Below are 57,671 nucleotides of genomic sequence, written 5' to 3'. Positions count from 1 at the left end.
GCGCCCCCACGATCGGGGGCGCCCCGTGGCGTCCGGAACCACTACGCGGCGGCGGGCAGGCCACCCCGCCCAAATCCGTGCTTGGGAGCGATGTCCAGCGTGGTCGGGTCGAACCCGCGTCCCTTCCGGCCGGACGGCAGGATCGTCACGGTGCACAACCGGTCGATGAACAACCGCTGATCGGCCAACTCCAACGCGTCCCACGCGGCCACCGGGTCCGGCGCGTTGATCACCGCTGCCAAGGGGTCACTGGTCACGGTCGCGTTCAACAATTCGTCAATCTCGGCGATACGGGCGTTGCCCTTCTTCGTCGCGGCGATGACCTGCGCGCGGGTCTTGAGCCCCAACACCTCATCCTCGGCCATCAGGTCGAGCCGGTTACGGATCGCCTTGCGCTCCGCGCGCAACCCGTCCGCGTCCACGTCCGGCGCCGGGGCCGACAGCAACTCGTACGCGCGCGGGTGCGTCAGCGCGTAGAGCACGTGCGCGAACACGGCGTTGTCCACGTGAGCGGCGTTACGGGTCAGGTGGTTCTTGTCCTTGCACCGGTACCGGCGCTGCCGTTGGCTGCCGCCGGTGACCTCACATGTCGTCGGCTTGCCGGTGACCGTGCCGAGCGGGGTACAGATCCCACACCGGTAGATACCCGACCCGTGCCAACGCGGTGCCGCGCCCGGTCCGCTGCGCCGGTCCGGGTCGGTCAACAGCTCCCGCACCGCGAAGAACACCTCAGGCTTGACGATCGGCTCCCACGGCGCCGTGACCCCTTCCAAGATCTCACCCTTGTGCACCATGAAACCGCCGTTGCGCGGACGCAACAGGATGTCACGCAACGTCTCCGCGCTCCACGGCGCCCCGGTCACGGTCGGCACCACACCCTCGCGCAACTCAGCGGCGAGGGAACGCAGACTGACACCCTGCAACAACCGGTGGGAACAGTCCTCGATCACGTCGGTCTCAAAATCGATCGTGGAAATCCCCGACCGGCAGTCCCGTCCGCCGTGCCACGGGCACACAATCTCGTCCGGCATCGTCCCGGACGGTACCTCCGGCGCCCCGAGGCAGAACCCGAACGGACGGCGCCCCCCGCCGAACTGCCCGTTCCGGGCTTGGCGCTCCCGCGCCATCGACACCCGCCGGGCGGTGTCCCGCGACGACTTGTTGGCCACCAACACCCGGATCTCAGCGTCGAAGTTGTCCTTGCCCTTCTCCATGTGCAACGAGTCGGTACACGACTCCACCACGACCGAATGTGGCGCGTGCTCCACCACATCGATCAAGTCCCGCAAGTCCTGCGGGTCCCGGAACGCCCGGTCCAGGTCCAGACACAACAGCGCGTTCGCCCGACTCGCCCACAGGTCCGCCATGGCCTCGCGCAGGTCCGGGCGGAACACCCGATACTCCCGACGCCCGTCCGGCAACGTGATCTTCCGACGCTTGTACGCCGACAAGCGCGGGTTCATGATCACCTTCCACACGTCCCAACCAAGGCGATCGGCCCGCTCCCGCATCCGCTGGATCTGATCCTCCAACGACGCGGGAATGCCCTCGTCCGTCAAGTCCACGTCTTCGCGCTTGTCCGACAAGCGGGCCAGCAGGATGGCCCGGCGCCGGGCTGGTAGTCCAAGAGGGGAAGCCGTTGCGGTCATGACTATTATGTGTTAGAATCAGGTATGCGGCAAGACCACGCTGGCGTTGCACTGGGCGCACCGGGTCGCCGACCGCTTCCCCGACGGGCAGCTCTACGTCAACCTGCGCGGCTACGACGAGGGCGAGGCGGTCTCCCCGGCCGACGCCCTGCTCGGCTTCCTGGAGGCGCTGGACGTACCGTTGGCCCGCATACCCAGCAGCCGGCACGCCCGCACCGGCCTGTACCGCAGCCTGCTGGCCGACCGCGAGATGCTCATCGTGCTCGACAACGCCCGCGACGCCGACCAGGTGCGCCCGCTCCTGCCGGGCGGGGGCCGCTGCGCCGTGGTGGTGACCAGCCGGGACCAGCTCAGCACGTTGGTCGCCGCCGAGGGCGCCCGCCTGCTGACTCTCGACGTGCTGACCGACTCCGAGTCCACGCACCTGCTGCGGAGCCGGATCGACGGCAGCCGCCTGGACGCCGAACCGGCCGCCGTGGCCGAGATGATCGAAGCGGCCGGTCGGCTTCCGCTCGCGTTGTCCATCGTGGCGGCCCGGGTGGCCACCCGGCCCACGTTCCCGCTGGAGGCGGTCGTCGCCGAGCTGCGGGCCCCGGAGACCCGGCTCGCGGTGCTCGCCGACGGCGACGTGCGGCGGGTGTTCTCCTGGTCGTACGAGGCGCTGAGCCCGGACGCGGCACGCCTGTTCCGGTTGCTCGGGCTGCACCCGGGGCCGGAACTGAGCGGCTTCGCCGCCGCCGCGCTGCTCGGCTGGCCGCGCGTCGCGGTCGCCCCGGTGCTCACCGAGCTGACCCGGCTGCACCTGCTGACCGAGCACCGTCCCGACCGGTACGCCTTTCACGACCTGCTGCGCTCGTACGCGGCCGAGTTGTCCCACGCCGACGAGCCGGCCGACCAGCGGTGGGCGGCCCATCGCCGGTTGTACGACCACTACCTGCACAGCGCCGAACCGGCCGGTCGCCTGGTGCAGCCGCAGTGGCCGCCGGTCACCGCGCTGCCGGCGTTACCCGGCAACGTCCGCGTGCCGATGGTCGACCAGGACGCCGCGCTGGCCTGGTTCACCGCCGAACGGCACGTGCTGCTCCGGGTGGTCCGGCAGGCCACCGCCACCGGTTTCGACGCGTACGCCTGGCGGCTGGCCTGGGCGCTGACCACGTTCCTCGCGCCGGGCGGGCTCTGGCAGGACCAGTCGACCGCCCAGCAGGCCGCGTTGGAGTCGGCGGAACGTCTCGGTGACCTGGAGGCGCAGGCCACCGCCAACCGCCTGCTCGGCCGGGCCGCCTACCGGTTGGGCGAGTACGACACCGCCGGTGACCGCCTCCAGCGCGCGATCACGTTGTACGAGAAGCTCGGCGACCAGGACGGACTGGCGCAGACGCTGCACAACTACACCGAGCACTGCTTCGTGCTCGGCCGACGGGACGAGGCGTTGACGCACGCCCACGAGGCGTTGCGGCTCTACCGGCTCGTCGGCAACCGGGCGGGCGAGGGGCGGGCGCTGAACGCGATCGGCTACCTGCACGCCGTGTTGGGCAACCATCGGCAGGCCATCGCGGACTGCACCGAGGCGCTCGCCCAGCAACGGTTGATCGACGACCGCAACGGGCAGGCGGCGACGCTGGACAGCCTGGGCTTCGCCTACCACGGTCTGGGGGAGTACCAGTCGGCGGTGACCTGCTACGAGCAGTCCATCGAGTTGTTCCGCGACTCGGCCGACCGCTATCACCAGGCGGAGACCCTTACCCGCCTCGGCGACACCCGCGCCGCCATGGACGACCTCGACGGGGCGGAGGCGGCCTGGCGACTGGCCGCCGCCATCTTCGACGACCTGGGCGACCCGGCCGCCGAGGGTGCCCGCCGTCGACTCGCCGACCTGCGTCGCTCCGGGTAGACGCCGGTCTGTCGAGGAGGCGGTGCAGCGCCCCGGTCAGCGCGACCGGGTTCTCCTCGGCCACGTGATGGCCGGACTCGATCGGGTGCCCGCGCAGGTCGTCGGCCCACCGACGCCACACGGCTGCGGGGAGTGGTCGGGCCGGTTCGGCACCCTGCCGGACTGCCCGTAGCCGCGCAGTTCCGGACAGAGCACGGTGTACCCGAGGTCGACCATGCACGACATGTACCCCGCCCGGTGCCCGCTCGTCGTCCGGAAACCCACTGGAACTTCCGACGGCAGGGGCTGGGCGTGTCCGGGGCGATACCGATAGTTGCGGTCTATATTCACCCAGGTGACGCACTCTCGATAGCGCTGAACAGGATCAACATCGCGGTGGGCGGTAGTTCCGGCGGGCCGGAGATGTCGGGAGTGTTTCCGGAAGTTGTTGACGTGTCCAGGGAAAACGGCCAATACTGTTGGCCATCGACGCAGCTCAATCATCGTCGACCTCGCCACCAGTTCCGCCGGTCACCGTGCGGCACGACCGGTACCCCACCACCACCGAATGCGATACGCGCCGACCGTCGACGGCGGTCGCCCGGGCCGCCGACAGGCGGTCGGCGCGTACGCACCGCTGGCCTCCGGCCAGCCGTCCCGAGGAGGAAGAATGCCCGACGGCCTCGTGCAACCGAGACGCCGCAGACGCCTCCGGTCGCTGATCGGCGCGGCCTGTGCCGTGGCGCTGATCACGACCGGAACCGTGGCGATCACGACAGGCCCCGCCCACGCCCAGACCGTGACCTCCAACCAGGAGGGGAACCACAACGGGTTCTTCTTCTCGTTCTGGAAGGACAGCGGCAACGTCTCCATGACGATGGGGAACGGCGGCCAGTACAGCACCCAGTGGAGCAACGTCAACAATTTCGTCGCCGGCAAGGGCTGGAACCCGGGTACGCGGCGCAACGTGACCTACTCGGGCACCTTCAGCCCGAACGGCAACTCGTACCTGACCCTGTACGGCTGGACCCGTAGCCCGCTGGTCGAGTACTACATCGTGGACAGTTGGGGTAGCTGGCGTCCGCCGGGCGCCAACTCCATGGGCACGATCAACACCGACGGCGGTACGTACGACATCTACCGCACCCAGCGGGTCAACCAGCCGTCGATCGACGGTACGCAGACCTTCTACCAGTACTGGAGCGTCCGGACGTCGAAGCGGGTCGGCGGCACCATCACCACCGGCAACCACTTCGACGCGTGGGCGGCCCGGGGCATGAACCTGGGCAACCACTACTACCAGATCATGGCCACCGAGGGGTACCAGAGCAGCGGTAGCTCCAACATCACGGTGAACAGTGGGGGCACCACCAACCCCACCACGCCGCCGCCCGGCAACGGCGGCTGCTCGGTCAGCGTGAGCCGGGCCGAGGACTGGAGCGACCGGTTCAACGTGAACTTCTCGGTCAGCGGCAGCAACAACTGGACCGTCTCCATCCGCACCAACGGCGGCCAGAGCGTGCAGAACAGTTGGAACGCGTCGATCAGCGGCTCCAGTGGCACGCTCACCGCGCGGCCGAACGGCAACGGCAACAACTTCGGCGTCACGCTCTACAAGAACGGCAACAACACCACGCCGACCGCGAGTTGCTCCGCGAGTTGACGTGATCGACCGTGACGGGGTGTCGGCCATCGGCCGGCACCCCGTCCGTCGTCGTGCATCACTGCGCGGTCGGGGGGTGAGTTGACCCGCGCCAAGTTTCCTGAGGTCAGGGGCTTGACGCCGTGATCGACCAGCCCTATGTTCAGTGATGTCCACAGACTAATGCGGACATCACTGAACAAGCGACGAGGAGCAGGCGTGGCGACGACCCAGGAACTGAACCCCGCCGCCCTCAGGGCACTCACCCGACAGGTCTCGCCCGCCGAGGCCGAGGCGCTGCACGAGCAGATCTCGCAACTCATGCGGCAGCGCATCGAGTCGGGGGAGTGGCCGGAACACCTGAAGCTCCCCGCCGAGCCCGAGCTGGCCGCCGCGCTGAACGTCTCGCGGGGCACGGTCCGCCGGGCCATCCGTACGCTGATCGAGGCCGGCCTGCTCAAGCAGACCCGGGGCAAGGGCACCTTCGTCCGGGGCCAGATGCTGGAGCAGGAGTTCGCCCAGGAGCTGATCTCCACCGCGCAGAGCCTGGACCGGGAGGGCGTCGAGTACCACACGCAGGTGCTCTCCGCCCGCGTCGTCCAGGCCCCCTCGCACATCGCCGCCCACCTCGGCCTGCGTGCCGACGACCTCAGCGTGTTGGCCATCCGCCGGACCCGATCGGTCGGCGGCGAGGTGGTCTACCTGCTCGACAACTACCTGCCCACCGCCCTGTGCCCGGACCTGTCACCGCAGGTCCTCCAGGAACGGTCGCTGTTCGGAGTGCTCGAACACGACTACGGCGTGACCGTCGACTCGGTCCGGCGTACCTTCTCCGCGATACTTCCCGACGACGACGTCAGCACCGCGATGTCGCTGCGTCCCGGGGTCCCCGTCCTCTACCTCGAGCAGATCTCCTACCAGGCCGACGGAGACTCGGTCGAGTACTCCGACGTCTGGGTACGCGGCGACCGCGTACGGATCTCCTCCTGGATCAAACGGTAGGACGCCCCGCCCCACCCACGTCCTTCCCCCTCCACACCCCACCCCCACCCGTGCCGACGGTGGTTCGCCACCGCCGTCGTCGCACGCTGCCCTGAGGAGACATCATGCGCAACGAGGCTCCCTTCCGGCTGTCCAGGCGCGGCCTGCTGACCGGCGCGCTCGGGATCGGCGGCGCCGTGGCGCTCGGCGCCTGCGCCGGTCGCGAGGGCGACAACGGTCCCGCGAACGCCGCCGCGGCCGGCGAGACGTTCAGCGGCTCCGGCATGTCCTGGGACCGCTTCAAGGGCGAGACGCTCAACCTCCTGCTCTGCGAGCACTGGTGGACCTCCGCGGTCAGCAAGCGGTTCGCCGAGTTCGAGTCGCTGACCGGCATGAAGCTCAAGGCCAACACGCTCTCCGAGGACAGCTACTACCAGCAGGCGCTGGTGGCCCTCTCCTCCGGCGCCACCACCTACGACGCCCTGATGGTCGGCAACCTGCAGGCCGGGCAGTACATGAACGCGGGTTGGCTGGAGCCGCTGGACAAGTACTTCGGCGGCGGCGACCTGGTCAACACCGGCTGGTTCGACCCGAACGACTTCTTCGAGCCGGCCCGCCGGGCCAGCAGCCTCAACGGTGAGCTGATGGCGTTGCCGCTGTCGGCCGAGGCCGGCGTGGTGATCTACCGCAAGGACCTGGCATCGCAGGCCGGGATCACCGGCTTCCCCACCCAGGAGAGCCTGGTCGACGCCAGCGCGAAGCTCGCCGCGAGCATGGAGCGCCCGTTCGCCGGGCGGGGCCGGCGCGGTCTCGACATCGTCTGGACCTGGACCAACTACTTCCTCACCCAGGGCGGCGAGTTCTACGCCGGCAACACCCCGGCGGTGGACAGCCCCGAGGCGGTCGCCGCGACCGAGCTGTACGTGCAGCAACTGCTCAACCGGTACGGCCCGAAGGGCGCGTCGAACATGAGCTGGCTGGAGGCCACCGGCTCGGTCAACGAGGGCCGGGCGGCTCTCTACACCGACGCCAGCGGACTGCTGTCGGTGGTGCTGGACAAGAGCAGCAGCCAGCACACCGACCAGATCGCGGTGTCGCGCTGGCCCGGCAGCGCCGCCGCCCCGGCCGCACCGAACTACTGGTACTGGATGGCCGGCATCCCGAAGGCATCGCGCAAGAAGGAGCAGGCGGCGCTCTTCTACGCCTGGGCGATGAGCAAGGAGACCGCCACCGCGGTCAGCTCCGAGTCGGGCAGCCCGTCGGCCCGCGAGTCGGTCTGGTCGAACAAGGACTTCCTCGCCTTCTACCCGGGCGACATGTCGCAGGAGATCGTCGCCAACCTCCAGGCCGTCGCGCCGGAGCGGGTGCCGTACGCGCGGCCGACCTTCCCGAGCGAGGCCGACGCGCTCTCCCTCGAACTGATCAAGGTGCTGGTGGACGGCAAGGACCCGAAGCGGGCCATGTCGGACGCGGCGGCAGCGATGGCCCGGGCCGGCCGATGACGCCCCGCTCCACCCCCACCGCCGTGCACGACTGCCGGAGCAGTCAAGGCCGAACGAGGTTGTGATGTCCGCAGATCGAACAGCCGTGCTCGCGCGGCAGGCCGCCGACCCGACGCCGCCGACGCGTCCGGGTACCACCGGTGGCCCGCCGCGCCGCCCCCGCGAGGACCGGGGCCGGCGACTCTTCCTGGTCGGCATGCTCGCGCCGATGACGGTGCTGCTGCTCGCGTTCACGCTCTACCCGTTCGTGTCGGTGCTGGTCGGGTCGCTGCGACGCAACGACCTGACCCGCCCCGACGAGCAGGGGTTCGCGGGCCTGGCCAACTTCGCCGACGCGCTCTCCGAGCCCGGTCTGCTGCGGGCGGTGCTGCTCACCGTCGGCATGGTGGTCGTCGCGGTGGTCGCCGAGTTCGTCCTGGGTACGCTCGCGGCCTCGCTGCTCTGGCGGCCACTGCGCGGCAGTCGGCTCTACCTGGCTCTGCTGGTGCTCCCCTTCGGCGCCACCCCGGTGGCGGCGTACCTGTCCTGGCGGTTGATGCTCAACCCGGACGGCGGGCAGATCAACGCCACCCTGGGCGCGCTCGGACTGCCCACCCCGGGCTGGACCTCCGAGCCGATGCTGGCCGTGGTGGCCCTCGTGGTGGTCGACATCTGGCAGTGGGCGCCGTTCATCACCCTGGTCATGCTCGCCGGGCTCAAGTCGCTGCCGGACGAGACCTTCGAGGCGGGCGCCCTGGACGGCGCGAACGCCGTGCAGCGGCTGGTCCGTATCGCGCTGCCGATGCTCAAGCCACTGGTGGCCTTCGTCGTGACGATCCGCGCGATCGACGCGATCCGCACCTTCGACTCGATCTGGATCATCACCGGGGGAGGACCGGGCGCGGCGACCGAGACGCTCGTCGTGCGCATCTACCGGACCGCCTTCAACGACCTGCACATCGGCGAGGCGTCCGCGCTCGGCCTGCTGCTGCTCGTCGTCCTCTTCATCCTCGGCAAGCGGTTCGCCGCGCCCGCGCTGCAACGGTTGGAGCACTAGTGCACGAGACGCGCAAAGGCCGGGTCCTGCGGACCGTGGCGATCTGGGGTCTCATCCTCTGGTCGGTCCTGCCGTTCGCCTTCATGCTCCGCGTCGGCTTCGCCGCCCCCAGCGACATCCGTGGTGGCGCACCGGACTGGCTGGCCCCGCTCTACATGTTCAACTTCGTCGACCTGTTCGGCGACGCGGACTTCATGGCGGCGATCGGCCGCTCCGTCCTGGTCGCCGTGGTCTCCTCGGCGATCGCCATCGCCGCCGCCACCCCGGCCGCGTACGCCTGCGCCCGGATGAAGTTCCGGGGCCGCGCCGACTTCGAGTTCTGGGTGCTGTCCACCCGGATGCTGCCCGCCGTCGTCGTGGTCATCCCGTACTTCGTGCTGTTCCGCCAACTCGGCGGCATCGACACGGTGTGGGCGCTGACCGTGATGCACACGGTGGTCAACCTCGCGGTGACGTTCTTCCTGCTGCGCAGCTTCTTCGCCGACCTGCCGGCGGCGGTCTTCGAGGCCGCCGACCTGGACGGCTGCTCGGAGACCCGGAAGTTCGTCAGCGTGGCGTGGCCGATGGTGCGCAACGGCGTCGCCGCGGCGGCGGTGCTGAACTTCATCTTCTCCTGGAACGAGTTCGTCTTCGCGCTGACCCTGGCCAGCGGCGAGGCGAAGACGGTCTCGGTGGCGATGCTCGGGTTCATGCAGTTCCAGTCGGTGGCGATCGGCCCGATGATGGCCGCCGGCACGCTGGCCGTGCTGCCCGTCGCCGTCGTGCTGTTCCTGTCGCAGAAGCAGCTCGTCACCGGCATGAGCTTCGGGGCGGTCAAGGGATGACCGACGTCGTGTGCGTGGTCGACGCCGGCACCACCGGGATCCGCTGCGCCCTGGTCGACGAGCACGGCGAGGTGCACGGCCAGCACAGCCGCGACCTGGCCGTCGACCACCCGCAGCCGGGACGGGCCGAGCAGTCCCTGCCGGCGATGTGGGAGGCGACCGTCGGGGAGCTGCGCGCCGTACGGGCCGTGGCCGACCGGGCCGGGCATCGGGTGGTCGCGCTGACCCTGGCCACCCAGCGGGCCTCCGTCGCCGGACTCGACGACGACCTGCGGCCGGTCACCCCGCTCGTGCTCTGGATGGACCAGCGGGGCGCCAGCGAGCTGGACGCCCTGCGGGCGGCCGTCGACGCGCAGACCTACAGCCGGGTGTCGGGGATGCCGTTGAGCACCATGCCGGCCCTGGCCACCCTGGTCTGGCTGCGGGCACACGCCCCCGAGGCGTACGCCGCGTCGTCCTTCTTCGTCGGCGTCCAGGAGTGGCTGCTGGCGCGGCTGACCGGCGGCCGACCGCAGGTCGACCGCAGTTGCGCCTCCTGGTACGGCCTGCTGGACCTGCACACCGGGCAGTGGAGCGCCGACCTGCTGGCGGCGTTCGACCTCGACGGTGACCGGCTGCCGGAGCTGCGCGCGGCCACCGACGTCGCCGGTGGCCTGCGCGACGAGGTCGCCGATCGGACCGGCCTGCCGCGCGGGTTGCCCGTGTACGTGGGCGGCGGCGACCAGCAGTGCTCGGCGGCCGGTGGCGGCGGGGTCCGTCCCGGCGCGGCCACCGTCAACCTCGGCACCTCGGCGACGATGGTCTTCCCGGCCGCCGTCGGTGACGCGGCCGACCCCGCCGGGTTCGTCCGCGCCGCCCACGTCGTCGCGGGCTGCGTCTCGGTCGAGGGCACCATCCCGGCCTGCGGGTCGGCCCTGCGCTGGCTGCGGGATCTGCTGCGCTACGGCGACGATGACACGGCGTACGAGCGGATGTCGGCCGACGCCCGGCAGGTCGAACCCGGCGCACGCGGCCTGCTCTTCGCGCCCACCATGGCCGGCGTCGGCACCCCGCACTGGACGGCGACCGGTGGCCGGATCGACGGCCTCGACTTCACCCACGGACCGGGCGCCCTCGTGCGCGCCACCATGGAGGGCATCGCGCTCCAGGTCCGTGACGTGCTGCGGCACCTGCCGCCGGAGTTGGCCGGACCGACGTTGACCGCGATCGGCGGTGGTGCCCGCTCGGACGTCTTCGGCCAGATCCTGGCCGACGTCACCGGCCGCACCATCGAGGTGCCGACCGGTGACCCGCAGGCCGCACCGCTGCGTGGCGCCGCCCTCTCCGCCTGGGTGGGTCTCGGCCGGTACCCGGACCTGGCGCACGCTGCCGGTTCCCGGCCCGCCGCCCGCCGTCACCTGCCCGACCCCACCACCGTCCCTGTCTACGACGCCCTGTACCGCCGGTACCTCGACCTGGCGGACCTGGCGTGACACGCCACATCCGAGGAGAACGCGAGATGGAAGCCCACCCCACGGAAGAACCGTCGATGCGGGCGCTGATGCTGACCGGTGACCGCACCTCGGTCGTACGCAGTGTGCCGCGTCCGGTGCCGGCCCACGACGAGGTGCTGGTACGCGTGACGTCGTCGGCGGTCTGCGGCAGCGACCTGCCGCACTACCGCAAGCCGGCGGCCGAACTCGACAACCGCCTGCACACCGTGCCCGGCCACGAGGCGGTGGGCGTGGTCGCGGTGGCCGCCGCCTCCGGCGCCGGACCGGCCGAGGGCACCCGGGTGATCGTCTACCAGCACTCCGGCTGCGACGAGTGCGTCTTCTGCCGCAGCGGCGAGCCGATGTTCTGCGCCGACCGGCGGACGCTCGGCAACCACCGGGGCGGCGCCGACGCGGAGTACGTCACCGCTCCGGCGACCGGCGTCCTGCCGGTGCCCGACGACGTCAGCGACGGACTGGCGACGCTGATCGCCTGCAACTTCGGCACCGCGTACTCGGCGGTGCGCAAGTCCGGCGTCGGTGTCGGCGACCGGGTCGCCGTGTTCGGTCTCGGACCGGTGGGTTGCTGCGTGGTGGCCCTCGCGGTGGCCGCCGGGGCCGAGGTCTACGCCGTCGACCCCATCGAGGGGCGGCGGGACCTGGCCAAGACGCTCGGCGCGGTGGTCGTCGACCCGCGCGGGCAGGACCCGGTCGCGACCGTCGCGGCCGTCACCGAGGGGCGCGGGCCGGAGATCGTCTTCGAGTGCTCGGCGAACCCGGCCGCCCAGGCGCAGGTGATGAAGCTGGCCCGGCCGCACGGCACGGTGGTGCTGCTGGGCGCGAACAACAGCATGGAGATCGACCCCGGCGTGGACGTGATCCGCAAGGAGTTGCGGGTGCTCGGTAGCTGGGTCTTCACCCAGCCGGAGTTCCCGGCCGTGCTCCGCGCCGCCCGTGGCCTGCCCGCGCTGGCGCACCTGCTGGCCCCGCCCTTCCCCGCCGACCAGGCGGCCGAGGCGCTGGCCGCGGCCGACGCCGGCCACGTCGGAAAGGTGTTGATCGACTGGTCGTGACCCGACGAGCGGCACGCCGCTCCCGTCCACCCGGTCCCTGACCATCCCCAGTTCCGCCACTGCGGCGGCCCAGGCGCGCGACGCCGGCCGCCGGGTGCCGCACGTCCGCACAAAGGAGATCCCCGCCATGACGTCCGCCACGACGGCCCTGCCGGCCGACCTGACCCCGGCCGCCCTCGCGCCGTACATCCAGCACACCCTGATCGAGGTGGGCACCACCCGGGACCGCATGATCAAGCACGCCGAGGAGGCGCTCGCGCACGGCTTCAACGCGGCGATGGTGCCGGGTTCCTGGGTGCCGGTCGTCGCCGAGGTGCTCCGCGGCACCGACGTCCAGGTGGCCTCCGCCCTCGACTTCCCGACCGTCGGCGTGACCACCAGCGCCGGCAAGGCGTTCGAGGCGGAGAGCCTGGTCCGCGCCGGTGCCGCCCAGATCGACATCGGCGTGCAGGTCGGCTGGCTCAAGAGCGGCATGTACGACGAGTTCCGCGAGGACATCGCCGGTGTCGTCCGCGCCTCCGGTGTGCCGATCAAGGTGATGCTCGAACTGCCGCTGCTGACCGCCGCCGAGCGGGAGACCGCCATCGAGCTGGCCATCGAGGCGGGTGCGGCGTACCTGAAGAACGCCAGCAGCGGCGCCGTCGAGGTCGCCAACCCGGAGAGCATCGGCTACCTGGTGTCCCGGGCCGCCGGCCGGAGCCGGGTGAAGGCGTCGGGCAGCATCAAGTCCTACCCGCAGGCCGTCGGGTTGCTGCGGGCCGGAGCCGAACTGCTCGGCACCAGCGCCGGCATCGCGATCGTCACGGACACCGCCACCGCCTCGACGGTCAGCTACTGACCCGCCGGTGACGACGTGACCGCCCGGGCGTGGGTCGGCGAGAGGCACCCTCGCCCCCGCGTCCGGGCCACGTCGCGCGTCGGCCCGGTCACGCCTCGGCGGCCGGGTCCCGACGCCGCAGCAGGTACGTGTCCATGATCCAGCCCTTGCGGCGGCGGGCCTCCCGGCGGGTCTCCACGATCCGCTCCGCCACCTCCGACAGCCGTCCGGCGACCAGGATCTCGTCGGCGGTGCCCAGGTAGGCGCCCCAGAAGATGTCGAAGTCCTCGTCCAGGTAGTGGGTGAAGGAACAGTTCGCGTCCAGCATCACCACGATGTCGTCGACGTCCGAGGGCAACCGCTCGGCCAACCGGCGACCGGTGGTCACCAGGAACGCCCGGCCCACCCGGTTGAGCCCGATGCGGTGCCGCGCCGCCAGCGTCGCCACGCTGCTGACGCCCGGGACCACCGTGTGCTCCAGCGCGACCCGCCCGCGCGCCTGGATCTCCTCCACCACCGCCAGCGTGCTGTCGTAGAGCGCCGGGTCGCCCCAGACCAGGAACGCGCCGCAGCCCCCGTCGGGCAGGTGCGCGGCGACGGCCTCCTCCAGCAGGTCGGCGCGGTGCCGCCGCCACTGGTCCACCGCCGTGACGTACCCGTCGGCCCTCCGGTCCCGGTCCGGGTCGCGTACCTCGACCACCCGGTGCTCCGGCCGGGCGAAACGGGCCAGCAACTCCTGCCGCAACGCGATCAGGTCGTGCTTCTCCGCGCCCTTGTCCAGCAGGAAGAACACGTCCGCCCGGCGCATCGCCTCGGCCGCGGCCAGGGTGAGCTGACCCGGGTCGCCCGCCCCGATGCCGATCACCAGGATCGTCCGCACCGCGCTCACCCCGTCGGCCCGGTCGGACGCTTGGCGCCGCGGTCCCGGCCGGGGGAGTAGAGGTAACTGTCCGGAAAGGAGTCGGCGGCCAGCGCGGCACCGACGATGATCACCGCGGTGCGGCGGATGCCGTGCGCCTCCACCTGGTCGGCGATGTCGGCCAGAGTGCCGCGCAGCACGACCTCGTCGGGGCGGCTGGCGTTGGCGACCACGGCCACCGGACAGTCCGACCCGTAGTGCCCGACCAACTCCCCGGCGATCTGCCGGGTCCGGGCCACCGCCAGGTGCAGGACCAGCGTGGCGCGGCTGCGACCCAGCTCGGCCAGGGTCTCCCCGGGCGGCATCGGCGTCGACCGGGCCTGGGTACGGGTGAGGATCACCGTCTGCCCGACGGTCGGCACGGTCAGCTCCCGGCGCAACGTGGCCGCCGCCGCCGCGTACGACGGCACGCCCGGCACGATCTCGTACGGCACCCCGGCCGCGTCCAGCCGCCGGGTCTGCTCGGCGACCGCGCTGAACACGGCCGGGTCACCGGAGCAGAGACGGGCCACGTCGTGCCCGTCGCGGTGCGCCTCGGCCATCGCCGCGACGATCTCGTCCAGCGTCAGCTCGGCGGTGTCCACCAGTCGGGCGTCGGGCGGGCAGGTGGCGAGCAGGTCGGCGGGGACCAGGCTGCCCGCGTACAGGCAGACCTGGGCGCGGGACAGGACGCGCTGCCCGCGTACGGTGATCAGGTCGGCGGCGCCCGGTCCGGCGCCGATGAAGTGCACCGTCACGGCTTGCTCACCGCCCACTGCACCAGCGCGCGGGCGGGTTTCCACCCGGTGAAACCGCCCAGCGGCGCGGCCCGTTCGACCGACAGCCGGGTCAGGTCCCCACCGTGCCGGGCCATCTGGTCGGTGAGTTCGCGTTCGCCCTCGATGGTGACCGCGTGCGCGACGAGCCGACCGCCGGGCCGCAGCGCCTCCCAGACCGCGTCGAACACCCCGGGTGCGGTCAGCCCGCCGCCGACGAACACCGCGTCGGGTGCGGGCAGCTCCGCGAGGGCCTGCGGCGCCCGGCCCCGGACCACCCGCAACCGGGGTACGCCGAGATTCCGGGCGTTGGCGACGATCCGGTCGGCGCGGTCGTCACGGCCCTCCACCGCCACCGCCGACGTGGAGGGATCGCTGCGCAGCCACTCGACCGCCACACTGCCGCTGCCGGCCCCGACGTCCCAGAGCAGGTCGTCGCAGGTGGGGCCGAGCCGGGACAGAGCCATCGCGCGGGCCTCTCGTTTGGTCAGCGCACCGTCGTGCGCGAAGGCGTCGTCCGGCAGACCGGGCACAGCGGACAGCACCCGGGTGCCGGACGCGGCGGCGACCCGCACGGCGACCACGTTCAGCGGATCGCCGGGTGGGATGTCCCACCCCTCGGCCCGGCCGTCGACCCGCTGCTCCGTCTGCGCGCCGAGCGCGGCCAGGACGGTCAGCTCGCTCTCGCCGTACCCGGTGTCGGTGAGCAGCCCGGCCAGCGCGGCGGGAGTGTCGGCGTCGGTGCTGAGCACCAGCAGCAACCGGCCCGGGGCGAGGTCGCGGCGGACCTCGTCCAGGTCGCGGCCGACCGCGCTGCGCACGGTGACCCGCTCCACCGGCCAGCCCATCCGCGCGCACGCCAACGTGATCGAGGAGGGATGGCCGACCACGCGCACCCGGTCGGCGCCGAGCAGCCGCACCAGGTGCGTGCCGATGCCGAACCACATCGGGTCGCCGCTGGCCAGTACGCAGATCCGCTGGTCGGCGTGGGTCGCGAGCAGGTCGGGCAGGGCGGGCAGCAGCGGGGTCGGCCAGGCGACCCGCTGCGCCGGCACGCTCGCCGGCAGCAGGTCCAGGTGCCGTTTCCCGCCCAGCACCACCTCTGCCTGCCGCACCGCGTCGCGTCCGCGCTCGCCGAGCCCCGCCCAGCCGTCCGCGCCGACGCCGACCACGGCGACCGGGGATGTCATGGACCTCACGCGGCGCAACGGTAGTCCAGCAATGCGCGACCCTGCCGCCCCGGGGGGTCGGTGTGACATCATCGGCGACGACGGCGCGGTGGGGAACACCGGTGAGTCGGCCCGAGTGGGGCCGGTGAATCCGGGGCGGTCCCGCCACTGTGACCGGTCCGGCGCCGCGCCGGCCACCGGAAGCCAGACACTCGCTGCGCCGTACCGCGTCGACCGGTGTGTCGACGCGGTCGGTGACCGGTCGTGGGCGAGGACCCGCGCGAGGTGAAAGGTGTGGCCGTGCGGTCGTACCCCTTCTCCGCCGTCGTCGGCATGGACGACATGGCATTGGCGCTGAACCTGTGCGCGGTCTCCCCGGCGATCGGCGGTGTGCTGGTCCGGGGCGAGAAGGGCACCGCGAAGTCGACCGCCGTGCGGGCCCTGACCGCACTGCTGCCCCCGGTCGACGTGGTCACCGACTGCCGCTTCTCCTGCGACCCGGCGGCACCCGACCCGGACTGCCCGGACGGGCCGCACCCGGCCGACCCACCGGCCCGTACGCGTCCGGCCCGGCTGGTGGAGTTGCCGGTCGGTGCCGGTGAGGACCGCCTCCTCGGCGCGCTGCATCTGGAACGGGCGCTGCGCGAGGGCGTCACCGCGTACGACCCGGGCCTGCTGGCCGCCGCCCACCGTGGCCTGCTCTACGTCGACGAGGTCAACCTGCTGCACGACCACCTGGTGGACGTGCTGCTCGACGCGGCGGCGATGGGCCGCGCCACGGTGGAGCGCGACGGCGTCTCGGTCACCCACGCGGCCCGGTTCGTGCTGGTCGGCACCATGAACCCCGAGGAGGGGGAACTGCGTCCGCAGTTGCTGGACCGCTTCGGTCTGACCGTCGAGGTCGCCGCCAGCCGGGACCCGCAGGTGCGTGCCGAGGTGATGCGCCGACGGCTGGCGTACGAGGCCGACCCGGACGGTTTCGCCGCCCGGTACGCCGACGGCGACGCGGCGCTCGGCGCACAGGTCGCCCGGGCCCGCAACCTGCTGCCGACGGTACGCCTCGACGACGCGACGGTGACCCGCATCGCCGCCCTCTGTGCCGCCGCCGAGGTCGACGGGATGCGCGCGGACCTGGTCATCGCCCGGACCGCCATCGCCCACGCGGCCTGGTGCGGGCGCACCGAGGTGAGCGTCGGCGACGTCCGGGTCGCCGCCCGGCTGGCCCTGCCACACCGCCGCCGCCGCAACCCGTTCGATCCGCCCCAGCAGGACGCCGCCGACCTCGATCGGGCGCTGCACGACGCCGGGCTGGACGAGCCCGCGCCGCCCGAGGACGAGCCGGATCCGCCCACGGACGGCCCACCGGGCCCGGACGACCCGGACGGCCCGCCCGACGGTGGCGGCCCGGGGGACCCGGAGGCCGACGCGGCCGACGAGCGCCCGTACCGCTCCCGCCCGGACACCCCGCCCGCCCCGGGCACCGAGGGGGAGCGGACCGTCCCCGCCCCGGTACCGGCCGGCGCGCCCTACCGGGCCCGGCTGTTGCAGGTCCCCGGCAGCGGCCTCGGTGTCGCCGGCCGCCGTTCACCGGCCCGCACCACCACCGGCCGGACCGTCGGCGCCCGGCGTCCGGACGGCGCGACGACCGGACGGCCACACCTCGTGGCGACCCTGCACGCCGCCGCACCGCACCAGCGGGCCCGGGGCCGACAGGGTCCCGGCATCCTGGTCCACCCCGGCGACGTGCGGTTGCCGGTGCGGCAGGGCCGGGAGGGCAACCTGATCCTGTTCTGCCTGGACGCCTCCGGCTCGATGGGCGCCCGCCAGCGGGTCGGCGCGGTCAAGGCCGCGGTGCTGTCCCTGCTGCTCGACGCCTACCAGCGCCGGGACAAGGTCGGCCTGGTCACGTTCCGCGCCACCGACGCCGAGGTGGCCCTGCCGCCCACCGCCAGCGTGGAGGTGGCCGCCGCCCGGCTGGCCACGCTGCCGACCGGGGGCCGCACCCCGCTGGCGGAGGGGCTGCTGCGCGCCCGCGAGGTGCTGCGGGTGGAACGGATCCGCGATCCGCGACGGCGTCCGCTGCTGGTGCTGGTCACCGACGGGCGCGCCACCACCGGCCCGGACGCGGTGGGTCGGGCCCGGCAGGCGGCCCGCCTGCTCGCTGCCGCCGGCACCAGCACCGTGGTCGTCGACTGCGAGCAGGGCCGGGTACGCATGCGACTCGCCGCCGACCTGGCCACCACGCTCGGCGGTCAGTACCTGCCGCTGGAGGGGGTCGCCGCCGACGCGCTCACCGACGCGGTACGCGCCCACACCGCCGTCCGCACCGAGAGGGGTGCCGCCTGATGCCACAGGGCCAACCGGTCACCGTGCCGGACGACGGGCTGACCACCCGGCAACGCCGCAACCGGCCGCTGCTGATGGTCCACACCGGACCGTCGAAGGGCAAGTCCACCGCCGCCTTCGGGCTCGCCCTGCGGGGCTGGAACCAGGGCTGGTCGATCGCGGTGTTCCAGTTCGTCAAGAGCGCCAAGTGGACCGTCGGCGAGGAACACGCACTACGCGCCCTCGGCACGCTGCACGAGCAGACCGGCCAGGGTGGCCCGGTCTCCTGGTACAAGATGGGTGCCGGCTGGAGCTGGAGCCGGACCCAGGGCACCGAGAGCGACCACGCGGCGCAGGCCGCGGAGGGCTGGGCGGAGATCAAGCGTCGGCTCGCCACCTCCGCCCACGACCTGTACGTGCTCGACGAGTTCACCTACCCGATGAAGTGGGGGTGGGTGGACGTCGACGAGGTGGTGCAGACGCTGCGGGATCGTCCCGGCCGCCAGCACGTGGTGGTGACCGGGCGGGACGCCGATCCCCGGCTGGTGGACGCGGCGGACCTGGTCACCGAGATGACCAAGATCAAACATCCGATGGACTCCGGTCAGAAGGGGCAGCGGGGCATCGAATGGTGATCCTCCCGCCCCGGTTGATCGTCGCCGCTCCGGCCTCGGGGCAGGGCAAGACCACGGTGGCCACCGGCCTGATGGCGGCCCTGCGGCGGCGCGGCCTCACCGTCAGCGGCCACAAGGTCGGCCCGGACTACATCGACCCCGGCTACCACGAGCTGGCCACCGGCCGCCGAGGTCGCAACCTCGACCCGTTCCTCCAGGGCGAGCAGCGGATCCTGCCGCTGCTGCGGCACGGCGCCACCGTCGGGGCCCCCGCCGACATCGCGATCGTCGAGGGCGTGATGGGCCTGCTCGATGGCGCGGTCGGTCGGGCCGGGTACGCCTCCACCGCCCACGTGGCGCGGCTGACCCGTACCCCGGTGCTGCTCGTGGTGGACGTCTCCGGTGCCTCGCGCAGCATCGCCGCCCTGGTGCACGGCTTCGCCACCTTCGACCCGCAGCTCACCGTCGCCGGGGTGGTCCTCAACAAGGTCGGCTCGGTGACCCACGAGGCGGAGATCCGCGACGCGCTGGCCGTCACCGGTGTGCCGGTGCTCGGGGCGCTGGGCCGGGACGCCACTCTGGACACCCCGAGCCGGCACCTCGGCCTGGTGCCGGTCGCCGAGCGGGCCGCCGCCGCCGCGCGCACCGTCGACGCGCTCGCCGCCCACGTCGCCGCCGGAGTCGACCTCGACCAGGTCGTCGCGGTGGCCCGCCGGGCACCCGCGCTGCCCGGCCCGGCCTGGGACCCGGCGGTCGAACTCGGCGGCCTCACCGTCGAGGGGACCGTCGCGGTCGCGTCCGGACCGGCGTTCACCTTCCGGTACGCCGAGACCGACGACCTGCTCACCGCGGCCGGGCTGCGGCTGGCCCCGGTCGACCCGCTGCACGACCCGAGGCTGCCCGAGCAGACCGCTGGGCTGTACCTCGGTGGCGGCTTCCCCGAGGTGTACGCCGCCGGACTGACCGAGAACGCGTCCCTGCGTCGGGCGGTGGCCGACGCCGCCACGCGCGGCGTCCCGACGGTCGCCGAGTGCGCCGGGCTGCTCTACCTGGCCCGCGACCTCGACGGCGCGCCGATGACCGGAGTGCTGCCGGTGCGCGCCCGGATGACCGACCGGCTGACACTGGGCTACCGGGACGCACGGGCCGCCACGGACAGCGTGCTCGCCGACACCGACCAGCAGGTCACCGGCCACGAGTTCCACCGCACCCGCGTCGACGCCGACCCCGACACCGCGCCCGCGTGGCGGTTCCGGCCCCGCCCGTCCGCCGCGCACGGCACCGCCGCGCCGGTGCCCGACGGTGTCGTGTCCGGCACCGTGCACGCCTCCTACCTGCACGTGCACTGGGCCGGACACCCGAGCCTGGCGGCCCGCTTCGCCACCGCCGTGCACCGGCACACCACCGGCGCGGCACCCCGTACCCCCACTGCCGTCGCGGACCCGGAACCCGGTGGTTCCGGCGCCGTCCCGGCTGTCGCAAGCCCGGCGGCCGGGGTGATCCCGGCCCCGCGTGTGCCCGGATCGGCCGGCCCCACCCCCACCGATCCGCCCGCCGTGGGTCGGGTCACCCTGGTCGGGGGTGGCCCCGGCGACCCGGGTCTGCTCACCCGCCGGGCGCTGGACCGTCTCGCCGAGGCCGACGTGGTGGTGGCCGACCGGCTCGTGCCGCACGCGGTGCTGCGCGACCTGCGGCCCGGCGTCCGGGTCGTCGACGTGTCGAAGGTGCCGCGCGGCGCGTTCGTCCCCCAGGAGCAGATCAACCAGATCCTGGTCACCGAGGCCCGGGCCGGACACCGGGTGGTGCGGCTCAAGGGCGGCGACCCGTTCGTCTTCGGCCGGGGCATGGAGGAGATGCTGGCCTGCCGGGCCGCCGGGGTGCCGGTGGAGGTGGTGCCCGGGGTGACCAGCGCCGTCGCCGTACCCGAGCTGGCCGGGGTGCCGGTGACCCACCGCGGGTTGACCCAGGGCTTCACCGTCCTCGCCGCCCACCTGCCACCGGACGACCCGGGCAGCACCGTCGACTGGGCCGGGGTGGCCCGATCCGGCACCACGATCGTGCTGCTGATGGCGGTGCAGACGCTGCCCGAGGTGACCGCCGCGCTGCTGCGGCACGGCATGGACCCGGCCACGGCGGCGGTCAGCGTGGAGAACGGCGGCACCGATCGGCAACGCGTACTGCGGGGCCGGCTGGACGACATCGCCGACGTCGCCGCCGCCCGGCACCTGAGCGCGCCCGCCGTCACCGTGATCGGTGCGGTCGCCGCGTTCGCCGACGTCACCCCGCTCGCCGACGCCAGCGCCCGCCCCGGACACGACGTCTGAACCCGCCCCGGGGAACCGGCGTGTCTCCCCGGGGCGGCAGCACTCAGCCGGATTCCTCCAGGTCGCCCTCGACCTCCAGGTACGCCTGCCGTAGCGCGTCCATCAGCGCCGGGTCGGGCTTGGCCCAGAGCCCACGGTCGGCGGCCTCGGTGAGCCGCTCCACGATCCCGCGCAGCGCCCACGGGTTCGACCGGCGCAGGAACCGCTGGTTCTCCGGGTCCAGCACGTAGCTCTCCGCGAGCTGCTCGTACATCCAGTCGGTGACCACGCCGGCCGTGGCGTCGTACCCGAACAGGTAGTCCACGGTGGCGGTCATCTCGAACGCGCCCTTGTAGCCGTGCCGACGCATCGCCGCGATCCACCGGGGATTCACCACCCGGGCCCGGAACACCCGCGCGGTCTCCTCGGTCAACGACCGGGTACGGGTGGCGTCCGGGGTGGTGCTGTCCCCGATGTACGCCCGGGGCGCCTGCCCGGTCAACGCCCGCACCGTGGCGATCATCCCACCGTGGTACTGGAAGTAGTCGTCGGAGTCGGCGATGTCGTGCTCACGCGTGTCGGTGTTCTTCGCCGCCACCGCGATCCGCCGGTACGCCGACTCCATGTCCTCCCGCGCGGGCCGCCCGTCCAGGTCACGGCCGTACGCGAAGCCACCCCACACGGTGTAGACCTCGGCCAGATCGGCGTCGTCGCGCCAGTTCCCGCTCTCGATCAGCGGCAGCAGCCCGGCCCCGTACGCGCCGGGCTTGGAGCCGAAGATGCGGGTGGTGGCGCGCCGGTCGTCGCCGTGCCGGGCGGCGTCGGCGCGGGCGTGCGCGGCGAGGTAGTTCTCCTCGTCCGGCTCGTCCAGCGCGGCGACGGCCCGGATCGCGTCGTCCAGCAGGAGCACCACGTGCGGGAAGGCATCCCGGAAGAAGCCGCTGATCCGCAGCGTGACGTCGATGCGGGGACGCCCCAGGTCGGCCAGCGGGACGATCTCGACGCCGGTGACCCGCCGGGACGCCGGGTCCCAGACCGGTTGCGCGCCGATCAGCGCCAACACCTCGGCGATGTCGTCGCCGGAGGTCCGCATCGCCGAGGTGCCCCACGCCGACAGGCCGACCGAGCGCGGCCACTCGCCGGTGTCCCGGCGGTAGCGCTCCAGCAGGCTGGTGGCCATCGCCTGCCCGGTCTCCCAGGCCAACCGGCTGGGGATCGCCTTGGGGTCGACGGTGTAGAAGTTGCGGCCGGTCGGCAGCACGTTGACCAGTCCGCGCAGCGGCGAACCACTCGGCCCGGCGGGCACGTAGCCGCCGTCGAGGGCGTGCAGCACGGCGTCGAGTTCGCCGGAGGTGCCGGCCAGGCGCGGCGCGACCTCGGTGGCGGCGAACGTCAGCACCCGGCCGACCTCCGCGCCGTGCGGGTGGTCGTCGCCGAGCACCTCGGCGCGTACCCGGTCGACCGCCTCGACGGACCAGTCGTGCCGCTCCATCTGTTCGACCAGCCGGCGGGCCGCCGCCTCGATCCGGTCCACCTCGGCGGTCTGCTCGGCGCCGCCCTCGTCGAGGCCGAGCGCGGCCCGCAGACCGGGCACGGCGTCGGCCTGCCCGCCGAAGACCTGACGGGCGCGCAGGATGGCCAGCATCAGGTTGATCCGCGCCTCGCCGGTCGGGGCGTGCCCGAGCACGTGCAGGCCGTCGCGGATCTGCGCGTCCTTGACCTCGCAGAGCCAGCCGTCGACGTGCAGCAGGAAGTCGTCGAACTCGGCGTCGTGCGGGCGCTGCTCCATTCCCAGGTCGTGGTCGAGCCGGGCGGCCTGGATGAGCGTCCAGATCTGCGCCCGTACGGCCGGCAGCTTGGCCGGGTCCATGGTGGCGATGTTGGCGTGCTCGTCGAGCAACTGCTCCAGCCGGGCGATGTCGCCGTAGCTCTCCGCGCGGGCCATCGGCGGCACCAGATGGTCCACGATGGTGGCGTGCGCCCGCCGCTTGGCCTGCGCGCCCTCACCCGGGTCGTTGACCAGGAACGGATAGATGAGCGGCAGCTCGCCGAGGACCGCGTCCGGGCCGCAGCTCGCGGAGAGGCCGAGGTTCTTGCCGGGCAGCCACTCCAACGACCCGTGCTTGCCCAGGTGCACCACGGCGTGCGCGCCGAACTGTTCGTCCAGCCACCGGTAGGCGGCCAGGTAGTGGTGCGTCGGCGGCAGGTCCGGATCGTGGTAGATGGCCACCGGGTTCTCGCCGAACCCGCGGGGCGGCTGGATCATCAGCAGCACGTTCCCGGCCCGCAACCCGGCCAGGACGATCTCGCCGTCCGGGTCGGCGGACCGGTCGACGAACAGGTCACCGGGGGCGGGACCCCAGTGCTCGGTCATCGCCTCCCGCAGGTCGTCGGGGAGCGCGTCGAACCAGCGGCGGTAGGTGGCGGCCGGAACGCGGACCGGATTACCGGCCAGCTTCTCCTCGGTGAGCCACTCCGGGTCCTGGCCGCCGGCCGCGATCAGGGCGTGGATCAGGCGGTCCCCGTCGGCGTCCTGGCCGTCACCGCTGGGCAGCAGACCGGGCAGCGCGTCCGGGCCGTCGACCGGACCGACGTCGTAGCCCCGCCCGCGCAGCGTCCGCAGCAGATGTACGGCGCTGGCCGGGGTGTCCAGGCCGACCGCGTTGCCGACCCGGGCGTGCTTCGTCGGGTACGCCGACAGCACCACCGCGATCCGCCGCTCGGCCGGGGGCACGTGCCGCAGCCGGGCGTGCCGGACCGCGATGCCGGCGACCCGGCGGGCGCGCTCCGGGTCGGCGACGTAGTGCGGCAACCCGTCGGCGTCGGTCTCCTTGAACGAGAACGGCACCGTGATCAGCCGACCGTCGAACTCCGGCACCGCCACCTGCGTCGCCGCGTCCAGCGGGCTGAGCCCGTCGTCGCTGTCCACCCAGGACGCGCGGTCCTGGGTCAGCGCCAGCGCCTGGAGGATCGGCACGTCCAGCTCGGCGAGCGCGCCGACGTCCCACGCCTCGTCGGCACCCCCGGCGGACACCTCCGCCGGCCGGGTGCCCCCGGCCGCCAACACCGTGACCAGCAGCGCGTCCGCCCGGCCGAGCGTCTCCAACAGGCCGGGCTCGGGGGCGCGCAGGCTCGCGCAGAACACCGGCAGCGGTACGCCACCGGCCTGCTCGACGGCCGCGCAGAGCCCCTCCACGAAGGCGGTGTTGCCGCTGAGCTGGTGGGCCCGGTAGTAGAGGATGCCCACCGTCGGCCCGGTCACCGTCGGTGCCGGACGCGCCATGACCCCCCAGTCGGGGTGCGCGAGCGGCGGCGCGAAACCGTGACCGGTCAGCAGCACCGTGTCGCTGAGGAACGCGTGCAGCTCGCGGAGGTTGTCCGGACCGCCCTGCGCCAGATAGGCGTGTGCCTGTGCCGCGATGCCCTGGCTCACCGTGGAGCGGGCCATCAGGTCGGCGTCGGGGAGTTGTTCACCGCCGAGGGCGACCACCGGCACGTCGCCGCCGAGCAGCGTGTCCAGACCACGCTGCCACATCCGGTAACCGCCGAGGATGCGGACCACCACGAGGTCCACGCCGGCCGTCAGGTCGGCCAGCGCCTCCGGTTCCTCACCGACGCGGGCCGGGTTCGCCAGCCGGTATGCCGCACCGCTGGACCGGGCGCTGAGCAGGTCGGTGTCCGAGGTGGACAGTAGTAGGATCACGCCGTCACCGGGCATGGTTGACTCCTCCCCGGGTCCGCGCCCGTGGCCGTCGGTCGCGGTCGACCGGAGTGTCTGGCTCGCGGCCCGGCACGAGGCCGGGCCGGTGACAGTGGCGGGACCGCCCCGGACTCGCACCGGGTTCCTCCGCGCCGACCGCGTGATGCTGATCTCGGCGGGTTCCGTGCCGAGACTCCGACTCTACGATGAACGGGTGCCCGCTGTCTCCACCCCGTCCGGCCGCTGCGGCGCCGACCGGTGTCCCGGGGCGCTCCGAGCCCATCAGGCCGCCGACGGACTCCTGGTGCGCGTACGCCTTCCCGGCGGTCGGCTGAGCACGTCCCAACTGCGCCGGCTGGCCGCCGCCGCCCGACGCGACGCCGACGGCACGCTGGAGCTGACCTCACGGGCGAACGTGCAGCTCCGCGGCATCGGCGACCAGGAGGCGGTGGACCGGATCGCCGCCGTGCTGGTCGAGTCGGGGCTGCTGCCCAGCGCCAGCCACGAGACGGTCCGCAACATCCTCGCCTCACCGCTGAGTGGCCTGGACCACGGCGGCCGACCCGACGTACGGCCGGTGGTGGCCCGGGTCGACGAGGCCCTCTGCGCCTGTCCCGAGCTGGCCGACCTCAGCGGCCGTTTCCTCGTCGCCGTCGACGACGGCCGGGGTGACGTCGCCGCCCTCGGCGCGGACCTGTGCTGGCTGGCTGACACCGGTGCGCTGCTGGTGGCGGGCCGCGACGTCGGGCTGCGGGCCGACACCGACCAGGTCGCCGCAACGATCGTCGCCGCCGCCCGGGCGTTCCTGCGGCTTCGTGCCGGACGGCGTGACGTGTGGCGGGTGGCCGACCTACCGGAGGCATCCGCCGCCATCGTCGCGGCGCTCGGCGGGCCGCACGCCGAGCCGACCGACCCGCCACAGAGCGACCCGCCTCCGGTCGGTCCGCATCCGGCCGGCATCGTGGTCGTCGCCGCACCACTGGGTCGGCTCACCGCCGCGCAGGCCGACACGCTCGCCGCACTGACCGACGAGCCGGTGGTGGTGACCCCGTGGCGGACCGTCGTCGTGGTTGCCGCACCCGAGACGGCGGTGCCGGCGCTGACCGGGGCCGGGCTGGTCGTCGACGCGGCCTCGCCCTGGGTCGGGGTGACCGCCTGCGCCGGCCGACCCGGTTGCGCCAGCGCGCTCGCCGACGTCCGCGCCGATGCCACCGCCGCCCTGACCGCCGCCGCACCGCCCGCCGCCGCCGCGCTTCCCCTGCACTGGGCCGGCTGCGACCGGTGCTGCGGGCGTCCCGCCGGTCCGGCGGCCCTGGCGGTGGCCACCGGCGCCGGTTACCGTGTCGCCGGCCCAGGAGGAGATCACCACGGCCCGCTGGCCGAGCGGGTGGCACAGGCACGGAGACCACGATGAGTTACGACTACGTCCGCGCGGGCGCCGAGATCTACCGCCGCTCGTTCGCCACCATCCGCGCCGAGGCCGACCTGTCCCGGTTCCCCGCCGACGTCGCCCGGGTGGTGGTGCGGATGATCCACGCCTGCGGCATGGTCGACCTGGTCGACGACGTGGAGGCGCACCCCGAAGTAGTTGCCGCCGGGTACGCGGCACTGGCCGCCGGTGCGCCGGTGCTCTGCGACGCGGCGATGGTGGCCGCCGGGATCACCCGCAGCCGACTGCCCGCCGACAACGAGGTGGTGTGCACACTGCGTGATCCGGCGGTTCCGGAGTTGGCCCGGCAGTTGGACACCACCCGCAGCGCCGCCGCGATGGAGTTGTGGCGGGACCGGCTCGACGGTGCGGTGGTCGCCATCGGCAACGCCCCGACCTCGCTGTTCCGGCTGCTGGAACTCGTCGACGAGGGCGCGGGTCGGCCGGCGGCGGTGGTGGGCGTGCCGGTCGGGTTCATCGGCGCGGCCGAGTCCAAGCAGGCACTGGCCACGCATCCGGCCGGGATCCCGTACCTGGTCGTGCACGGTCGTCGGGGTGGCAGCGCCGTCACCGCGGCGGCGGTGAACGGCATCGCGAGCGAGGTGGAGTGACCATGGTGGAGCCCGGCACGCTCTACGGCGTCGGCGTCGGACCCGGCGACCCGGAACTGCTGACCGTCAAGGCGGCCCGGCTGATCGGCGAGACCGACGTGGTCGCGTACTACTCGGCCCGGCACGGTCGCAGCATCGCCCGGTCCATCGTGGCCGGGCTGCTGCGGGAGGACCACGTTCACGAGGCGCTGGTCTACCCGGTCACCACCGAGGGCACCGACGACCCGGACGGCTACGAGGGGGTGATCCGCCGGTTCTACGACGACAGCGCCGAGCGGCTCGCCGTCCACCTCGCCGCCGGACGTGACGTGGTGGTGCTCTGCGCGGGCGACCCGATGTTCTACGGCTCCTACATGTACCTGCACGAACGGCTCGCGCACCGGTTCCCGGCCGAGGTGGTGCCGGGGGTGACCTCGGTCAGCGCCGCCTCCGCCGTGCTGGGTCGGCCGCTCGTCGAACGCGACGAGGTGCTGACCGTCCTGCCCGGCACGCTGCCCGCCGAGGAACTCGCCCGGCGGCTCGCCGACACCGACGCCGCCGCCGTGCTCAAGCTGGGTCGGACCTTCGACAACGTCCGTGCCGCCCTGGACGACGCGGGTCGGCTGCCCGAGACGTGGTACGTGGAACGGGCCACCTCGCGGCGCGGACGGCACGCCCCACTGGCCGACGTGTCCGCCGACGAGGTGCCGTACTTCTCGCTGGCGTTGCTGCCCAGCCCGACCAGTGCCGCCAGCCGGGACGACCTGCCGGCACCGGCACCGGCACCGGCACCGGCACCGGCGTCGGCGGGGGAGGTGGTCGTGGTCGGGCTCGGCCCGGCCGGACCGCGCTGGCTCACCCCGGAGGTGGCGCGGGCGCTGCGCGAGGCCGAACACCTGGTGGGCTACGGCCCGTACGTGGACCGGGTGCCGGTGCGCCCCGGCCAGCAGCGGCACACCTCCGGCAACCAGGTGGAGACCGAACGGGCCGCGCACGCGTTGGAGTTGGCGCTCGGCGGGGCCCGGGTGGTGGTGGTGTCCTCCGGTGACCCCGGGGTGTTCGCGATGGCCAGCGCGGTCTACGAGGTGGCGACCGGGCAGGCCCGGTTCACCGGAGTGCCGGTGCGGGTGCTGCCGGGCCTGACCGCGGCGCAGGCGGCGGCGAGCCGGGTCGGTGCCCCGCTCGGGCACGACTTCGCGGTGTTGTCGCTGTCGGACCGGCTCAAGCCGTGGCCGGTCATCGAGGCGCGGCTGGCCGCAGCAGCCGCCGCCGACCTGGTGCTCGCGCTCTACAACCCGGCCTCGGCCAGCCGTCGCTGGCAGGTCGGCGCGGCCCGGGAGACGCTGCTGCGTCACCGTGACCCGAAGACGCCCGTGGTGCTGGCCCGGGACGTGGGCCGGGCGACCGAGTCGATCACCGTGGTCACGCTCGGCGATCTCGACCCGGAGACGGTGGACATGCGGTGCCTGCTCATCATCGGCTCGTCGACCACCCAGGTCAGCACCCGAGGGGACGAGTCGGTGGTGGTCTGGACGCCGCGCACCTATCCCGGCTGAACCGGCAGCGCCGACACCCAGTCCACCGCCTCGTCCACCCTGGACACCGTCGTCGGGTGGACGGCGGGCACCGGCCGGTCGATCATCAGGACCGGTAGGCCGAGCTGTCGGGCCGCGTCGAGTTTCGCCTCGGTGAGCCGGCCGCCGCTGTCCTTGGTCACCACCACGTCGATGCGATGGGTACGGATCAGCTCCAGTTCACCGGCGAGCGTGTAGGGGCCCCGGCTGCGCAGCAGCCGAATGTGCTCCGGCAGCGGGTCGTCCGGCGCGTCCACCACCCGGGCCAGGATCCACAACCCGGTCGACGGGCGGAACGCCGCGAGGCTCTGCCGTCCGGTGGTGAGCAGGACCCGCCGCCCGAGCGCCGGCAGTTCCCGGACCGCGGCGGCCACGTCCGGTACGCGGTGCCAGCGGTCACCCGGACGGGCCGTCCAGCCCGGCCGCTCCAGCCGTAGGTGCGGTACGCCGACCCGGGCGGCAGCGGTGACGGCGGCGGTCCGGATCCGGGCCGCGTACGGGTGGGTGGCGTCGACCAGCACGTCGACGCGATGGGCGTCGAGCCAACCGGCCAGCCCGTCGGCACCGCCGAACCCGCCGACGCGTACCTCACCGACCGGCAGACGGGGATCGGCGACCCGCCCGGCCAGCGACGAGATCACCGACAGTGCCGGCCGGTCGACGAGCCGGGCGGCGAGATCGCGTGCCTCGGCGGTGCCACCGAGAATCAGTACCCGCACCCGCCACCCCTCGTGTTCGTTCTCCGGGGGAGTAGTGAACCACGCGGCCATCTGAAAGGAAGGGCACCCTGCTAACGCCTGCGGTATAGGAAGGGCCCCTTCCTAACATCGCGCCGGTCCCGGTGCGCGGCCCGGCGGGCGCGCAGGGCCCGGTACGCGCGCCGGTCCCGGCACCGGCTTCCAGGTCGGCACCGGCACCGGCTCCCGCAACTCTCAGGCCGCGACCAGGCCGTCAATCTGGTTGATCGCACCGGTGGCGCCCTCCACCATGCCCATGTCCAGCACCTGCTGGAGCGCCTCGGCGGACGGGTACGTGCTCACGTACGTCACCAGCGTCCCGCCGTCGTGCGCGGTGAAGGTGTAGACGTTCTTCGAGACCGGCATCGCCGGGTTGGGGGTCAGGTCGTCGTTGGCGAAGCCGTCGTCGAAGGCGAAGCTCTGCCCCTCGTCGACGGCGGTGACCACCCAGTATCCGGCGTAGCGCTCGCCCTCCGGGCTGGTCATGTAGTACGTCACCCGACCGCCGGGTGTGAGGTCGTGGTCGACCACGGTGGCCGGGTAGGTCGGCGGCCCCCAGATCTTCTCCAACTGGCGTGGGTCGGCGTACACCTGCCAGATCCGCTCCACCGGTGCGGCGAAGTCAGCGGTGATGGTCAGGCTGAGGTTGTCGAGGTCCTGCTTGACGTCGGTGACGGGCACTGTTCAGTCCTCCTGGTCGATTTCGGATGCGATGAGTACGTCGATTCGGGCGATCCGGCCGCGCCAGATCTGTTCGAGCGCGGTGAGCATCGAGGTGACCGAGCGCACCGCCTGCACGTCGCCGCTGGCCAGTTGCTCGCGACCGCTGCGTCGCTTGGTCAGCAGGCCGGCCCTCTCCAGCACGGCGACGTGTTTCTGCACGGCCGCGAAGCTCATGTCGTAGTTGGCGGCGAGCGCGGAGACGGAGTGCTCCCCGGCCAGCACACGGCGCAGGATGTCCCGCCGGGTGCGATCGGCGAGCGCATGGAACAGGGCGTCCGCCCGGTCCTCACTCGTCTCCGTCACGACTTCAATATACAACCAATCAGTTGTACGTCGTCAAGGGGCACGCTCGATCGTCGACGCGTGTCGCGGCGCGGCACCTCGCGTCTTCCCGCTCGGCAGACGTCGACACGCACCCCAACACGGTCCGTCTGGCTCGACGAGGTGTGCCGACTGTCGAGGCAGCCCACCATTGGTGCTCGGCGCCGTGATCGACCGCGGCGGGTGGCTCGCCGCCGTGATCGGCCGCCATGCGTGCTCGTGATCGGCCCGCGGTGCGTGCTCGCTGCCGTGATCGGCCGCCGGTCGCGCTCCGCCGAGCAAGAGCGCCGGGCGTGCAAGGAAGGGTCCCCTGTTAACGCTTGGTGGCGTTAACAGGGGACCCTTCCTTGCATCTGGGCGCGCGGGACGTGCAGAGATCGGCAGGTGGGTAGATTTGTTGTCGCTATAGCGACAACAAATCTACCCACCTGCGAACGTGCCTGCCTGGATCTGCCCAGCGAGGCGTCGGGCCGGGCGCTTTGTCCGTTTTGGTGGCGGTGGCCTCGGGTTTGGTGGCGGTGGCGGTGGCCTCGGGGCTGGCCCGATCGCCACAGCGGCCGGTCCGACGGAGCAACTCACACAGCGGACGGGCTGACGCGGCGAGGCATGGCGAAGCCGGCGGGAACACGTCTACCAGGCCGACCGGCTGTCTACTCATCCAGAAGAGCCCGGCTCGCGGTGCCCGGCTCGCGGTGCCCGGCTCGCGGTGCCCGGCTCGCGGTGCCCGGCTCGCGGTGCCTGGCTGGCGGTGCCCGGCTCGCGGTGGGCTCGCTCGTGGGCTGGTGTGCTGGGGCGACCGGGTGGTCAGGGCGTCGAGGCGGCGGGGGGTTCTTGCTCAGGGCCGCGGCGTCGTTGCAGCGTCCGCGCGGCGACCACCGGCAGGACGCGCAGGATGAGCGCCAGGATCACGGCCAGCGTGACGGCTTGCCGTACCGACAGCCCTTGCCATGCCAGCACCGCACCCGCACCCACGCCGGTCAGCACTGCGCCGCGTGCGACCCGCAGCGCGACGACGAGACCCGAGGGCTCCTCCCCGGCCCGGTCAGGATTCGACCACAGCGTGCTCACCGCTGCCGTGACCGCGAACAGCACGGCGATCAGCAACGCCCAGAGGGCGACCCGACCGGCACCGGCGTCGTCGGTCAACGACGGTACGGCGAAGGTGGCCGCCAAGAGGATGAAGAGGGTGGGTACCCACGTCAGGAGGAAGGCCGCCAGCCCGGTCTGCAACGCCCGCCGACCTCGACCGACCTGCGGTTGCACCTGACTTCCGATGCCGGCGGTCACCTCGTCGGGGGCCCATACCAGCTGGCCGACCCTGCGCGGCCCGGGCGTTGGCTCAGACATGGCGACAAGCCTAGTGCGAAGGCTTCCCATCACCTTGTTCGGCGTCTCGCGCGCTGCGCTCGGCGTCTCGCGCGCTGCGCTCGGCGTCTCGCGCGCCGTGCTCGGCGTCTCGCGCGCCGTGCTCGGCGTCTCGCGCGCCGTGCTCGGCGTCTCGCGCGCCGTGCTCGGCGTCCGGCGATCGCATCCGACGATCCCGCCACTGTGGACGGCCTCTCGGTCGTCGCGCGACCGGCCGTTCCCGGAGGACCGCCGTGAGCGTGGCCTTCCTGCTCCCGCAGCTCGGTAGCCCGCCGTGGCCCTGCCGTCGGTGCGCGGTGCTGCCGTGAGGCTTCAGTTCACGCGGCTGTCGTGGGCGTGGCCGGGCTGCTCGCGTGACGGTGGCGTGAGCGTGGCCGCACCGCTCACGCCACCGTCACGCGAGCGCTTGCACAGGACTGCGTCCTCACCGCTCGTGCAGGATCGCGGACAGGACTGCGCCTTCACCGCTCGTGCTGCACCGCCGTGACCGCTTGCACAGCACTGCGCCTCACCGTTCGTGTAGGGCCGCCGTGAGTGCGGCGTCGAGGATGTCCAGACCGGCGTGCAGGTCGTCCTCGCTGATCGTGAGCGGTGGGGCGATCCGGAAGATGCCGCCCATGCCCGGCAGTTGGACGATGTTCATGTGCAGCCCCCGGTCGAGGCAGGCTGCGGTGACCCGGGTACCGAGGGCGTCGGCCGGGGTGCGGCTCACCTTGTCCGTCACCAACTCGATGCCCTGGAGCAGGCCCCGGCCCCGCACGTCACCGACCACCTCGTGCGCGTCGCGCAGCGCCTGGAGCCGACCGGTGAGCTGCTCGCCGAGCAGCGCGGCACGTTCGACCAGTTTCTCCCGCGCGATGACGTCGAGGACGGTCAGCGCGACCGCCGCCGCCAGTGGGTCGGAGACGTGGGTGGTGTAGAAGAGGAAACCCCGGTCGTGGCAGACCTGCTCGATCTCGGCGCTGGTGACCACGGCGGCGACCGGCAGCCCTGCACCGAGGGTCTTGGACAGGGTGAGGATGTCGGGTGCGACCCCGTCGCGCTCGAAGGCGTACATCGTGCCGGTGCGGCCGAGCCCGGTCTGGGCCTCGTCCAGGATGAGCAGCATCCCGCGTTCGTCGCACATCTGCCGTAGGCGGCGCAGGTATCCGGGTGGCAGCTCGATGATGCCGCCCGAGGAGAGGATCGGCTCGATCAGGCAGGCGGCGAGACTTCCGGCGGACTGCTGGTCGACCAGGGCGAAGCCGTACGCGAGTTCCGCCTCCCAGTCGTACGTGCCGTCGGCCGACCGGAACGGCGACCGGTAGGCGTTCGGCGTGGGCAGGGCGAGGTTGCCCGGGATCGGTGGACCGTAGCCGCGTCGTCCGGCGGAGAACGTCGCCGACGCCGCCCCCTGGGTCATGCCGTGCCAGGACCGGTCGAACGAGACGATCTCGTACCGGCCGGTGTGGAGCTTGGCCATCTTGATCGCCGCCTCGTTCGCCTCGGCGCCGGTGGTGAGCAGCAGCGTCTTGCCGAGCGTGGGCGGCAGGGTGGCGGCGAGGCGCTCGGCCAGGGCGAGCAGCGGCGGGCTGAGCATGCCGCTGTAGAGGTGGTCCAGCGACGCGACGGCGGTCGAGACGGTCGAGACGATGTCCGGGTGCGCGTGGCCGAGGATGGCGCTCATCTGGCCCGAGGTGAAGTCGAGGATCGCCCGACCTTCGCGGTCGAAGACGTACGAGCCGTGGGCGCGCTCGATGATCCGGGGGGTGAAGCCGGCCCCGTAGCGGATCAGCAGGCGGTCCGCCTGGTCCCAGAACGTCGTGTCCATCAGCGGTCCTCTCGTACGCGCAGGCCGCGGAGCCGGTCCCTGCCGGTCATCCTGCGACGGCCCCGCCGGGAGCGACAAGCAGACAAAGATCGCTGATCGTTCGTCGTCGCCGTACGGTCGACTCATGCTCAACCCTCGACGCCTGGTGGTGCTGCGGGCGGTCCTGGCCGCCGGATCGATCAACCAGGCCGCCCGGAACCTGAACTACGCCCCGGCCACGATCAGTCAGCACATGACGGAGCTGGCCCGGGAGACCGGACTGGTCCTCTTCGTGAAGCAGGGCCGGGGCATCGTCGCCACCGACGCCGCCCGGCACCTCGCCGACCAGGCACAGACGCTGGTCGCCGACTTCGAACGCCTGGCACGGGTCGTCGCCGACCTGCGCGGCGGCCAGGGCGAACATCTGGCGATCGCCTGCTTCGCCTCGGCCGCCGAACGGTGGATCCCGGGGCTGGTCCAGACCGTTCGGCAGCACCGACCGAACCTCACCGTCGAGATCAGCCTCAACGAACCGGTCGACGGTCGGGGCCGCCGGCAGCCGGACCTGGACATCCGTACCGAGCCGGCGGGCGGTGTGGAGGTCCGGCTCGACGGCTACCAGCGGCACGACCTCGCCGTGGAGGAACTCGTCGCCGTCCTGCCCGTCGGGCATCCGCTCGCCGGGGCTCCCGAGATCGCGTTGCGGGACCTCGGGGCCGAGCCGTGGGTGGATCACGACATCTACGACAGCCCGATCGGGCAGATCATCTCCAGCGCCTGCCGGACCGCCGGTTTCACTCCCCGGTTCGCCGCCCGCCTGGACGACCACCGGGCCGCGCTGCGCCTGGTGGCGGCCGGCGTCGGCGTCACGCTCCTGCCGCGTCTGGCCGTGGTGGAGCTGCCCGAAGGGGCGGTGGCGAGGCCGGTGGTCCGTCCCGTCGTCCGGCGTCGCATCGTCGTGCACGTGCGCCGGGACCACCGACGGCAGGAACTCCTCGCCCGGGCGGTGACGCGGTTGCGCGCCGACGCCGGGTCCGACCCCTGCACCGCCACCCCCGACCACTGACGCGACGACCGGGGAGCGGCGGACGGGCGTACGCGCGCGACCGGCGCCCGAGGGCACCGGTCGCGGCGATGGTACGACGGTCGATCAGCGCAGCGGCCGGAACCCGGCGCGCAACTCCTCGGCGAACGCCATCGGTCGCTCCCAGGCGGCGAAGTGCCCGCCCCGGTCGAGCCGGTGGTAGTAGACGAGGTTCGGGTACGCCTGCTCCACCCAGCTCCGCGGCGCCTCGTACAACTCGTCCGGGAAGACGCTCACCGCCACCGGCACCCGTACGCCCTTGGTGGCGAAGAACGACAGGGCGTTCTCCGCGTAGAGCCGGGACGACGAGACGCCGGTGTTCGTCAACCAGTACAACGTGATGTTGTCCAGCACGTCGTCCCGGCTGAGGCCGCCCGGCCCGCCCGCGAAGACCCGCGAGATGAGGTCCAGGCTGCGCGCGTCGTGGTCGAGCAGGAACGCGGCCAGCCCGACCGGCGAGTCCGCCAGCGCGGTCAGGGTCTGCGGCCGGGTGCCCATCATCAGGGCGTACGCGACGTGCTTCCACACGAAGTCGAGCTGCTCGCTGGCGCGCCGTTCCTCGGCGGAGAGGGTCGACGGCAACGAACCCAGGGCGTCGTTCGCCCCGCTCATGTCGGACTGGAACAACCTGTCCAGATCCGCCGGTACGGCGCCCGGCATGTTGGTGTGGATCCCGGCCAGCTCGGGCGGGGCCTGCACCCCCATCAGGTCCGAGATGATCGCGCCCCAGTCGCCGCCCTGGGCGACGAAGCGGTCGTACCCGAGACGCCGCATCAGCTCGATCCACGCGCTCGCGATGTGCTCCGGACCCCAGCCCGGCGTGGTCGGCTTGCCGGAGAAGCCGTGCCCGGGCATCGACGGGATCACCACGTGGAAGGCGTCGGCGGCGCTCCCGCCGTGGGCGGTGGGATCGGTGAGCGGGCCGATGACCTTGAGCTGCTCGATCACCGAGCCGGGCCAGCCGTGCGTGATGATCAGCGGCAGCGCGTCCTCGTGCTTCGAGCGGACGTGGATGAAGTGGATGTCCAGCCCGTCGATCTCGGTCATGAACTGCGGCACGCTGTTCAGACGGGCCTCGACGCCACGCCAGTCGTACTCCCGCTCCCAGTAGCGGGCGACGGCCTGGATCGTCGCGAGCGGCACGCCCTGCGACTGGTCGGCGACGGTCTCCTGCTCCGGCCATCGCGTGGCGGCGATGCGCCGACGCAGGTCGTCCAGCTCCGCCTGCGGGATCTCGACCGTGAACGGCCGGATCTGGGCGGTACGCGGTCGGGCTTCGGTCTTGACGGCCATCTCTGCCTCCTTCTCCCGCTTCCGCGGGTGGACGGGAGCCCTCGGACAAGGTCAGCGCCGTGCGGCGAACCGGTCGAGGTACGCCCCGTAGCCCTCGCGCTCCAGGTCGTCGCGGGGCACGAAACGCAGCGCGGCCGAGTTCATGCAGTAGCGCAGCCCGCCGGTCTCGATCGGGCCGTCGTCGAAGACGTGGCCCAGGTGGCTGTCGCCGTGCGCGGACCGGACCTCGGTGCGGGTCACGCCGAGGCTGGTGTCCGGGATCTCGACCAGGTTCCCGGACTCGACCGGCCTGCTGAACGTGGGCCAACCGGTGCCGCTGTCGTACTTGTCGACGGAGGCGAACAGGGGCTCACCGGACACCACGTCGACATAGAAGACCGGGGTCCTTCTTGTCCCAGTACTCGTTGGCGAAGGGCGTTTCGGTCGCCGCCTCCTGGGTGACCCGATACTGCTCGGGCGTCAGACGCGAGACCGTCTCGGGGCTCTTGCGGTAGTCCTGAGACATGATTTCTCCTCCCGGCGGGCAGTGCCCGGTGGTCGGGGAATCTCCGAACCCGCTGCCTACCCGGCCTCCCGACGCCTACGCCTTCGTCGGACAGTCACCGGGAGGCGTACGCGGCCCGCGCGGGGGCACCCACCTCGTGCAGGTGCCGCAGCGCCTGCCGGTACGAGTCGACCAGGCCGGTCTGCTCGTAGCGGACACCGATCTCGGCGCAGTACGCCTGCACGATCGGCTGGGCCCGGCGCAGGTTGGGCGTCGGCATGGCGGGGAACAGGTGGTGCTCGATCTGGTAGTTCAGGCCACCGAGTGCCGCGTCCACCAACCGGCTGCCGTGGACGTTGCGCGAGGTCAGCACCTGCTTGCGCAGATAGTCCTCGGAGCCGGTCGGATGCGGCATCCCCTTGTGGTTGGGCGCGAAGGTCATCCCGAGGTAGACGCCGAAGATCCCCTGGTGCAGCAGCAGGAACGCCACGGCCTGCGGCGGGGTGAGCACGACCAGCAGGGCCGTGAGGTAGCCGGCGGCGTGCAGGAACAGCAGAGTGGCCTCCACACCGGGTCGCTTCACCGTGCCGTCCCGCAACGCCCTGACGCTGGACACCTTGAGGCTGACGGCGAGCAGGGTGAGCAGGGGGAAGAACAGGACGGCCTGGTGCCGGACGACGAATCCGCGCAGCCCGCGCCGGCCGACGGCCGACTCCGCGGTCCAGACGAGCACCTCCGGGGCCACGTCCGGGTCGAGCTCGTCGTGGTTGGGGTTGTTGTGGTGGCGGGTGTGCTTCTCCATCCACCAGCCGTAGCTCATCCCGACGCCGAGGTTGCCGGCCACCAGCCCGGCGAACGCACTCGGACGCCGGGTGCGGAACACCTGGCGGTGTGCCAGATCGTGTGCCACGAGGGCGACCTGGGCGAACGTGACGGCGAGGAACACCGCGGTGAGCATCTGCCACCACGACGAACCGAGGGCGAAGAAGGCCGTCCAGCCGCCGACGAACATGAGCCCGACGACACCCAACCTCAGGGCGTAGTAGAGGGGTCGGCGTCGCATCAACCCGGCATCGGTGATCCGGCGGGACAGGACGGCGAAGTCGCTGCCGCTCGCCGGGCGCGGTGGCGTCGTGGTGGTCGTCATGGTCCCAGCAGACCGCACGCGGGACGCCTCCGTCAGGAGTTCTGCCCCCTCCCTACCATGGGGTGCTAGCACCACCGAGAAGCGCCTGACACGCAGGCACAATGTGACGATGGACCGGGTCGACGGCGACGAGCGGGCGTACGCGTGGGCGTGGCAGGGCCTGCGTGCCGTGCTCGCCGGTCTGGCCGCCGTCGGTCTGGCCGCGACGAACCTCGTGCTGCTCGGCGTCTCGCTGGTGGCGCTGGTCCTGGTCCCGGTGCCGTTCCTCGGCATGGCGCTGCTGCCGTGGACGATGACGCTGGTCCGCCACCGCGCGGATCTCGAACGCCGGCTGGCCACCCGCGCCGGTGTCCCGGTGGTCCGGCCCTACCGTTCGCCCCCGGCACGCGGCGTCCCCGGCGGGTGGCGGCGGTTCCGGTGGATCGTCACGGACCCGGCCACCTGGCGCGACCTCGCCTGGCTCCTGCCCGGCGCGGTGGTGTCCACCGCCCTCGGCCTGATCTCCCTGGCCGTGCCGCTCTACGGCGTGCTGGGCCTGACGCTGGTGCCGGTGTGGATCTGGCTCGGCACCGACTGGTACGGCTACGGCCTCGTCTGGTCCGTCGACACCGTCGCGGAAGGGCTGGTCTGTGTCCCGCAGGGCGCCGCCGTCCTCGCCGGTGGGCTCTGGCTGGCGCCGTGGCTGCGCCGCGTCGACGGGCACTTCACCCGGCTGCTGCTCGCCCCGACCAGGGCCGCGGAGCTGCGACTGCGGGTCACCGAACTGACCGTCACGCGGGCCGACACCGTCGACGCCCAGGCGGCCGAACTGCGTCGCATCGAGCGTGACCTGCACGACGGCATCCAGGCCCGCCTCGTCTCGCTGGGGATGATGATCGGCCTGGCCGACGAGCTGATCGACCGGAACCCGAGCGCGGCCCACGAGATGCTCGCGGAGGCACGGGAGTCCAGCGGCACCGCCCTGGTCGAGCTGCGCCACCTCGTCCGCGGCATCCATCCGCCGGTGCTGGCCGAACGCGGGCTCGACGGCGCGGTGCGGGCGTTGGCGCTGGGCCTGCCGGTGCCGATCACGGTCGATGTCGACCTGCCCGGCCGCCTCGACACCCCGGTCGAGTCGGCCGCCTACTTCGCCGTGGCCGAGACGCTGACCAACCTGGTCCGGCACAGTCGGGCGCGGACCGGGTCGGTGTCCCTACGGCACGTCGACGACACGCTGACCATGGTGGTCGCCGACGACGGGACCGGCGGCGCCGACCCGGGCGCCGGTTCCGGCCTCCGTGGCATCGAACGCCGCCTGGCCGCCTTCGATGGCACGATGACCATGTCGAGCCCGGTCGGTGGGCCCACCGTCGTCACCATGGAGTTGCCGTGCGTGTTGTCATCGCCGAGGACCACGCACTCCTCCGGGACGGGTTGACCCGGATCCTGCGGGCCTTCGACTTCGACGTCGTCGCGGCCGTCGACAACGGACCCGCCCTGCTGCCCGCCCTGGTCAGCCTCCGGCCTCAGGTGGCGGTCGTGGACGTACGGCTGCCGCCGACGTTCACCGACGAGGGCCTGCAGGCCGCGATCGCCGCCCGTACCCGCATCCCCGGGCTGCCGATCCTCGTCCTGTCCCAACACGTCGAGCCGTTGTACGCCCGGGAGTTGCTCGGCACCCCGCACGGCGGCGTGGGCTACCTGCTCAAGGACCGGGTGTCCCACGTCGGCGAGTTCGTCGACGCGGTCCGCCGGGTCGCCCAGGGCGGAACCGCGATGGACCCCGAGGTGATCTCCCGGCTACTGGCCCGCCGAGAGCCTCTCGCGGGACTCACCGTCCGGGAGCGGGAGGTGCTCGGCGCGATGGCCGAGGGCCGCTCCAACGCCGCGATCGCCGCGAAGCTGCACATCACCGAGAAGGCCGTCAGCAAGCACATCAACAACATCTTCACCAAGCTCGACATGCCGCCCTCCGACGACCAGAACCGGCGTGTCCTCGCGGTGCTGGCGTACCTCAACCCCTGAGTGGGGTCGACGTTTCGTCGTACTCGGGCGTGCGGAGTTCCGTCAGGTGTCTCAAGCGTCCACTCTCCACGGACCGTTACCGTCTGCTCACCCAAGGATGGGGTCGGTGCGTGCCGTCGACGACAGTCGGCCGGAGCCGCCGACCGCGCCGGGTCGTCCGTTGCTCGTTCGGGCCGCCCGGACGAGCAACGGAAAGGGGCTCACGATGGTGCGACGAAGCGGGCGCCGACGGGTCGCCGCCCTGGTGGCGGTGCCCTGTACGGCGGCACTCGTCCTGTCCCTGGCGGTCGCGACACCCGCGGTCGCCGCTCCGGAGGAGGTCGGGCCGGTCTTCGTCGACGGCCAGGCCCAGATCGTGCCGGAGTTCGCCGACTCCGCCGACTGGATCCGCCAGCAGTTGTGGGTGGAGACGGAGTTCGACTCCGACGGCGACGGCCGACGCGACCGGATGCACGTGGACGTGACCCGACCGGGACAGACCGGCGACGGGCTGAAGGTGCCGGTCGTCTACGAGACCAGCCCCTACTACGCGGGCACCGCCTCCACCCAGGCGCAGTACTTCTGGAACGTCCGGCACGAGCTGGGGGAGGAGCCACCGGCCCGGACCTCGCCGCCGGCCATCGCCCACCGCGCCACCCGGACGGCGGTCTCCACCAGCGAGGTCGCCACCTGGGTGCCGCGCGGCTTCGCCGTGGTGCACTCCGACTCGCCGGGCACCGGCCTGTCGCAGGGCTGCCCCACCGTCGGCGGCAGCAACGAGTCGTTGGCGCCGAAAGCGATCGTCGACTGGTTGAACGGCCGGGCGAAGGGCTACACCAGCGTCGACGGTGACGTGGAGGTCGCCGCCACCGGCTGGGCCACCGGCAAGGTCGGCATGACCGGTACGTCGTACAACGGCACGCTGCCGCTGGCCGCCGCCACCACCGGCGTGGACGGACTCGACGCGATCATCCCGATCGCGCCGAACACCTCGTACTACCACTACTACCGCTCGCACGGCCTGGTCCGGAACCCGGGCGGCTGGGTCGGCGAGGACATCGACTACCTGTTCGACTACGTCCACAGTGGCTACCCGGACCGCCGGGCGTACTGCGTCGAGCAGGTCCGGGTCAACGAGCTGAACCGCTTCCAGGACCGCCGCGACGGCGACTACAACGACTTCTGGGCCGGGCGCGACTACCTGCACGCCGTCGGCGGCGTACGCGCGGCGACCCTGATGGCACACGCCTTCAACGACTGGAACGTGATGCCCGAGCACAGCGTCCGGATCACCGACGCGCTCAAGGCCCGGGGCACGCCCGTGCAGATGTACTTCCACCAGGGCGGACACGGTGGTGCGCCGCCGCTGGAGATGCGCAACAGGTGGTTCAGCCGCTACCTGTACGGCCTCCGCAACGGCGTGGAGGACGACGCGCGGGCCTGGGTGGTCCGCAACGAGACCGGGACCAGCACGCTCACCCCGTACCCGGACTATCCGAACCCGGCCGCGCAGCCGGTGACCATGGTGTTCACGCCCGGCGGCGACACCAGCGGCGGGCTGACCTCGCTGGCGTTGCCGGGCGTCGGCGTCGAATCACTCGTGGACGCCGGTGACACCGCCTGCAACGCCGGTGCCCTCGCCACCACCGTCTCCGACCAGCGGCTGCTCTACGTCACGCCGGAACTCACCGCCCCGGTGCACCTCTCCGGCACCGCCACCGTGACGCTGCGGATGCGGTCGAGCAAACCGGCGGTCAACCTGTCGGTGGCGCTGGTACGCCTGCCCTGGACCAGTGCCTCGGGGTGCACGTCCAGCACCCAGGGCAGCACCACCAGCATCATCACCCGGGGCTGGGCCGACCCGCAGAACCGGCACTCGCTGACCCGCAGCGAGCCGCTCGTGCCGGGGGAGTTCGTCGAGGTGACCGTACCGCTGCAACCGGACGACCAGGTCGTGCCCGCGGGCTACCGGATCGGCCTGATGGTCTTCTCCACCGACCGGGAGTTCACCCTGCAACCGGCCCCGGGCACCGTGCTCGGGGTGGACATTGCGGCGTCGCGGTTGCGGCTGCCGGTGGTCGGCGGGCCGCTCGCCATGCCGATCTGCACGGGTCCGGACACCCGGGCGACCGTGGTGGTCGGTGGCGTCGACAGCCGGGTGGCCAACCGCGCGCTGGCCGGCACCTGCACGGTCAACGACCACATCCTGGACGGTGCGCCGTGGCCGAGCCGTGGTGAGTTCGTGCGGCACGTCAACGAGGTGGTGGACCGGCTGGTCACGGCCGGGGTGCTCGCGCCGGGCCAGCGCGGGCCGATCGTGTCGGCGGCTGCCCGCTCCGGTGTCGGCGGCTGACCGTGTGTGTAAGGAAGGGTCCCCTGCTAACGCCTGGTGTATAGCAGGGGACCCTTCCTTGTCCGCAGGCGATCGCGAGGGCGGGGCAGCCCGGTCGGGCCGTCCCGCCCTCGCGCCGTCGCTAAGCGGTGGGGAAGTTGTCCGGGGTGCGGATCCGGTCGCGGACCCAGACCCCGGCGGGCTTGAGCACACCGGTCCCGGTGTACGAGCTGCCACCGCAGGTGCCGGTGGTGAAGACGGCACCGGTGCGGAAGTCGTCGGAGAAGTTCCAGTTGACCCAACTGATCTTCTTGGTGGCCATCAGGTCCAGGTACTGCTGGGCGCGGGTGAAGTCGTTCGTCCCGTCGCCGGAGGCGGTCTGGGTGCCGAACTCGGTGACGAAGATCGGTAGCCGGTCGGCGGTGCGCGACAACGCGTTCAGGTACGTCGTGCCGTGCGAGGCGGCATAGAAGTGGAACGTGTACATGATGTTCGAGGCGTTGACCGGGTTGTTGACGATCTCGGTCTCCGAGGAGCCCTCGGACAGGCCCAGCGACGACCAGGCACGGGTGCCGACCAGCACCACGCCGTCCGGGTCCTGGGCCCGGATGACCGGGATGATCTGCTCGGCGTAGCTCTTGATCGACGCCCAGCTCACCCCGTTCGGCTCGTTGGCCACCTCGTACAGGATGTTGGTCTTGTCCTTGTGGCGCTGGGCGATCTCGGTGAAGAAGGTGCGGGCCCGGGCCAGGTTGTGGTTCGGGTCGCCCGGGGTGAGCATGTGCCAGTCGACGATGGCGTACATGCCGCGCGCGGTGGCCCGTTCGATGTAGTCGTGCACCCGGTCGGTGAAGCCGCGCGGGTCGGTCTCGTAGCCGCCCTCCTGGATGTACAGGGAGATGCGCAGCACGTCGGCGTTCCAGTCGTAGGCGAGGGCGTCCAGCGAGGCGTTGTTGACGCACTGCGAGTACCACTGGATGCCGTGGGTGCTCATGCCGCGCAACTGGATCGGCCTGCCGTACCGGTTGCAGAGCTGCACGCCGCAGACCCGCAGTTGGCCGTTGATCGAGGCGGGGGTGCCGGTCACCGCACCGGGTGCGGTGGTCGCGGAGACCGTCGTGCTCGCCGCCGAGACGTTGCCGGCGGCGTCGCGGGCCCGCACCGAGAAGGTGTACGAGGTGGCGGCGCTCAGGCCGCCGACGGTGGCGGTGGTGCCGACGACGCTGGTGGCCAGCGTGCCGCCCCGGTAGACGTCGTAGCCGGTGACCCCGACGTTGTCGGTCGCGGCGTTCCAGGCCAGTGCCACGCTCGACGTGCTGGTGCCGGTGACCCGGAGGTTGCCGGGCACGCTGGGCGCCTGGGTGTCGGCGCTGCCACCGCCGCAGGAGCCGCCGTTGACGGTGCAGTTGGTCGGCGTGCCGCTGCCGGAGACGATGAAACCGAAGGTGGTCGACGCGCCGGCGGCCAGGGTGCCGTTCCAGGTGCGGTTGGTGAAGCTGTGCCGGTTGCCGCTGCTGGTCAGCAGGGCGTCCCAGTAGCTGCCGAGGGTGGACCCGGCCGGCAGGTCGAAGTCGACCCGCCAACTGGTGATGGTGGTGGCGGTGTCGTTGCGGACGGTGAAGCGGGCCTCGTAGCCGCCGCCCCACTCCTGGACCTTGGCGAAGTTCGCCGTCGCGGCCTGTGCGCCGGGGGCGGCGACCAGGACACCGGCGATGGCGAGTGTGGCGGCGAGGACTCCGGACACCGCAGTACGCAGTCTGGACATTCCACTCCCTCTGTCGTCGTGGGGTAGCTGCCGACACGCGTCGAAACAGGACTGTAAAGATGTCTTACAGTCGGGTCAACCCGTCGACGGCGATCCATGCGACCGTCGGGTCGGTCGGCATCGCGTCGACCCGTCGGCGACATCCGCGCGCGCATCCGTTCCGCCGCGAGCCCGACGCTAGCGGGTCTCCCGTGCGGTCCCGGGCCAGGTGGTGATCCGGACGACCTGGTCGTGCCCACCCGTGACCAGGGTCGTCGGGCCGCCGAAGGCGACGCCGTGCACCGCCCCGGCGTGGTGGACCCGGCCCACCTCCCGGCCCTCCGGCACCGTCCACACGCGCCCGGTGCGGTCGTCCCCGGCGGTGCCGAGCAGGCGACCCCGCGCACCGAACGCCACCGCCAGGACCCCACCGTCGTGCCGGACGGTGGTGACGGGGTCACCGGACCGGACGTCCCAGACCACGGCGGTACCGTCGTAGCTGGCGGTGGCGATCAGCGCGCCGTCGTGGCTGAAGGCCACCGCGTTGACCCAGTCGTCGTGCGGTAGCGACCGGAGCCGTCTGCGCTCGGCGACGTCCCACACCTCGGCCTCCCGGCGTCCACCGGCCGTCGCCAGCAGCGTGCCGTCGGGATGGAGGGCGACTCCGTGCAGCAGGTGAGTGCCGGCGAACGTGGCCAGCCGGCGTCCCGATCGGCTGTCCCAGAGCACGGCGGTCTGGTCGTGGCTGGCGGTGGCGATCAGCGCGCCGTCGGGGCTGAAGGTGACCGCGTTGACCCGGTCGTCGTGGCGTACCCGCAGCAGATGGTCGCCGGTGGCGGCGTCCCAGACGCGGGCGGTGCAGTCCCGCCCCGCCGCCGCGACCCGGGTGCCGTCGGGAGTGCAGCAGACGCCGCCGGCCGCGTCGTCGCCGGGTTCGAGGCGACGGCGCCAGCGCAGCCGTTCGTGGCGTAGGTCCCAGAGCTGGACCTCGCCGGGCGAGCCGGTCGTCAGGGTCAGACCCGCGCCGTCGACCGCCACCGCACAGACCCGACGTCCCACCGTGATCGTCCGGGGGTCGGTCCGGCCGTGCTGGGCGACGCCGGACGACGCCCTGTCGACGTCGGGTGTGGGCCCGCCGTCGGGCGTGGCGGTCGTCGGCGTGGCGGTGGGCGCCGTGGACCGGCCGTGGCCGGGCCGGGCGGCGGAGGCGGCGCCGGAGACCCGTCGGGTGTCGGGCGTGGGCCGCACGGCCAGGAGCGCCGCACCGTACGCGACGGCCAGCTCCGGTTCGGCGGTACGCAGCACCGGCCGTCCGGTGTGCCCGGACAGGGTCCGCCCGACCGAGGGCATCCGGCTCGGCCCGCCCACCGGGATGATCCGGTCGATGTCGGACCAGCGCAGGCCCAGGTCGTCGAGAAGCCGCTCGCACTCGGCGATGGTCTCCAGCAGGGCCGGCCGGACCAACTCGTCCAGTTCGTCACGGGTGAGCGTGACCGTCGTCGGCGGATCCAGCTCGGTGAGGTACGCCGGATGGGCGGTGACCGCGGAGAGCCGGATCTTGATCTGCTCGCAGGTGTCGCGCAACGCCAGCCGTCGGGGCAGGAGGTCGAGGTCGGTGGTGTCGGCGAACAGGTGCGCGATGCGGTCCGGGAACCGCTGGCGGAGGTGGGCCAGCAGCAGGCGGTCGAAGTCGGTTCCGCCCAGGTCGGGAATGCCGCCCGGTCTGCCCAGCACCTCGAAGGCGCCGTCCGGACCGGTCTGCGCCACCGCGCAGTCGAAGGTGCCGCCGCCCAGGTCGTAGACGAGCGCGGTGACCTGCGCCGGCAACGTCGTGTCGGCGAAGGCGTACGCGGTCGCGGCCACCGCGTCCGGCTCCAGCCGGACCGTCGCCGGGTCGAAGCCGGCGAGGCCGGTGGCGGCGCGCATGAGCTGCCGGTTGTGCTCCTCCCAGCTCGCCGGCACCGTGACGACGACCCGCTCCGGTGCGCCCGCCACCGTCTCGACGGCCTGTTCGCGCAGGAAGCGCAGCACCTCGGCGGTCAACTCGTGCGCGGTGAGCTCGCGGTCCTCACCGAGTGCCAACGGGATCGGGTCGGCGAAGTCGCGTTTGAAGCGGGAGCGGTAGTGCTGGGGCCGGAGCCGCCCGGCGTTCTCGGCCGCGCCACCCACCGCGAGGGTGCCGTCGGGCAGCAGGCACACCGTCGACGGCACGGTGGGCACCCCCGCCCGTACGGCCGGGTCGCGGGCCAGGACCGGCTCCTTGCCGGGGCGGCCGATCACCAGCGTCGAGGTGGACATGCCGACGTCGACGCCGTAGACGAGGCCGGTGGTCATCACGGTCGCCGGTGTGCCTCGTCGGTCGGCCGGGCCAGGTCGTGGGCCCGGTCCCGGAGCCGGTCGAACTGTTCCTGAAGGCCGGCGAAGACGCCCACCCGGGCGTTCAACTCCGCGATCCGCTCCGCCCGCTCACGCTCGTCCCGGGCCCGGGCGGCAGTCAACCGCCGTTCGGTGGCCGCGTACGACTCGCTCTGCGCGGCCACGTGGTCCTCCAACGCCTGGGCAAGCGCGTCGACGTAGTCGTTGACCTGGTAGGTGAACTGCCGCTCGGCCCGTCGACGGGAGGATTCGATCATCGGGATGACGCGGTCGCGCAGCGCCGCCTCCTGCTCGTGCCGACGGCGACGTTCGGCCTGGAGCTGGGCCTCCTGCCGTCCGGCGAACCAGCCGGTGATCTGACCGACCATGCCACCGACGATGCCGCCGAGCAACGCGCCCACGATCGGGATGACGCTGCCCGCCACCGCGCCGATGGCGGCGCCCGCCCCGCCGTACGCCATGCTGCCGCTCCACCCCGTGCGGAACGTGGCGAAGCGGGTGGGCTTGTTGCTGCGCGCCGGATGCACGTCGTGCACCCCCGCCTCGGCGACGAGATCGGCGCCCTGCGGGAGGTCGACGACGACGGAGAGGCGTTGGGCGTACCGGTCCGCCAGGTGCTCGGCGGCCAGCCGGAGCTCCCGTTGGGCACGTTGACCCGCGTCGACGATCCGGGTCGAGACCCGGCGGGCCAGGGCGTTCGGGTCGGAGACGGCCTCGTCGGTGCCGAGGCTGCGCCGGAACTGTTCGGCGATCTGGTCGAAGTCCACGCCGAGCTGGTCGCGTACGCCGCGGGCGGCCAACTCCATGTCCCCGCGCAGGCTGCGTCGCCACCCCTGGGTCTCGGCCCGGAGCTTGTCGGCCTCGGCCCGGGCCGTCTCGATCTGCGTGCCCAGTTCGTCGAGGTTGTCGTCGACGAGCGCGGTCAGCTCGGTCGCCAGCGGCGCGATGGCGTCGTCGAGAAGGGTGGTCACGGCGTCCGCAGCCCGGACGACCTGCCGGGCTCCGCAGGTGGACGCGAGGGCCCCCCACAGCTCGCGATCGAGGGCGGGGAACCCGGACTCGGCGAGCAACTCGGGGTCCTCGTCGGCCAGCGCGGTGGTCTTGCGTAAGGCGGAGACGGCGACCACCCGCAGCTCGTCCTCGGGTCTGCCGGCCACCGCGGCGATGCGGCTGCGCGCCGCCGCCACCACGGGCTGCGGGTCGACGACCTTGTCGATGCAGGTGATCGCGACCAGCACGGTCGGGCACCGGGCCAGGGCGTGGGTGAGGAACTCCAGTTCGGGCGTACCGAGGGGCTCGACCGCCGACGAGACGAAGATCAACGCGTCGGCCTGGGGCAGGAAGGCCCGGGTCGCGGCCGTGTGCGCCGGGTTGAGGCTGCCGATCCCGGGGGTGTCGACGAGCACCAGGCCGGAGCGCAGCCGCTCCAGCGGCAGCCCGATCTCCACCAGGCTCACCCGGCGGGTGTTGTCCGGGTTCGCCTGCTCGGTCACGAACCCGCCGATCTCGTCCGGCCGGACCGACAGCGGGGCGGGTACGGCGGACGGTTCGTCCGGGTCCTCCGCGAAGTGCACCACCGCCTGTTCCGTTTCGGCCCAGTGCAGCGCGGTGACGGTCGCGGTGGTGACGTCCAGGTCGACCGGGAAGAGTCCGATCCGTTCCACCAGCGCGTTCAGCAGGCTCGACTTGCCCTGCCGGAACTCGCCGCAGACGACCACGTGGTAACGGCCGGCCGCCACCCGCTCGCGTTCGGCGGTCAGCGTCCGGACGGCGGATTGCGGCAGGTCGTCGGCGAGAGCGACCTGGACGTGGTCGAGGAGGGAGAGCGTGTCCTGCCGGAGTCGATCGAGCGCGTTCACTGGTCACCTCTCTGAAGGGCCGGGCGGTGGACGATCACCTGCTGGTCGTGCGGCGCCGTGCCGTCTCCGGCCGGAGCGGGTGATCCAAGGTCGTCGACGCCGGACAGCAGGCGCAGCGCCTGGCGTGCCCGGTGGGCGATGTGTTCGTGGCACCGCCGCATGGTGGCCACCGCCCGCGCGGTGGGCCGGTCCAGGGTCGGATCCTGCTCCCGGGCCGCCCAGGCGCGGACCCGTTCCCGGGCCCGGTCGAGGATGAGCCGCGGTGCGCTCTCCTCGGGCAGGCCCAGCCGGGCGGCGCAACTGGTGCCGTGTTCCCCGGTGACGCGCAGCAGTTCGGCCGATTCCTGCGCGGTGAGCGTCACCTCGCCGTTGTAGAAGGCCGACAGCGTCCGCAGTTCGGCGAAGGCGGGCATCCGGGCGCGTAGTCGCTCGACCGCGGCGGCGACCTCGCCCACCGGCGTGGGCACGGGCGGCCCGCCCCGCTGTGCGGCCAGCCGGACACGCGCCACCTCCCGGTCGGCGTCGCGCAGCCCGTGGTCGAGTTTGAGCAGCGTGGACCGGTTGCCGAAGTGGCTCGCGATCAGGTCCTCCAGGGCGCTGACCCCGCTGTCGGCACGCAGCCGGTCCCGAAGCTCGGCAGGGGTGAGACCGTCCCGGACGTACCCGCAGGCGCGGGTGACGCCCCAGGCGCCGAGCTGTTCGGTCAGCGCCCGGCGTTCGGCGACCGGCAGGGTGATGCCGCTGAGGTTCGGCGCGTGGGCGAAGCGGCCGACGTCGGCGGCGTGGCGGACGAGCCGTCGCGGGTCGGCGGTGGCGAGGTCGGCCAACCAGTCCAGGTGCTCGTCGGTCAGGGTCTGTCCGCCGATGCCGAGCAGCCCCGAGACGGGCAGGATGGTGTAGAACATCCGCCGCATCCGGGGCCGACGAAGATGCTCGTCGGCCAGGGCGCGCGCCGCGACCATCGGGTCGAACGTCATCGGGTCCGGGCGGCCTGGCAGGTCCGCCGTCGGTGGCCAGAACTGGTCGCAGCGGGTCAGCACGCCGAAGGCCCTCAGCGGTGTGATCGTGCCGCCGACGTCGCCGAGGAACTCCTCCAGCGTCGCCTTGTCGGTCTCGTGCAGGGCGCGGCTGAACAGATAGAGCACGGCGTCGGCGCGGTCCAGTTCGGCGGCGCTGTCCTGGTGCACGTCCCGCGCGGTGCGGTGCAGGACGTCGAGTGTGGAGCCCACCGCGACGCCGCCGTCGGTCGGCGCGAGCCCGAGGAACTCGCTGGTGTTCGCCGAGTCGACGCCGTGCACGCTGCCCAGCCCGGGTGTGTCGACCAGCCGGAACCGGCACAGCAGGTCGTGGGGCAGCCCGAACTCCACCTTGCGGATGCGCCGCAGGTGCGCCAGGTGCCCGGGATCGCGGACGGTCAGTTCGCGCAGCCGCTCCGGTGGCAGTTCGGTCGGCGTCGGGTCGCCCCGGTAGTGGACCCGGACGGTGGGTACCGGGGCGTATCGCAGCTCGTTGACGGTGAAGGTCAACTCCAGTTGGCCGGTGGCCGCCACCGGTGTGCCGAGCAGCGCGTTGACCAGCGTCGACTTGCCACGCTTGATCTGGCCGACGACGGCGACCCGCATCGGCTGGGACAGCCGGTCACCGGCCTGCCGCAGCAGGTCGGCCAACGGGTCGAGCGCCGGTCCGCCGGTCCGGGCGAGGGCGGCGCAGCGTGCCAGCTCCGTCAGCACGGAGCCCGGTGGCGGATGCGGGGGCACGACAGTGGAGGACATGGCCCTGGCCTTCCGGGTCACGATGCCGGTCGCGTCGAGGCTATGTCCGACGGCGACCCCTGTTCCGGTCATACGACGGCATCTGAGGTGCTCGGGCGGTCCGACAATGACCGCGCCGCCGGTCCGGCGGGAGTGGTGGGTCCCGCCCCGGTGCCCGAGAGGAGACGGAGACATGGTCCCGCAGGGGAGGTTCGTCCGCAGGCTGCTGATGGCGGTCGACATCGAGGGGTACAGCCGACGTACCGCGGCGACCCACTACGACGCCCAGGTGCGGCTGCTGCGCATCGTGCAGTGCGCCTGCCGCTACGCGCGGATCCGCCAGGTCGAGCCGCAGGAGAGCGGCGACGGCTTGATGCTGGTGTTCCCGCCGGGGCTCGACGAGGCCCGCGTGGTGCCGGCGCTGATCCGGGGCTTCCGGCACGGGCTGTACGAGAACAACCGTGATCCGGGCGGGTTCGGACCGGTCCGGGCCAGGATGGCGATCGTGGAGGGTGCCACCGCCCGCAGTCCCAACGGCTACGCCGGCCCGGCCTCGATCCTCGTCAACGACCTGGTGGGCGTCCCGGTGCTGAAGCGGAAGCTGGCCGACGCCCGGCCGGACAGCGACGTCGCGGTCATCGTGCCGCATCCCCTCTATGCGGACCTGGTCAGCCAGAACTATCCCGGCCTGTCCCGGGAGCACTTCTCCCGCGTCGAGGTGACCCTGCGCGGGGAACCGGTGGTCGCCTGGATCTGCCTTCCGCCGGCCGGGCCGGCACCCGATCCGTACGGTGCGGAGGTCCGTTGGGACGGGGTCGCCACGGTGCTCACCGTCTCCGGGCTCGCCACCGTCGCCGCCGAGTTCGCCCGCCGTCATCGGGCGGCCGTGGTAGCCGCCGGTCGTGCGACGTCGCCCGGCGGCCGGGACACCCACCACCGTGACCACGACGACCCTGACCGCTGGGAGCACCATCCGCCGAGCCACCACGACGACGTCGACGAGCCGCGCCACGACCCGCACCACCACCACGACGACGACCTGCACCACCACCACGACGACCTGCACCACGACGACGACCAGTCGCACCCCTGACCGGCGCGACGGTGGTGACTTTCGGTGTCGATGCCATCACCTGAGGTCGATCGACCGGCCGATCGGTGGTGTGCTGTCGGCATGACCGGCCTGCCATCGCCGCCGCCCGACCCGCCCCTGACCCCCGCCGAGGAGATCGCCGTCGCCGGCACCATCAACGCCTCGTTCCAGGTCGCCACCCAACAGGCGGACAGCAAGGTCAGCATGTTGCTCGTGGTGCACTCCGGCATAGCCGTGGTGATGTCCACCCACCTGAAGGAGGCGGCCGTGCTGGTGGCCTCCGGCGCGGCGGCCGGGCTGGCGGCCGTACCGTTGCTGGCGGCCGTGGTGGTCGGTTTCCTGGTCTCCGGATACCACCTCATGCAGGGACTTCGGCCACGACTGACGCCGCCGGCGCCGGAAAACCGGTTCGCGTTCCCGGCGGTCGCCGCCGGGGCCCTCGGTGGACCGGAGGCGCCCGCCTCCGGGGCGGCCTCCGGCCGGTTGCGTGCCGAGGCATGGGAGTCGGCCCGGCGGCTGGCGGAGATCGCGATGGTGAAGAACCAGCACGTGGTCCGGGCACTGAACTGGATGGCGCTGATGGTGCTGGCGGCGTTGGTGGCGATGACCCTGGTGACCCTCACCGGTTAGGGCGCGACGGCTGCTGCCACGGTCCGCAGCCGTCCCGCGTCCGTGATCACCACCCGTCGGTAGCCGAGCGTCACCGCGCCGTCGCGCTTGAGTCCGGCGAGCGCCCGCTGCACGCTCGGCTCGGCCGCGGCCACCAGCTCGGCCAGGTCGGAGTGGCTCAACGGCACGTCGACGAGGATGCCGTCGCTGACCGGACGGCCGTAGACCTCCCCCATGTGCACGAGCAGCCGGGCGATACGGACCCGCACCGGGTCGCCACCGACGTCCACCCGGTGGCGGTTGGCCATCCGCAGCTTGGCGGTGACGACCCGGCGTACCGCCCCGGCGAGGCCGGGATGGTCGTCGAGCAGCCGGCGGAAGTCCGCGGCGGGAGTGACCCGTCCCGAGGCGGCCGACGCCGCCACGACCGACGCGGAGCGCGGGCCGCCGTCGAGGACGGCCAGCTCACCGATGAGGTCACCGGGGACTCGGACGGCGAGCAGGGTGGGGTTGCCGTCCGCCTTGTGGCCGAGTACCCGGACGTGTCCGCGCAGCAGCAGGATGACCGCGGTGCCGGTGTCGCCCTCACGGATGATCAGGTCGCGGGGCCGCCACGACCGGGGACTGCCGGCCGCCAACATCACCGCGCGGTCGTTTTCGGGCAGCCCGGCGAGGAAGCTGCCGGCGGGCCACGGGCTGCTGGGGGCGGTTCGCTGTTCGGGGATCACGGGAGCTCCCGGGTGGGCCGGCGAAGCGGATGCGAGGAAGCTAGCGCCCTCGGGCGGCCACCCGGCATCATCTTTCACGGTACGCCGGAAACCCGTTCACTCTGTGTAGATCACTCGACCGTCCAGTGTGCGGTCGCCGACTCGGTAGGCGACCCGGAGCACCCATTCCACGTGATGACGCCGTTTGGTCGGATCGCTCGCCACCTTGATGTCCAGATTCGGACTGGTCGACTTCTTGCCGTTCCCCGGCCAGCAGGGCGGATAGGGGCCGGCGGGCACGGTGATCTCGGCGTCGTGGTCGGCGAAGCGGTCCCGCAGCAACACGTCGGACCGCTCGGCGAACTGCCGCCACCAACTGCCCGGTGCGGGCAACGGGCGCGGGAACAGGGAGCGCACCGCCTCGTCGACCACCACCAGGCGGCGCAGCCGACCGCCCTGGTCGCGCTCGTCTGCGTACTCCCGCAGTCGGCGCAACAGGTGCTCCCGGTAGTGCCGTTGTTGGCCCTCCTCGTCCAGCCGATGCTTGCCCGCTCCGTCCGGTTGCAGACTGTGGTCCAGCGACGCGCGACTGCCCGCCAGGCTGAGCACGTCGGTCACCAGCCGCGCCAGGTCGTCCTCGCGTCCGTGCAGCGCCGCCGAGACCTCGGCGTCCGGTTCCGCACAGGCCAGGTCGAGCCCGGCGCTGCCCACACCGGGCAGGGCCGGTACGAGCGCGCCCGGCGGCCCGGCGACACCCTCACCCAGCCCGGCGAGTCGGCCGCGCCACCGGGTGGCCTGCCGCTCGGGAAACCCGAGGCAGGTCAACCACATCCACTCCCAAGAGTGGGCCGGGTCGAACGGGGGTGCGGCGTCCCGCCAGGCGGCCACCTCGCCGTCGGCGAGGAACTGCGCCACGAGCGCGGCCACCTCGTCTGCGAGTACCGGCCGCCCCCGCGCCGGACCGCCGGGCGCCACGAAGCCGGAGGTGGACGCCGCCGCGCTCCGCGATGCCGTGACGGGCGGCGCGGTGTCCCCGGTGCGCGGTGCACCGATGGTGGGCTCAGCGGCGGTCGGCACCGGGTCGGCGACGGCCCACAGTCGGCGCAGCACGTCGCCGATCAGCCGAGCCGTCTCCCGGTCGGCGTGGTCACCGGGCGGCGGCCAGTGGGCGGCGGCAGCCAGCGCCCGGCCCAGCTCGTCGAGGGCCTGCCGGGCCTGGTCGGCACGGGGCCCGCCGCGCCGGGCGAGGGCGTCGAGCGTCACCTCGAGCGGCGCACCGTCCGTCTGCTCCATCAGTGCTTCCCGGTGAACGGGTCCCAGCTGTCGTTCCACATCGGTTCTCCCTCGCTCATCGCGGTGTGGAAGACGGCCCCGGGGTGGCCGAGCATGTCGGTCAACCGGGTCGTGGTCAGGTAACGCGGATAGCCGCGGTGCACCCGCAGCCAACCGCGTCGGTCCAGGGAGGCGAAGTAGGGCACCGCGCGGTCGTACGGTCCGTCAGGTGGTTCGAGATGTGCCAGGACGACGGTGTCGCCCGCCGCGTCGACCCCCTCGAACTGCCACAGCCGCCGCCCGTCGCCGACGTCCACGGGTGTCGGCAGCGGCTGTTCGCTGACCATCCCGGGCACCGGGGGCTCGTCCGGATGCAGGGTGTGCATCCGGTGCGGCCACGCCGGGTGGTCGGTGGCGGCGGGGAAGACCAGGGTCGCGCCGTCCGACCGATGGCCGGTGTGGCGGGCCGAGGCGGCCCCGACGTGGACCGCGACCGGCAGCCGGTCGATGGTCCCGTCCGGGCCGGTGACCGGGGCCCGCAGGCGGGGCAGGATGTTCACCCCCGGCTCGTGCAGCAGGTGGTCGGGGGTCCCGCCCACGCACAGGAAGACCGTCGGGGTGAGATCCTGGTCGATCTGTAGTTGGAAGTACAGGTCGGCGGGGGGCTCGCCGGGCAGCGTCAGACCGGTCTGGCGCAACGCGTGGGTCGCCAGGTGGAACTGGAACTCGCCCCACTCGATGGACTCGCGGGCACCGAGGTCGCGGTGCACCCGCAGGTTGCGCGGAACCGGATACCAGCGGCTGCGCGCGGCCAGGTTGCCGTTGCGGTCGCTGTACCGGCAGGGGGCGCCCGCCTCCAGCAGCAGCAGCCCGCTGCCGCCGTCGGGTTCGCGCAGGAAGAAGTGGCACGGCAGGGAGAGGAACATGTTGTTCACGTCGATCATGACGGCGCTGCCGCCCCGGTTGAGCTGGGCGACGATCCCGGCGCCGTCCTCGGCGGTGCCGCGCAGGTTCTGTTGCTCCTCGGCCCAGCAGGCCCCGAGCGAGGCGGCCTGCTTGGCGTTCGTGGTCTCCACCGCCATCGCCGACGGGTCCCAGGCCCCGGTGGAGCCGTGCTGGGCGAGCCGTCGGGCGAGCGTCTCGCCGACGAGTTGGCGTACCACCGGCATCTGGGCGCTCCGCCCGGAGAAGAAGACCTGGTCGAGCGGTTCCGCGTCCGCGCCGCGCAGGCGTACGTTGACGATGTCCGCCGCCAGGTCGGCCGCCTTGACCACGACCGGCCGGACCAGGCGGACGAAGTCCTCGCTGGACAGTTCCAGCGACGGCGCCCGCACACCGCTGTCGACCAGCGGCACGTTGCTCCGGCGGACCTCGGCGAGGACCTGGTCGAGCTGGGTGTCGAGCACGGTCACGGATCCCGGCCCGGTCAGCCGACCCAGCTCGATCTTGACGGTCTCCGCCTCCGTCCACAACAGATTGAAGGCGTACGTCGAGATGCCCGACTCGGCGTCGGTCGGAAGCAGGTCACTCAACGCCTGGCGGACCGACGACGGTGCCGGGTCGAGCGTCTGGTTCGCCAGCACCATCGGAGCCAGCGGTTGGTAGCTGCCGTCGATCGCCCGGCTGATCCCGGGCCACTGGTACGTGTCCTGCATCCGCCGACGTTCCTCCTCCGGCAGGTTCGCCACCAGCGCGTCGGTCAACCTGGCCTTGATCCAGTAGAAGACCCGCAGGGTGAGCAGATCACCGCCGAGCTGCGGATGTCCGGTGGAGCCGAGTACCCGTGGGGTGATCAGGTAGGAGCAGCCCGCCCTCGGGTCGTTCGCGGCGGCCGGGGTCCGGTCCTCCAGGTCGAGGGCGAGCAGGGCGATGTCGGTGGTCCCGCCCCCGATGTCGATCACGAGCAGGTTCCGCCGCCAGACCCGCTGTCCGGCCACGTCGACCGGGCGGCTGCGACTGCGGAACCGTTCCATCCCCTCCGGCAGACTGCCGCGCAGTTCCCGCATGAGGAAGTACATGCCGGCCGCGACCCCCTCGTCGTAGGTGAAGGTCGGCAGCGGCACCAGCAGGTCGTCCTGGAACAGGCTGCGCAGTCGTTCCCGGCGGGCCGGCGGCATGGTCGTCGGATAGGTGACGACGACGTGGCCCACCCCCTGCGGCTGCCCCGTCCCGCCGCGCGCCGCGAAGCGCAACGCGCTGTCGATGAGCCAGTTGTAGGCGTGCAGCACCAGGAAGTCGCTGCTGGCCGGCTTCCTGGGAGCGGGATTCCAGTTCAGTCCCGCCAGGTCCGGCGCCAACGGCCGGCTCCGGCCCAACGACCGTTTGAGACCCGGCAGCGACCGGACGTACCCCTTCTCGTCCTCGGTGGGCCGCACCAGGCTGACCCGGGCCGGCGCGGGATCGGCGCCGATGACGTGCACGGTGCTGGAGACGGTGTCCGGGTTGTCGACCTGGTCGAACTGGACCTTCATCAGCTTCGAGGTGGTCAGCGCCGGGGTGTAGAGGGCGTCGTCGAGGATCCGGTGCAGGCGGCCCGCGAGCCACGTGCTCAGCAGGGGATCGCTGGTGGCGCCCGGCCGCAGTGCGATCAGCACCAGGTCCCGTACCCGGGCCCGGAACTCGCTGACACCCTCCCTGGCGTCGTCGAGCAGCCGGACCAGTTCGTCGATGTCGGTGGACGGGTGGTCCTGGGCGCCCGGCAGGCCGGCGGTCCGTTCCCGCACCAGCCGCAGGCACTTGTCGCGCAGGTCGAGCCAGGCGCGCCGGGCCGCGCCGTCGTCCGGCCCGGCGGACTGGAGCAGTTCGGCCAGCGCGGTGCGGAGCACCTCGTCCTGTGCGGGGTCGAGGTCGCTGCCCTGGATCTTGTGGTCGTTCACCATGGTGATGGTGGAGCTGGAGGTGCCGAAGTCGATGGCGAACATCTTGGCCACCTGGTGCCCGGTCACCGGCTGCCGCAGCGGCTGCTCGGCCACCCCGCTGCCCAGCCCCTCGCCACCGGAGAGCGTGTCCGTCTCCGGCTCGGCGTCGGGTGCCGCGAACTCCAGCAGCAGGGGAAAGTCCCGGGTGGTGACCGCTTCGCCGCCGAAGGTCACCCGCCAGGTGAGCCGGACGGACTCCAGCCGACCGGCCGCACCGGGCAGGTTCAGGTACTCGAAGACCGGAACCGCGGCGGACACCTCCTGGGGCTCACCCACGGTGACGGCCCGCCACGACGTCGTCGGGTAGTTGCGGGCCAGATAGCGGCCGAGCGCCCCGGTGGCCGGTGCGGCGTCGGCGAGGAACACGTCCCACACCTCCACCGGCCCGCCGACGGCGCGGATCGCCACCCGGGGCAGGTGATAGCGCCCGTGGTGCAGGTACAGCCGGAACCGGTCGGGTGCCACCACGGCGGTACGGCTGCCCGCTGCGGGCTCGAAGAGCATCTCGACGGTCACTTGTTCCCCTCCTCGCTGGGATCCAGATCGGTCGGCCAGTCCCGGAGCAGTCGTTGCCACACCGAGCCGGTCGTGGTGCCGCCCGGCTGCGTGTTCCCGCCGAGCCAGGCGGCGGACTCGTCGGCGACGAGCCGCTCGATCGACACCGCCTTCGGGATCTCCTGGTGGACCTCGGTGACCTCCCGCCGGACCCGGTCCGCCAGGTCCACCAGCGCGTCGAACAGGCGTTGCTGGGCGACGCGCAGCACACCGTCGGCGACCTCCTGACGCATCCGCAGCAGCCGGACGACGTGCTGTTCCTGCCCCTCGTCCTGGCTGGTCACCGCGGCCTGCCCGGGTGCGGTCGCCCACGGCAGTTGCTGGGCGGGCAGCAGCGGGAACAGGTCGGGTACGTCCGGGCCGTCGAGTGGCGCCGGTTGCGCCAGCGCGTCGGACCGCCGACGGATCCGTTTGACCACCCATTGCAGTTGGGTGTAGCTGCGCAGCCAGGTGCGCCGGTTGGCCCCGCCGTCCGGGTCCAGCGCGGCGAGCGCCGCCGCCCGGGCCGGTTCGTCGAACGGGTCGCCGGGACCGTTCCACACCGAGGTCAGGGCTTTGGTCGTCTCGTCGACCCAGAGTGCGGTGAGCCGGTTGAACTGCCGACCCGCCTCCCGGGTGGCGTCGCCGACGAGTCCGGCGAAGCGGAGCCGCAACTGGGCGGTGTTCGTCAGCAGTTCGGCACCGCCGCCCCCGGTCTGCGGGGTGTGGGTACGCCGGTCCTCCTCGTCGTCGTCCTCGTCGACGACGTGCTCGCCGGCGGCGGAGGTGGGTACCACCACCCGTCCGGTGTGCAGCGTGGCGTCGAGCGTCTCGTCCCAGCCCTGCCAGGCGAACACGGTGCGGGCCACGGAGACCCGCAGCAGGTCGAGGGAGTCGTCCAGATGCTGCCGCCACGCCGGGTCGGCGGTGCCGGGGCGAAGCTTCGCCGCACCACCGACGAGGACCTGTTCTGCGGCGAGCAGTTCGTCGCGCAGCCGGAACAGGTCGCTCACCACGTCGTCGCCGGCCTGCCGCGAGGCGCTGGTGTCGTGCCACTGGAGGGTGGTGACGAGTTGGTGCATCGTCGCGGTGTGCCGACGCAGCGCGTCGAGCTTGAGCCGTACGCCGTGCTCCGTCACGTGTCGGGCGACGAGCGCCCGCAGCGCCTCGACGCCGCCGTCCTCGGCGGCGGCGGTGACCGCCCGGGCCAGCGGCGCGGTGGCGTCCCCGGCGGTGAGCGCGTCCCCGATCCCGCGCCAGGCCGCCATCCGCTGCCGCACGACCGCACGGTGGGCGGCGAGCACCC

General features: G+C 72.7%; 44 protein-coding genes, 1 pseudogene and 1 riboswitch (1 of these 46 running past the window's edge). Of the genes and pseudogenes, 23 read left to right on the top strand and 22 right to left on the bottom strand.

The genetic code is table 11. The features are described 5' to 3' along the window. Nucleotides 1-41: 41 nt before the first annotated feature. Nucleotides 42-1,565 (bottom strand): recombinase family protein, encoded by a 1,524-nt coding sequence (locus ACQVFL_RS16745; protein WP_431726930.1) that lies wholly within the window; start codon nucleotides 1,563-1,565, stop codon nucleotides 42-44. A gap of 130 nt (nucleotides 1,566-1,695) precedes the next feature. Here ACQVFL_RS16745 and ACQVFL_RS16740 point away from each other — a divergent pair, with 130 nt between their 5' ends. The 10 genes from ACQVFL_RS16740 to deoC all read left to right on the top strand — a co-directional run bounded on the left by ACQVFL_RS16740 (nucleotide 1,696) and on the right by deoC (nucleotide 12,887). Further along, complete coding sequence (locus ACQVFL_RS16740) at nucleotides 1,696-3,540, top strand: tetratricopeptide repeat protein (RefSeq protein WP_431726929.1); 1,845 nt, start codon at nucleotides 1,696-1,698, stop codon at nucleotides 3,538-3,540. A gap of 22 nt (nucleotides 3,541-3,562) precedes the next feature. After that, complete coding sequence (locus ACQVFL_RS16735) at nucleotides 3,563-3,712, top strand: hypothetical protein (protein ID WP_431726928.1); 150 nt, start codon at nucleotides 3,563-3,565, stop codon at nucleotides 3,710-3,712. Nucleotides 3,713-4,189: 477 nt separating this feature from the next. Next, nucleotides 4,190-5,182: a glycoside hydrolase family 11 protein gene (locus tag ACQVFL_RS16730; RefSeq protein WP_431729841.1), complete on the top strand. Its 993-nt coding sequence runs from the start codon at nucleotides 4,190-4,192 to the stop codon at nucleotides 5,180-5,182. A gap of 198 nt (nucleotides 5,183-5,380) precedes the next feature. After that, nucleotides 5,381-6,163: a GntR family transcriptional regulator gene (locus ACQVFL_RS16725; protein WP_396696857.1), complete on the top strand. Its 783-nt coding sequence runs from the start codon at nucleotides 5,381-5,383 to the stop codon at nucleotides 6,161-6,163. A 104-nt stretch (nucleotides 6,164-6,267) separates the two neighbouring features. Next, nucleotides 6,268-7,644 (top strand): ABC transporter substrate-binding protein, encoded by a 1,377-nt coding sequence (locus ACQVFL_RS16720; protein WP_431726927.1) that lies wholly within the window; start codon nucleotides 6,268-6,270, stop codon nucleotides 7,642-7,644. 64 nt (nucleotides 7,645-7,708) lie between these two features. Then, nucleotides 7,709-8,680 carry a carbohydrate ABC transporter permease gene (locus tag ACQVFL_RS16715; protein WP_396696861.1) on the top strand — a complete coding sequence of 324 codons (972 nt, stop codon included), beginning with the start codon at nucleotides 7,709-7,711 and terminating at the stop codon, nucleotides 8,678-8,680. After that, the gene (locus ACQVFL_RS16710) at nucleotides 8,680-9,504 is read left to right on the top strand and encodes a carbohydrate ABC transporter permease (protein ID WP_396696863.1); all 825 of its coding nucleotides are present in this window, start codon (nucleotides 8,680-8,682) and stop codon (nucleotides 9,502-9,504) included. Before ACQVFL_RS16715 ends, ACQVFL_RS16710 begins: the two co-directional genes overlap by 1 nt. Continuing rightward, entirely contained in the window at nucleotides 9,501-10,976 is a 1,476-nt protein-coding gene (locus ACQVFL_RS16705) for a xylulokinase (protein WP_431726926.1), read from the top strand. The genes ACQVFL_RS16710 and ACQVFL_RS16705 overlap by 4 nt, the downstream gene beginning before the upstream one ends. 26 nt (nucleotides 10,977-11,002) lie before the next feature. Beyond that, nucleotides 11,003-12,049: a zinc-binding dehydrogenase gene (locus tag ACQVFL_RS16700; RefSeq protein ID WP_396696867.1), complete on the top strand. Its 1,047-nt coding sequence runs from the start codon at nucleotides 11,003-11,005 to the stop codon at nucleotides 12,047-12,049. 127 nt (nucleotides 12,050-12,176) lie between these two features. Then, nucleotides 12,177-12,887, top strand: coding sequence for a deoxyribose-phosphate aldolase (gene deoC / locus ACQVFL_RS16695; RefSeq protein ID WP_396696869.1), 711 nt, complete (start codon nucleotides 12,177-12,179; stop codon nucleotides 12,885-12,887). An 88-nt stretch (nucleotides 12,888-12,975) separates the two neighbouring features. On the opposite strand, the gene cobF is transcribed toward deoC, so the two are convergent. The 3 genes from cobF to cbiE are packed head-to-tail and all read right to left on the bottom strand — an operon-like array spanning nucleotide 12,976 to nucleotide 15,730. Continuing rightward, a complete protein-coding gene (gene cobF, locus ACQVFL_RS16690; protein WP_431726925.1) occupies nucleotides 12,976-13,746 on the bottom strand; it encodes a precorrin-6A synthase (deacetylating) in 771 nt (256 codons plus the stop codon). A 5-nt stretch (nucleotides 13,747-13,751) separates the two neighbouring features. After that, nucleotides 13,752-14,522, bottom strand: a complete 771-nt coding sequence (cobM, locus tag ACQVFL_RS16685; RefSeq protein WP_431726924.1) for a precorrin-4 C(11)-methyltransferase — start codon at nucleotides 14,520-14,522, stop codon at nucleotides 13,752-13,754. Continuing rightward, nucleotides 14,519-15,730, bottom strand: coding sequence for a precorrin-6y C5,15-methyltransferase (decarboxylating) subunit CbiE (gene cbiE / locus ACQVFL_RS16680; RefSeq protein ID WP_431729840.1), 1,212 nt, complete (start codon nucleotides 15,728-15,730; stop codon nucleotides 14,519-14,521). The genes cobM and cbiE overlap by 4 nt, the downstream gene beginning before the upstream one ends. Before the next feature lie 312 nt (nucleotides 15,731-16,042). On the opposite strand from cbiE, the gene ACQVFL_RS16675 reads away from it, so the two are divergent. The 4 genes and pseudogenes from ACQVFL_RS16675 to cobA all read left to right on the top strand — a co-directional run bounded on the left by ACQVFL_RS16675 (nucleotide 16,043) and on the right by cobA (nucleotide 20,972). Further along, nucleotides 16,043-18,055, top strand: a complete 2,013-nt coding sequence (locus tag ACQVFL_RS16675; RefSeq protein ID WP_431729839.1) for a magnesium chelatase subunit D family protein — start codon at nucleotides 16,043-16,045, stop codon at nucleotides 18,053-18,055. Beyond that, entirely contained in the window at nucleotides 18,055-18,669 is a 615-nt protein-coding gene (gene cobO, locus ACQVFL_RS16670; protein WP_431726923.1) for a cob(I)yrinic acid a,c-diamide adenosyltransferase, read from the top strand. The genes ACQVFL_RS16675 and cobO overlap by 1 nt, the downstream gene beginning before the upstream one ends. After that, nucleotides 18,663-20,045, top strand: a pseudogene (locus ACQVFL_RS16665) (cobyrinate a,c-diamide synthase); the annotation flags it as partial. The gene cobO and the pseudogene ACQVFL_RS16665, both read left to right, overlap by 7 nt. Then, nucleotides 20,037-20,972, top strand: coding sequence for a uroporphyrinogen-III C-methyltransferase (gene cobA / locus ACQVFL_RS16660; RefSeq protein WP_431729838.1), 936 nt, complete (start codon nucleotides 20,037-20,039; stop codon nucleotides 20,970-20,972). The pseudogene ACQVFL_RS16665 and the gene cobA, both read left to right, overlap by 9 nt. A gap of 43 nt (nucleotides 20,973-21,015) precedes the next feature. On the opposite strand, the gene cobN is transcribed toward cobA, so the two are convergent. Then, the gene (cobN, locus tag ACQVFL_RS16655) at nucleotides 21,016-24,669 is read right to left on the bottom strand and encodes a cobaltochelatase subunit CobN (RefSeq protein ID WP_431726922.1); all 3,654 of its coding nucleotides are present in this window, start codon (nucleotides 24,667-24,669) and stop codon (nucleotides 21,016-21,018) included. Between the two features lie 51 nt (nucleotides 24,670-24,720). After that, nucleotides 24,721-24,799, bottom strand: a riboswitch (cobalamin riboswitch). 66 nt (nucleotides 24,800-24,865) lie between these two features. Here cobN and ACQVFL_RS16650 point away from each other — a divergent pair. From ACQVFL_RS16650 to ACQVFL_RS16640, 3 genes are read left to right on the top strand one after another with little or no spacing between them, the layout of a single operon-like run. Beyond that, entirely contained in the window at nucleotides 24,866-26,065 is a 1,200-nt protein-coding gene (locus tag ACQVFL_RS16650) for a precorrin-3B synthase (protein ID WP_431726921.1), read from the top strand. Then, nucleotides 26,062-26,691: a precorrin-8X methylmutase gene (locus tag ACQVFL_RS16645; protein WP_431726920.1), complete on the top strand. Its 630-nt coding sequence runs from the start codon at nucleotides 26,062-26,064 to the stop codon at nucleotides 26,689-26,691. Before ACQVFL_RS16650 ends, ACQVFL_RS16645 begins: the two co-directional genes overlap by 4 nt. 2 nt (nucleotides 26,692-26,693) lie before the next feature. Then, complete coding sequence (locus ACQVFL_RS16640; protein ID WP_431726919.1) at nucleotides 26,694-28,226, top strand: precorrin-2 C(20)-methyltransferase; 1,533 nt, start codon at nucleotides 26,694-26,696, stop codon at nucleotides 28,224-28,226. Here the strand turns inward: ACQVFL_RS16640 and ACQVFL_RS16635 are convergent. The 5 genes from ACQVFL_RS16635 to ACQVFL_RS16615 all read right to left on the bottom strand — a co-directional run bounded on the left by ACQVFL_RS16635 (nucleotide 28,214) and on the right by ACQVFL_RS16615 (nucleotide 33,200). After that, a complete protein-coding gene (locus ACQVFL_RS16635; protein WP_431726918.1) occupies nucleotides 28,214-28,963 on the bottom strand; it encodes a cobalt-precorrin-6A reductase in 750 nt (249 codons plus the stop codon). The two genes, ACQVFL_RS16640 and ACQVFL_RS16635, sit on opposite strands and share 13 nt — an antisense overlap. Nucleotides 28,964-29,176: 213 nt before the next feature. Continuing rightward, nucleotides 29,177-29,662 carry an SRPBCC domain-containing protein gene (locus tag ACQVFL_RS16630; protein ID WP_396696885.1) on the bottom strand — a complete coding sequence of 162 codons (486 nt, stop codon included), beginning with the start codon at nucleotides 29,660-29,662 and terminating at the stop codon, nucleotides 29,177-29,179. A gap of 3 nt (nucleotides 29,663-29,665) precedes the next feature. Further along, a complete protein-coding gene (locus ACQVFL_RS16625; protein ID WP_396696887.1) occupies nucleotides 29,666-30,007 on the bottom strand; it encodes an ArsR/SmtB family transcription factor in 342 nt (113 codons plus the stop codon). A gap of 822 nt (nucleotides 30,008-30,829) precedes the next feature. Beyond that, nucleotides 30,830-31,372: a hypothetical protein gene (locus ACQVFL_RS16620; protein WP_396696889.1), complete on the bottom strand. Its 543-nt coding sequence runs from the start codon at nucleotides 31,370-31,372 to the stop codon at nucleotides 30,830-30,832. Between the two features lie 526 nt (nucleotides 31,373-31,898). Continuing rightward, the gene (locus ACQVFL_RS16615) at nucleotides 31,899-33,200 is read right to left on the bottom strand and encodes an aspartate aminotransferase family protein (RefSeq protein WP_396696890.1); all 1,302 of its coding nucleotides are present in this window, start codon (nucleotides 33,198-33,200) and stop codon (nucleotides 31,899-31,901) included. Nucleotides 33,201-33,324: 124 nt separating this feature from the next. On the opposite strand from ACQVFL_RS16615, the gene ACQVFL_RS16610 reads away from it, so the two are divergent. Then, nucleotides 33,325-34,245, top strand: coding sequence for a LysR family transcriptional regulator (locus ACQVFL_RS16610; RefSeq protein WP_396696892.1), 921 nt, complete (start codon nucleotides 33,325-33,327; stop codon nucleotides 34,243-34,245). Nucleotides 34,246-34,329: 84 nt separating this feature from the next. Here ACQVFL_RS16610 and ACQVFL_RS16605 read toward each other — a convergent pair whose 3' ends face one another. From ACQVFL_RS16605 to ACQVFL_RS16590, 4 genes are all read right to left on the bottom strand, one after another. Beyond that, the gene (locus tag ACQVFL_RS16605) at nucleotides 34,330-35,556 is read right to left on the bottom strand and encodes an epoxide hydrolase family protein (protein ID WP_431726917.1); all 1,227 of its coding nucleotides are present in this window, start codon (nucleotides 35,554-35,556) and stop codon (nucleotides 34,330-34,332) included. A gap of 51 nt (nucleotides 35,557-35,607) precedes the next feature. Next, nucleotides 35,608-35,916: a peptide-methionine (R)-S-oxide reductase MsrB gene (gene msrB / locus ACQVFL_RS16600; RefSeq protein WP_431726916.1), complete on the bottom strand. Its 309-nt coding sequence runs from the start codon at nucleotides 35,914-35,916 to the stop codon at nucleotides 35,608-35,610. Continuing rightward, a complete protein-coding gene (locus tag ACQVFL_RS16595) occupies nucleotides 35,906-36,061 on the bottom strand; it encodes a peptide-methionine (R)-S-oxide reductase (RefSeq protein ID WP_431726915.1) in 156 nt (51 codons plus the stop codon). Before ACQVFL_RS16595 ends, msrB begins: the two co-directional genes overlap by 11 nt. 94 nt (nucleotides 36,062-36,155) lie before the next feature. Next, nucleotides 36,156-37,187, bottom strand: coding sequence for a fatty acid desaturase family protein (locus ACQVFL_RS16590; RefSeq protein WP_396696898.1), 1,032 nt, complete (start codon nucleotides 37,185-37,187; stop codon nucleotides 36,156-36,158). A 109-nt stretch (nucleotides 37,188-37,296) separates the two neighbouring features. On the opposite strand from ACQVFL_RS16590, the gene ACQVFL_RS16585 reads away from it, so the two are divergent. From ACQVFL_RS16585 to ACQVFL_RS16575, 3 genes are all read left to right on the top strand, one after another. Beyond that, nucleotides 37,297-38,604 carry a sensor histidine kinase gene (locus ACQVFL_RS16585; protein ID WP_396696900.1) on the top strand — a complete coding sequence of 436 codons (1,308 nt, stop codon included), beginning with the start codon at nucleotides 37,297-37,299 and terminating at the stop codon, nucleotides 38,602-38,604. Further along, complete coding sequence (locus tag ACQVFL_RS16580; RefSeq protein WP_396696902.1) at nucleotides 38,556-39,191, top strand: LuxR C-terminal-related transcriptional regulator; 636 nt, start codon at nucleotides 38,556-38,558, stop codon at nucleotides 39,189-39,191. Before ACQVFL_RS16585 ends, ACQVFL_RS16580 begins: the two co-directional genes overlap by 49 nt. A 205-nt stretch (nucleotides 39,192-39,396) precedes the next feature. Then, complete coding sequence (locus tag ACQVFL_RS16575) at nucleotides 39,397-41,523, top strand: Xaa-Pro dipeptidyl-peptidase (RefSeq protein WP_431726914.1); 2,127 nt, start codon at nucleotides 39,397-39,399, stop codon at nucleotides 41,521-41,523. Between the two features lie 121 nt (nucleotides 41,524-41,644). On the opposite strand, the gene ACQVFL_RS16570 is transcribed toward ACQVFL_RS16575, so the two are convergent. The 4 genes from ACQVFL_RS16570 to ACQVFL_RS16555 all read right to left on the bottom strand — a co-directional run bounded on the left by ACQVFL_RS16570 (nucleotide 41,645) and on the right by ACQVFL_RS16555 (nucleotide 49,253). Next, nucleotides 41,645-43,267: a cellulase family glycosylhydrolase gene (locus ACQVFL_RS16570; RefSeq protein ID WP_431726913.1), complete on the bottom strand. Its 1,623-nt coding sequence runs from the start codon at nucleotides 43,265-43,267 to the stop codon at nucleotides 41,645-41,647. 177 nt (nucleotides 43,268-43,444) lie between these two features. Further along, complete coding sequence (locus ACQVFL_RS16565) at nucleotides 43,445-45,580, bottom strand: Hsp70 family protein (protein ID WP_431726912.1); 2,136 nt, start codon at nucleotides 45,578-45,580, stop codon at nucleotides 43,445-43,447. Next, entirely contained in the window at nucleotides 45,580-47,481 is a 1,902-nt protein-coding gene (locus tag ACQVFL_RS16560; RefSeq protein WP_431726911.1) for a dynamin family protein, read from the bottom strand. Before ACQVFL_RS16560 ends, ACQVFL_RS16565 begins: the two co-directional genes overlap by 1 nt. Beyond that, nucleotides 47,478-49,253: a dynamin family protein gene (locus ACQVFL_RS16555; RefSeq protein ID WP_431726910.1), complete on the bottom strand. Its 1,776-nt coding sequence runs from the start codon at nucleotides 49,251-49,253 to the stop codon at nucleotides 47,478-47,480. Before ACQVFL_RS16555 ends, ACQVFL_RS16560 begins: the two co-directional genes overlap by 4 nt. Nucleotides 49,254-49,425: 172 nt before the next feature. Here ACQVFL_RS16555 and ACQVFL_RS16550 point away from each other — a divergent pair, with 172 nt between their 5' ends. Both ACQVFL_RS16550 and ACQVFL_RS16545 read left to right on the top strand, forming a co-directional pair. Continuing rightward, complete coding sequence (locus tag ACQVFL_RS16550) at nucleotides 49,426-50,325, top strand: hypothetical protein (protein WP_431726909.1); 900 nt, start codon at nucleotides 49,426-49,428, stop codon at nucleotides 50,323-50,325. Nucleotides 50,326-50,406: 81 nt separating this feature from the next. Further along, nucleotides 50,407-50,955 carry a hypothetical protein gene (locus ACQVFL_RS16545; RefSeq protein WP_431726908.1) on the top strand — a complete coding sequence of 183 codons (549 nt, stop codon included), beginning with the start codon at nucleotides 50,407-50,409 and terminating at the stop codon, nucleotides 50,953-50,955. On the opposite strand, the gene ACQVFL_RS16540 is transcribed toward ACQVFL_RS16545, so the two are convergent. The 4 genes from ACQVFL_RS16540 to ACQVFL_RS16525 all read right to left on the bottom strand — a co-directional run. Next, nucleotides 50,952-51,662 carry a Crp/Fnr family transcriptional regulator gene (locus ACQVFL_RS16540; protein ID WP_431726907.1) on the bottom strand — a complete coding sequence of 237 codons (711 nt, stop codon included), beginning with the start codon at nucleotides 51,660-51,662 and terminating at the stop codon, nucleotides 50,952-50,954. The genes ACQVFL_RS16545 and ACQVFL_RS16540 overlap by 4 nt on opposite strands. A 96-nt stretch (nucleotides 51,663-51,758) precedes the next feature. Continuing rightward, nucleotides 51,759-52,934, bottom strand: a complete 1,176-nt coding sequence (locus ACQVFL_RS16535) for a hypothetical protein (protein ID WP_431726906.1) — start codon at nucleotides 52,932-52,934, stop codon at nucleotides 51,759-51,761. After that, on the bottom strand, nucleotides 52,934-56,347 hold the full coding sequence (locus ACQVFL_RS16530; protein ID WP_431726905.1) for a hypothetical protein: 3,414 nt from the start codon (nucleotides 56,345-56,347) through the stop codon (nucleotides 52,934-52,936). Before ACQVFL_RS16530 ends, ACQVFL_RS16535 begins: the two co-directional genes overlap by 1 nt. Continuing rightward, a protein-coding gene (locus ACQVFL_RS16525) for a hypothetical protein (protein ID WP_431726904.1) crosses the window boundary here: on the bottom strand, nucleotides 56,344-57,671 show its 3' portion. Its footprint extends 1,285 nt past the window's final position; only the last 1,328 of its 2,613 coding nucleotides appear in the window; its start codon lies beyond the right edge, outside the window; its stop codon occupies nucleotides 56,344-56,346. Before ACQVFL_RS16525 ends, ACQVFL_RS16530 begins: the two co-directional genes overlap by 4 nt.

This window comes from Verrucosispora sp. TAA-831, assembly GCF_050780145.1.
In the GTDB taxonomy this organism is placed as follows: domain Bacteria; phylum Actinomycetota; class Actinomycetes; order Mycobacteriales; family Micromonosporaceae; genus Micromonospora.
Note: the sequence above shows the minus strand (reverse complement) of the source record. Positions and strands in the feature narration are given on the sequence as shown.

Coding starts and splice junctions, on each gene's coding strand:
- ACQVFL_RS16575 (WP_431726914.1), top strand. CDS start 39,397: ATGGTGCGACGAAGCGGGCGCCGACGGGTCGCCGCCCTGGTGGCGGTG.
- ACQVFL_RS16595 (WP_431726915.1), bottom strand. CDS start 36,061: ATGTCTCAGGACTACCGCAAGAGCCCCGAGACGGTCTCGCGTCTGACG.
- ACQVFL_RS16565 (WP_431726912.1), bottom strand. CDS start 45,580: ATGACCACCGGCCTCGTCTACGGCGTCGACGTCGGCATGTCCACCTCG.
- ACQVFL_RS16645 (WP_431726920.1), top strand. CDS start 26,062: ATGAGTTACGACTACGTCCGCGCGGGCGCCGAGATCTACCGCCGCTCG.
- ACQVFL_RS16605 (WP_431726917.1), bottom strand. CDS start 35,556: ATGGCCGTCAAGACCGAAGCCCGACCGCGTACCGCCCAGATCCGGCCG.
- ACQVFL_RS16620 (WP_396696889.1), bottom strand. CDS start 31,372: ATGTCTGAGCCAACGCCCGGGCCGCGCAGGGTCGGCCAGCTGGTATGG.
- ACQVFL_RS16545 (WP_431726908.1), top strand. CDS start 50,407: ATGACCGGCCTGCCATCGCCGCCGCCCGACCCGCCCCTGACCCCCGCC.
- cbiE (WP_431729840.1), bottom strand. CDS start 15,730: ATGACATCCCCGGTCGCCGTGGTCGGCGTCGGCGCGGACGGCTGGGCG.
- deoC (WP_396696869.1), top strand. CDS start 12,177: ATGACGTCCGCCACGACGGCCCTGCCGGCCGACCTGACCCCGGCCGCC.
- ACQVFL_RS16555 (WP_431726910.1), bottom strand. CDS start 49,253: ATGTCCTCCACTGTCGTGCCCCCGCATCCGCCACCGGGCTCCGTGCTG.
- ACQVFL_RS16705 (WP_431726926.1), top strand. CDS start 9,501: ATGACCGACGTCGTGTGCGTGGTCGACGCCGGCACCACCGGGATCCGC.
- ACQVFL_RS16585 (WP_396696900.1), top strand. CDS start 37,297: ATGGACCGGGTCGACGGCGACGAGCGGGCGTACGCGTGGGCGTGGCAG.
- ACQVFL_RS16715 (WP_396696861.1), top strand. CDS start 7,709: ATGTCCGCAGATCGAACAGCCGTGCTCGCGCGGCAGGCCGCCGACCCG.
- ACQVFL_RS16730 (WP_431729841.1), top strand. CDS start 4,190: ATGCCCGACGGCCTCGTGCAACCGAGACGCCGCAGACGCCTCCGGTCG.
- ACQVFL_RS16550 (WP_431726909.1), top strand. CDS start 49,426: ATGGTCCCGCAGGGGAGGTTCGTCCGCAGGCTGCTGATGGCGGTCGAC.
- ACQVFL_RS16640 (WP_431726919.1), top strand. CDS start 26,694: ATGGTGGAGCCCGGCACGCTCTACGGCGTCGGCGTCGGACCCGGCGAC.
- ACQVFL_RS16615 (WP_396696890.1), bottom strand. CDS start 33,200: ATGGACACGACGTTCTGGGACCAGGCGGACCGCCTGCTGATCCGCTAC.
- cobO (WP_431726923.1), top strand. CDS start 18,055: ATGCCACAGGGCCAACCGGTCACCGTGCCGGACGACGGGCTGACCACC.
- ACQVFL_RS16700 (WP_396696867.1), top strand. CDS start 11,003: ATGGAAGCCCACCCCACGGAAGAACCGTCGATGCGGGCGCTGATGCTG.
- ACQVFL_RS16535 (WP_431726906.1), bottom strand. CDS start 52,934: ATGGAGCAGACGGACGGTGCGCCGCTCGAGGTGACGCTCGACGCCCTC.
- cobN (WP_431726922.1), bottom strand. CDS start 24,669: ATGCCCGGTGACGGCGTGATCCTACTACTGTCCACCTCGGACACCGAC.
- ACQVFL_RS16570 (WP_431726913.1), bottom strand. CDS start 43,267: ATGTCCAGACTGCGTACTGCGGTGTCCGGAGTCCTCGCCGCCACACTC.
- ACQVFL_RS16590 (WP_396696898.1), bottom strand. CDS start 37,187: ATGACGACCACCACGACGCCACCGCGCCCGGCGAGCGGCAGCGACTTC.
- ACQVFL_RS16610 (WP_396696892.1), top strand. CDS start 33,325: ATGCTCAACCCTCGACGCCTGGTGGTGCTGCGGGCGGTCCTGGCCGCC.
- ACQVFL_RS16720 (WP_431726927.1), top strand. CDS start 6,268: ATGCGCAACGAGGCTCCCTTCCGGCTGTCCAGGCGCGGCCTGCTGACC.
- ACQVFL_RS16675 (WP_431729839.1), top strand. CDS start 16,043: ATGGACGACATGGCATTGGCGCTGAACCTGTGCGCGGTCTCCCCGGCG.